Below are 57,671 nucleotides of genomic sequence, written 5' to 3'. Positions count from 1 at the left end.
ACATGGAGACTGCTATTAATCTATTTTCACCTTCTGTCATTTTCGTTGGGATTGTAAATTTGCCTTCATCACCAACTTTTGCAGTACCTACCTCTTTATTATTATTCATCAACTTTATCGTTGTTGTCGGTGAGGCAGTCCCTTCTACTATGATGTTTTCGTCTTTGAATATTTCATCCTGTTTTGGAGAAGTAATAACAGGATTGTCTATTTCATAACTTACACGGGCACGAATCATATAGTTACCGTCTTCAACAAATGCTGGATAAAATTCACCGTCAAGATATTGATAGCTTCTCTCCGTATATGGGTTACCATTATCAGTTGCTAAACCAAGTGCAATTGGATAATTCAAAGTTTGGACATACACCATATAAAAATCTCCATCAACCTTGATATTGTAATCTGTTAAATCTACTACCGTCCAATCATCTAATACGGCTTCAGCAGCTATCGGTCCAGCAAGTTTCTTACCCGGTAATCCATCGCGGCCAGAAGCATCCCAGACTTCCACATTAAATTCCGTTCCAACCGTGTCTGAGTATTTTTTGTTCTTGAAGTGAAACACACCATCTGTGACAATGGCTGATTTCTTATTCTTTGGCAATGACATTTTTACTGCCCATCCAGCTCCACCGCCATAATACATACTGCCACTATCAACAATTCCATTGTCATAGCCAATTTCGCCACCAGGATACGTGAAAAAAGGCTTAAGAGCGATATCTAACACTTGGCTATCTCCATTAATTGTCATTTTAACATCTTGACTGTGATAGCCTATTCTCATTGCTCTCATTGTATAAGTACCTTCGTAAGCTGTAATCGTATATTTTCCGTCCTTATCTGTCGACACAGGTGCAATATTGGCATCTTCCATAAGGAGTAATGTTACACCTTCAACAGCTTCCCCTGATTTTTCATCCGTAATGACACCACTTACAGTTCCTTTAGGGATTTCTTTCATTGTGAAATCTGCTTGTAGTACTTTATCTTTTTCGAATGTTACTAATTGCTGTTTAGATTGATATCCATATGCTTCAGCTTGAACTGTATATTTACCGATAGCATGTGCGAGTTTATAAGTGCCGTTTTCAGGATTTGTGTTTACGTACTGTCTGCTTTCAAGGACACTTACTTTCCCTCTTATCGGCATATCAGCATCCTCAACCGTTTGAACCACTTTTCCTTCCAACGCCCCCAGACCTTCTCTAATAGAAGATACAGCATTGTATGCATTGACTAATCCATATCCGTACCCATCATTTGGTGATTCTGGATATTCCTTATCCGTTAAAGGTGTTGCTGTTTTTAGTAAAATTTCTTCTATTTTATCAACTGATAAACTAGCATCAACTTGATATAATAATGCTACAATTGCTGATACAGCGGGGGCCGCCATCGATGTGCCATCCCAGCCGCCTTCGTAATCACTTTGAGGTATTGATGAACGAATATTCGCTCCAGGGGCTGAAATATCTGGTTTTATTTCACCATATGGTGAAGGTCCACGTAATGAAAAATCTCCAACTATATCATTACTATCAGTTGCTCCCACCGCAAATGCTTCGGGATAGTTTGCTGGATTGGCGACTGATCCAGGTCCGCCATTATTAGACATGCTCGTGTTTCCAGCTGAAAATGTAGGAAATATCCCAGCATTTCTCCACTCTCTTACTACATCTCGATACCATTCATCAAGACCCGGTCCGCCACCCCATGAGTTGTTAACAATATCTGGTGCCATATCAACCCGAGTATTCCCCTTTGCATCTTTTGGTGCTAAAATCCACTCTGCAGCTGCCAATAAATTCGCATCACTTCCGCTAGTCTCTGAGAATGCCTTAACAGCAATCCATTTTGCACCCGGTGCTACTCCTATTTTGTTTGATCCATTTGGTTCACTACCGACCATTGTCCCAGTCACATGTGTTCCATGTGCTAAATCATCATATGGCACAGATTTTCCAGCAGTGGCATCAAACCAATTAAAGTCGTGATTAACTTCTCCAGTTGCTGCATTATAGCCTCGATACTTTTCCTTTAATGCGGGGTGATCCCATTGAACACCGGAATCAATACTCGCTACCACTACACCTGTACCGTCGATTCCCTTTTCCCATAAAGCTGGAGCTCCAACTCTTTCAACGTTCCACTCTACATTCGCAAGATTTACATTAGGACTTTTCTCTTTAGTTGTTGAAACAAATAATTGTCTTGTTTCGTTTGGTAATACTTTTTCAACTTCAGAAAAGGTTGCTATCTTTTCTGCAACCTCTTTCGTTGCTGTAACGGCCATACCATTGACGATAAAATAGGCCTTAAAAGATTCGACATTCCCTCTATGTACTTCTTGTTCAAGATATTTTACAACGTTTTGTTGTTCTTCGTGTGCAGTAGCTTTTAATTCAGATACAACGGCAGAGCGTTGCATAAACTTTTCTTTATTCGCAGATAGTTTTTCTTGCTTCGCAAGCGCTTTTGTTTGCTTTATGGCTTTTGTTGTATCTGCTTTTTCTTTAAATTTAATTAAAAAGGTTACTTTGTCATCTTTTTTAAACTTAGCTAGTAAACGATTACTCATCTTTTCTTTCGCAGCAGTTTGGGAATCATTTACATAACGGGATGATCTCTCAATAGATTTAGCATTCGCAAGTCCAGGTGTAATTAATGAAAATACCATAAGCAATGCTGCTACAATATTAAATAAACGCATGTGAGGTTGTTTCTTTCTCTTCAATTCGTTTCCTCCCCCTCGATTTTCAAATTTATGCTTGTCATTTCGTGAAGTTGCCGTCTTTGTTTATGAAAGGGGTGACATCAATCATCTCAAAGATCCAACCGTATTTTTCATTTGGAGACATTTTTATTCATTCTTCCAAGCCAAATAGACTTTCTTGTAGAATACTAAACATAAACATTGGGAATTAATACCTTTGATCTCTGTGTAGATTTTGTCTAATTATCCATTTCGAGATGTTGGGGATGTACCCCATTTTGCTGCCTAAAAACTTAGTCATATCAATGGTTTTGAATTCTAAAATGACTCAGTAAAGTACGATAATTTATAACTTCATTTCCCCCCTCCATTTCAAACCAATAATGACTATTATAGGATAAAATGTACTATATTCCTAGATAATTTTATGAATAGTTTGAATAAATACTCAAATTAACATAGCGATTCTCTCAATGACAATAAGTTATGAAAGTATTATTTATAGTTCAACCGATACAGACACTCACTGAACGGATGAAGGAGCCTATATAAAAAGAGAAACCAGCTTGGGTTAACTTTAAGTTTATCCAAGTTGGTTTCTAAGCTGCTTATTTATACGACCATTAAGCGACATCCATTCGACTAAATTCCATATAGGCTATACTAATCAAACGTTTAATTAAATATGGCATTAACCTGTTTTAAGACTGGTCTTTTCCAGCTAATCTCGGAAAATAAATGTCGAGAGTTGTCCTCTGGGATTACAACATTGTTGTTGCAGGCATGATAGTAACTAAGGAGTTCCACGTTTCCTAAAAATAGGTACTACCGCCCTATAAACCGCTTTCATTTTAAATTATACTATTCTGTAAATAGTAGTGAAAATGGTTACACTTCAACATATCCGCATGTTACTGATTCGATCAGGCAGGGCGACACTAACAAAAGGGAGCATCCCTTTTGTTAGTGTTCCCCTGCCTTTTTTGATGTTTGCAGTTCTACAAGTTACACAGTTTGAATAAGCTTTATGCTTTTTCAATATTTTTAAAAAGTTTAATTGAAGCGGAAGGGGGATTTTAAGACAATAAAAAATCTTAGTACGATTTTTTGAGAGAAAACAAAATTTGAAAGAAGAGGTGGCAAAGTTGGCAAAAAGAAAATTGTTTTCTAAGGCTATCATTTCAGTTTGTTTAGTAACCGGACTAGTCCTTCCCCTAGACATTCAAAAGACGAGCGCGCAGGAAGGAAATGAAAAATACGTGTTTACTGTATCTCCTACACCGAAATCGATTGAAAAAACAGGAAATGGCTTCCCGCTTAATCCAAAAGTTGGATTGGTTACTGAAAATGGAACAGATCAATCGGCAATTGAAGAAGTAAAAGCCGCCCTAAAAAAAGCAGGTGTTAAAACAATCGTTGAGAGTGACATAAATGCCCCCCTTCTCAATGCTCCTGTGATTATATGGCTGGGGGAATTTTCAGATGAAGCTGAGTTAAAAGTTATTAAGGATAGTACTGGGCTTGATGATTTGGCTGTAACAAAGAAAGAAGAGTATGTTGTCACTTCAATACATGGAAAAGAAAGTAAAAAGCATATTGTGATTTCAGGGAAAGATGGAACCGGTACATATTATGGTACCAAGACATTCAAACAAATGATTATCGAACGAGAAGGAACAGATTGGATTCCTGAAGTCGAAATCCACGACTGGCCAACAATGCCGACACGAGGAGCGATTGAAGGTTTTTATGGCGAACCATGGTCACATGAAGATCGCTTAAGTCAATTGAATTTTTACGGCGAGCATAAAATGAATAGCTATATTTATGCGCCAAAAGATGATCCATACCATCGTGATAAGTGGAAGGAACCATATCCTCAAGAAAAAATAAAAGAAATTGAGCAGCTTGTTAAGACTGCACATAAAAATCATGTCACCTTCACCTTCGCAATTTCACCAGGGAATACAATCACTTATTCAAGCGATGCTGACCTGCAGGCTTTAATCAACAAAGCTCAAGCAATGTGGGACGTCGGAGTTAGGTCATTTGCCTTGTTCCTTGATGATATTGACCCAAATCTTCGCTCACCAGAGGACCGAGCCATGTTTGGCAAGGATGCAAACCCTCCTTCAGCAGCACAAGCCTATTTGCTAAATCGTTTTAATGAGCAGTTTATCAAAAAACATGAAGGAGCGGAACGATTAATTACCGTGCCGACAGATTATTATCAAGCAGATACTACCCCTTATCGAAAAAGATTTGCCGAACTGGTTCAACCAGATATTGTCGTTCAGTGGACGGGAATTGGCGTCGTTGCTCCTACAATTACCACTGCTGATGCCGATAAGATCCATGGGATATTCAAGCATGACTTATTAATCTGGGATAATTATCCGGTAAATGATTATGACCGTAATCGTTTGTTCCTTGGGCCATTAGTTGGAAGAGATGCAGGTCTTACTCCTGAACATGGTGTCATTGGTCTAACAGCCAATCCAATGAACGAAGCGGAAGCATCGAAAATTCCGCTGTTTACCGTAGCAGATTATACATGGAACCCGGAAGCCTATAATCCAAATGACTCTTTGGAAAAGAGTTTAAAGGAATTTGCCGGAGCTGCTTATGAACCATTAAAACTGTTTGTAGAATCATCCTATTCTATCAGTCTTAATAACTATAAAGAACCGATTTCGGAAAAATTAAAGCCGCTAATGGATCAGTTTTGGTCGGCATATGAGGCCAAAAATGGTCAAGCGGCAGCAGACGTTCTTTTACAAGAATTCACTAAGCTAAAAAATACACCGTCTCAGCTTCGAAAAGCCATTGAAAATCAGAACTTCCTAGAAGAAATCGATCCATATCTAAATAAGATGGAGCTTTATGGAGTTGCAGGCGAAGCAGCCATTAAAATGGCCCTAGCAGAACAGGAAAATGATACCCAAACTGCAGCAGAGCAAAGAACATTACTTCAAAACACGATGAAAGAGATGGAGAAATTCCCGCAAAAGCTAAGCCTGGGAGTCATCCCAACCTTCCTTGACCGTGTAATTAATGGAGAGAATTTAGCTGAAGGAAAAACCGCCACAGCTTCTTCATCAGAAGTCAGCTGGCTAACGCCTGATTTAGCAGTTGATGGAAACAACAATACAAGATGGGCCTCTTTATATACGGATAATCAATGGATTAGTGTCGATCTTGGTCAGGTGTATTCTATTAATAAAGTCGTGTTACAGTGGGAATCTGCCTATGGAAAGCAATACAAAATCCAGGTGTCACAGGATGGCAGCCAATGGACGGACGTCTATACAGAGCTAAACAGTAATGGGGGAACAGATGAAATCAAGTTTCCTTCAACAGACGCAAGATATGTAAGAATGCTTGGCGTGAAACGGGCATCAAGCTGGGGCTATTCTTTATACGAATTTAAAGTGTTTAACTCCCACAACTAAAATTAGTTGTAAATTAAATAGTAGAAAAACCGGGGAGAAATCAACTTCCCGGTTTTTTTTAATAATATTTCTAAAAACATTACAAATTTCCATATTTTCTACATACCAATCAATCTATAATTTTGATACAATAACAAGCAATTGTTTATTATTCTGTAAGTTTTTAGGAGGTTTTTCCTGCATGAGATCTCAAAAAAAGAAAAGTAGAAAATGGGTAAAGGTGACCGTTTCGATCCTTCTGATCATGTTAATTGGCGTAGGAGCGTACGGGTTCACTGTATATAAATCTTTGAATAAAGCAGTTGACGCGATGCATCAGCCAATTGATCGAAAACAATCTGAAAAACGTAAGGAAGCTGTATCACTCAAGGCAAAAGATCCTTTTTCCGTCTTAATGCTTGGTGTGGACGAGCGCAAAGGTGACAAAGGCCGATCTGATACGATGATTGTCTTAACGGTCAACCCAAACAACAAATCAGTGAAGATGCTTAGCATCCCAAGGGACACTCGAACCGAAATTATCGGCAAAGGGAAAGAGGACAAGATTAACCACGCATATGCGTTTGGAGGAATTCCAATGGCGATGGATACAGTGGAGAACCTTCTTGATATTCCCATTGATTATTATATCAAGGTGAACATGGAAGGATTCACGGAAATGGTCGATGCCGTTGGCGGCGTCACCGTCCAGAATGATTTAGATTTCACCCAAGATGGATTCCATTTTGCAAAGGGAGAGCTAACTTTAAATGGTGCTCAAGCCTTAAGCTATACAAGAATGAGAAAAGAAGATCCTCAAGGTGACTTTGGCAGACAAACAAGACAGCGTCAAATAATCGAAGGAATAGTTAAAGAAGGGGCCAGTCTCTCAAGTTTAACGAAGTTTTCCGATATTTTTACTGCCCTTGGAAATAATGTAAAAACGAACCTTACATTTGATCAAATGGTATCCATTCAAAAAGGATATAAAGATGCTGGAAAATCCATTCAGCAAATGGAAATTACTGAACAAGGAAAAATGATTAATAAAATCTATTACGGAATAGTGTCATCTGAAGAAAAGCAACGAGTGCAAAACGAATTAAAGACACAGCTTGAGCTATAGTAAAATGTAAAAAAAGTCCCCTCTCAAAATAAAATTGAGAAGGGACTTTTTTCTCTTAGTTGATGGTTGACCCTGATTTCTAGAGCCGCAATTTGGCGCCTTGTTAACCGAAAATACTTCCATTCAGATTACTCTTTTCTAAGGATACATATAAGGGATAATTTCCCCGATACTTAAAAAGCAGTAAAGTACTGACCCCTAAGTCCCCTTGCTTTAAAAAGCCCTCTGAATAAACCATACAAGCCCAAAACTCAGGATACCAATAGAAGTTCCTGGAATGAGCCAGTTCATCTTTTTTATTTTTGCAATAAACGAAATGAGTGGTAATGCCAGGGATACGATGATCAGCTGGCCAAGTTCAATACCAATATTGAAAGACAGCAGGGATGCCGCCAGTGTTTCCCGGTCTAAACGCATTTCTGCTAAAATTCCTGCAAAGCCAAAGCCATGGATGAGTCCAAAGCCAAATGCAAGCCATGGCTGGTGCTTTGGCTCTCGATTAAAAATATTGATGAGTGCGACATAAACAATACTTAGCGCAATCGCCGACTCAACCAATTTGCTAGGCAGCGAGACAATTTCTAACGTGGCAAGGGCCAGGGTAATACTATGGGCAATCGTAAAAGCCGTTACTAATGAAATGATATGGCGGATATTTTTTACCCCAAAAAGTAAACTTATGACAAATAAAATATGGTCATAGCCAGTAAAAATATGCTCTAATCCAAGCAGAATAAATTGTTTTATAGTTTGGAAAAAACTTACCTGGCCAATCTCTATTTCTCTCGATTCATACGTAAGAATTTTCTCCTGCTGCTTTCCGTCCATTTTAATAGTGGCAAAGTTGGCATGACTTGGATCTGAATCATCTAGGAAAAGATTATAGTCAAGGGATAATCTTTCCGGTTTATGATGGAGTTCATAGGTCATATTCATCACGGCAAATTGGCGGTTCTCAATCATTTCTACATCTGATTTCTGTATGCTCCCTTCAATCTGGACGCTATCGGCATACAGTTTGATATGAGAATTAATATAGCTTTGCACCATCGTAGAGTTGATTAATTTACTCTGATCGATTTCCTTATCTAGCGCATGCCCTAATTCCTCAAGGTCAACCTTAAGTTCATAGTCCAAGGTCGTATCCTTCACTTCAATGAGAGAATATCCCTCACTGTTATTGGAATGAGCCGATGCAGAAGTAGAAAATAAACCACTAATCGAAAAGAAAATAAGGAAAAAAGCTAGTTTTTTCATAGAGATGGTCCGCAACCCTTCTTTTAAAAAATTTATAGAAAGACGAGGAACTGTTATGTTCCTCGTCCCTCACTACCTTACTTATTGGTTTTCACAAAGATTGGATTCGAATAAAACCAAAGATCGGACCATGGATTTTCACCGCGAGGGTCTAATGCTGGCTCTAGCTGGTCTGTATTAGTTCCGCGCAAACGAATGTAACTATCTTTATCTACATCTTTTAACGTATAGGAGATTGTGATATAGTCTCCATCTACCTTCCAATCCCTTTCTGTGAAACGTTTGACCACTTTGGTTGTCGGATTGGACGCGGATGACCGATCTTCTACTTTACCGGTTACCTCTCCTACAATTAAGTCCACCCGTTTTACCTTTGGATTATCGCCATTGGCATTTTTAGCATTTGGATCTTTCAGACGAATGGATACTGTAACATCTCTTGATTTCTTGCCTGGTAATGTCAATGTTTCCCCGATAGAAGCAGTGTTCCCTTTGGCAACGGCATTCCAAGGCGTTTTTCCGGCAGCTTGGGCCTTCACATCAAGTTCTGAAATGAGGTCGCCTGTGGTGACGAACACATTTCCATTGCGAAGTCCTTCCATGATATCTTTATAGTTCTTTTCTGCTTTCACGTAGGTTTTCGAATATTCACCTGGCCAGAAATCGCTCCCGCCATCGCGCCAGTTGACATGAGAATCCGAAGTCGAGGTGATCCACCAGTGTCGTCCTTCCCCTAACATCGAATCCCATAACCCACCGACTTTTGCTGTCATTTGGTCGAATCCGCCCATGGTTGGGGCCGCAACATTTCCGTATGCTCCACGGGTACCCTTTGGATTAATGGATCCATCCTTATTAATGGCACCTGCTTGGTGACCTGGTGCCCCTTCCATCCCAACAGAAACATTCGGTGCAGCATCGTTCCAATTACGGAATTCCTGCGGCGTATCCTGACCCCACTTGGCATCCCCAGTAGCAGAACGTGAAGGATGGTTGGCAAAAAGAACAGGTGGTTCAGCCAAATCTTTCATATAGTTAAGTGCCGCAATCATGTTAGATTCCGTATCGCGGCTGCCATCATTCGGATGGGGATCACGCTTATTAAATTTGCTTTCAATGTCATAAAGGGTTTTCGATTCATTATCGCTCTTCGGAATAATTAAAGAACTGTGGTCAGCTGCAGGTGTATCAAATTCCATTCCGTAAAATTGCAGCAGGTCTGGAACAGCCTTTCGGGATTTAAGCAGTTCAGGATAGGCTTGTTCCAAATTCACTTTGGAATGATTTGGTCCGCCGTGGTCGGTTGACACCATCCAATCTAGCCCGAATTTCTTGGCATTTTCGGCATTTTTTACAATCGGATAAATAGCATCGCCACCCTTAATGGCCTCAGGAGGGTTTTTCGTGTTGTCCCAGCCAACACTCCACTCGCTATGTACATGATGATCACCGGAAAGCCACTTAGGACCATTCTTTTTATCTGCTGAAAGGGTACTTGCTTCCGCTTTTTGGCTCTGCCCTAAATTTTGAAACGTCTGGGTGGTAAATGCAGTTGTTGCCAGCAGGGTTGTTGCAATTAAAGGAATCGATTTCTTTTTCAAACGAAATTTCATAAACCTCCACTCCCATCATGTTAATTGTTTACAACTAACATGATAGTGGACAATTATTGTGCCAATGTGAATGAATTGATAGAATTTTGTAAATTTTTCTAGTACCTTCCATCTAGGAAAATTAGCTTATACTTCCATTTGGTAATGTGATGCTCTTTTCACTTACCTATCGGCCCAAAAAGGCTGACTCAGGCAGGTCGTAAACCAATGACCTGTTTGAGTCAGCCTTATGTTGGTTGAGTCTTAAACAAAATTCTGTGTTGTCGTATTCCTGCTGAATTTATATACGGCAATTAGGAAAAAGGCCGCCGCAAAGGCAAAGAGAATCAAGAGGTGTAAAGATAACTCACTAATCGAATGCCCTTCCTGCAGTTTAGTTAATGTATCAAGCGTCCAGCGCTGCGGCAGGAAGTTAGCTATTTTCTGCAATGTTGTTGGCATTACTTCTACAGGCCAGAAGCACCCAGAAAGCATCACGGTCGGCATGATAATTAAATTTTGCAAGGCGCTCGCTGCACTGCGGCTATTTGAAAAAGAAATCAGCACTAGCGATAGCCCAACAGCAATCAGGGAAAACAGTAACATGACGACCGCTGCTTCCCAATAGGTCATGTTCAGGCCAATATTAAAAATGCTTTTCATGATGGTTAGTGTGATGACAACTTGAATGGTCATCACAATCATATTTACCAAGACATTCGCCAATAAATATTTTCTCGCGTTAATCGGTGTCGATAACAGACGAAAGTAGGTGCGTTTTTCTTTTTCTAACAGAATAATCTCGGACAAATTGCATGCTGACATCAGCATAATCATGATCAAGAAACCAATCGTTTGATTCGTCATATTCTTATTTTTCGATGAATCTTCTAAAGAAGAAGTGGAGAGCTTAAAGTTCGAATGTTGGTAATCCTGATTCATCTGCCTAAAGGTCTGTTGATTTCCATCTGCTGCCCGGCTGATGGTCGAGATATTATCGACATATTGATATAAATAGGACTTCACGAAGCCTGTAACTTGAGCACCTTTGATAGAGGTTAGCTGGATATGGTCAGGTCTCCCAGCCAATACACTGTCCGAATACCCCTTTTCAAAAGTAATGACACTGTCTAGCTTGCCGGACGTAATCTGATCCTGAACCTTCCCAGCTTCAATCTCCGTAATCTTCACATTCTCTAATCCTGCTAAAAACTGGATCGTATCCGCAGTAATCTCACTTTCGTCTTGATTGACAATGCCGACATGAAGAGTCATTTTTTGATCACCGCCATAGGCGAGCAGTGAAATAAAAATTCCGATTAGCGGCATAAAAAGATACATAATAATGTTTTTCTTTTTTCGAAATGTCACACGTAACGTGTTTTGAATGAGCCAGAGGATATCCTTCATTATAGCCCCTCCCTTCTTTGCAGCGAGATGATCGCTACTAGTAAAAATAGGAACGACCCGATCAGATTGATGCTTATCGCTGGAATAGCGGCAGCAAAGTCATTTGCATAAATAATTTTTGTCATCGCTGAATTCATCCAGGTTAGCGGTGAAAGGTCAGTAATAAACTTAAAGATTCCTTCAGGATTCTCAATTTTAAAATAGGCCCCGCCAAAAAAGGATGATAGCTGCACAAATAACATGAGGATGGCTTGAGGAGCCGTATTTGTTTTCGTCAGGAAACTGACGCCAATTCCTATACTGACCGCAAACACCACTTCAGTAAGCAGCACTAGAAATACCAGACCCAGATGGTCACCCCAATTTGCATTGAATAATAGTTTGCTAAACAGAATGACTAATATGACACACAAACCATTACTAACTAGACTCCCTAACACCTTTCCGATAAAAATTTCACTTTTCCTTACTGGTGCAGCAATCAGGCGATCTGCCGTCCTTCTAACTCGTTCACTGACAATTAACGAACTTGCCGACATCGCCCCGTACAGAACAATCATTGTGGTAATCACAATCGCATAATAATCCATCGACCCCGGTTGTTTATTCGGATTTAGCGAGGTTTCCTTAATAAAATCTCTCTGATTTCCAGTTGTAAAGGCAGCTTCCAATTTTTTAGGAGCTGCTTTCATGATTTCAGAAGCAATATTGTCCTTGTCGACATACGCTGAGAGCATGCCTTGCAGGATATTCCCTTTAATACTATTACCATTGTTGACATACAGCTGTACCCCTTTTTCGGTCACTTCTACATACCCATCATAGGTACTTTGCTTCACTTCTCTTTTTCCATCCATTTTATCGGTGGCTTTCTTAAAATGAATCCCTGACTTTTCAGCCACAGTTATAAACTGCTGAAAACTCCTGCCTTGAGTCGTATCTTTATATAAAACATGGAGATCATCCACAGGAAGACTGGTCGTAAACGTGTTCGACAAGGCTGTTCCAAGGACGAGTATTAAGATGATCGGGAAAGCTAACATAAAAAACAAGGCTCTAGTGTCCCGGAAGTCTTTTTTAATCCCTTTCCAGGCAATATTAAGTATGTTCAAAGTTAATCCCCCCTATTGGTCACGTAGATTTCTTCCGGTTAAGGTTAAAAACACGGTCTCTAAATTTGGTGCCTTTTCTTGTACGGCACGGATTTCAATCTGGCTGTTGATAAAGTGCTCAATGATTTTGTTTAAATTATTGACTCCCGTATCCGAGTTGATTTTAATAAAGTTTTCATCCACTGAAACAGCTTCGACGCCAGGAATGTCTTTTATTGACTGGATATTCACTTTTTCAGAGGATTTGACCTCAATCCATAAGTCCTTCGTATTGGTAATGATCGATTTCAGCTGTTCCTTCGTACCCTCGGCAATGATTTTTCCGTGATCAATGATGGCAATCCGCGAACAAATCTCTTCGACTTCCTCCATATAGTGACTCGTGTAAATGATGGTGCAGCCAATTTCGTTTAACTTCTTAACAGATGTCAGGATATAGTTCCGGGACTGCGGATCGATGCCCACTGTTGGTTCATCCATAATGATTAGCTTCGGCCGGTGAGCAATGGCACAGGCGATGTTTAAGCGCCGCTTCATCCCGCCTGAAAAACTATTAGGATAGCTTTTATGTTTATCTTGAAGGCCGACAAATTCCAGGGCTTCCACCACTCGATCATGTAGTTCGGCACTGCGCAAACCATATAGGCCGGCAAAAAATTTCACGTTTTCATAGGCCGTCATGTCCTCATAGATGGCCAAATCCTGGGGAACCATACCAAGGTTCATTTTTGTAAAACGGCTGTGTTTGGCTGTGTTTTTACCAAGAATACTGATTGCGCCATCATTACTGCGCAGCAGCCCTGCAATCATATTAATCGTGGTACTTTTTCCGGCACCATTGGCCCCAAGAAAACCAAAGATTTCTCCCTCAGCAACAGATAGACTCATATTATCAACCGCTATAAAATCAGCGAATTTTTTCGTTAAGTTCTTAATCTCCAACACGTTCATCTCTTCACCCCTAGGTCTTTTGATAATTTAAGTATAAAAAAAAGAATGACCGTGCATAAGTGCAATCGTTCATTCTTTTCACATGAAGATATTCATATTGTGGATGTGAAATTTTCATAAAGGGATCGGCAGGAGTGTGGTAACGGAAAAACCGTGGGTACTGTCGATAATCATCTTTCCGTCCACAGCTGCGGTGCGCTCCTCCATCCCAATGATTCCTAGCCCTTTTTTAATCGTGTCTGTTCCCGCGCCATTATCCTTCACTTCTACTCTGACCAGTTTGTTTAACACCTTCAAATCGACCGAAACAATTGATGCCTGGGAATATTTCATTGCATTCGTGAGCGCCTCCGTGACATTTTCATGGATAATTTTCCACTGGATGGGCGATATAATGTCTAAATTCCCTTCATAGGTGAATACGGTTTTGATTGGTTGTTTGGCATTGAAATCATCAATCATCAGCTTCAGGCGATGAATCCCCACTTGCTCCGTTGGGGGCTTCATATTTTTCAATGTCATGCGGATGTTTTCGATGCCGTCCTTTGAAATATTGATTGCGTTTTGCAGCAGCTCGGCTGCCTTCTGCGGTTCGGTTTCCAGCAACCGTTTGGCCGCTTCCATTTGAAAAAGTGCCCCTGTCATTGAGTGACCAATTTTATCATGAATCTCCTGTGAAATTCGATTGCGCTCCTCTAATTTGAAGGTATATTCCGACTGCCGGATATACTCCGTATTTTCATTTAAATGTTTCGTTAATTTTTGCATTGCATTTCGCATCGAATCGATTTGCGCTTCATCTTTCACCAGCATGTTACTGAAGCTTAACGTGACGGAATAAAGCATAAAACAAAAGATCGCCACTAACCCGTACAACGACTGGAACGAATCATGTATATAAAAGATTGGGATAATGGAAAGGAGCAGAATCGTGATTTTTTTTTCAAAAAAGCCTGAGGTCAGTTCCACAATCGATAATGGTAAAAGGATACTAAATACCGGATGGACTATCATACAAGCTATAATAGAAATACCGATAGATACTAAGTGCAGAATTCTTTTGACGGTATTCTGTTTAAAAATATAGACTGAGATATTGACGCACAAATAAACTAGAAGAGTGAGAACAGCCAAGGAGATATGGCTGATTTCCTCACGTACAAAATAGAAGGCAATATAAAGTAAAAGTACTAGCTTCGTGCCAATCATCCAAAACTCCATCTTATTCCACTTTCCCCTTGAGGTAGAAAATCGCAATCTGGGTCCGGTGCTCAAGCCCGGTCTTATTTAATATAGAAGTAATATAATTGGCCACCGTTCCTTCAGAAATAAACAATTGCTTTGATATTGCTTTATTAGAGCACCCCTTTGCAATCAGGGACATGATCTCTCTTTCTCTTTCGGTGAATTGGCTGAGATCCATTGGCGTCTCCGATGCTTTATTTTCCGTAAGATTGGTCTTTATTTTTTCTAAAATAACATCCTGAATAATACTGTTTCCGTTATAAACACTCTTTATGGCATCCCGAATTTGTTCAGGGTCATTATTTTTCAATAAATAACCTTTAGCGCCATTTTTGATAGTCTCGAGAATGTATTCATCATCATCAAAGGTGGTTAAGATGATCGGCTTTGTGGAGGTTTGCTCAGTAATCAGCTTCGCTGCCTCCACCCCATTCATATTTGGCATACGCACATCCAGCAGGGCAATATCGACCGGATGCTTTAGGCAAAAATCTACTGCCTTTTTTCCATCACTAACGGTATCAAGCACTTCAAATTCTGTATATGTATTAAGGATAATTTTCAGGCCTTCGCGAATAAAGGAGTTGTCATCCGCAATGATGACCTTGATTTTCATAAGATCCTGGCCCCCTTCCTAATTTTCAATATATCTAACAGCATTATAGCAAGAAATTGTAAGGAAATGGCTTGTCTATTCAGATTATAGTCTTTTTTCTGTCACATGGTTTCAATTGTACGAAAAAGTTCAAGTTCTGCTCCCTTTTATGCTCTTTATTCATTTTATAATCGTAATAGAAATAGCCATTCATTTTCCAAATGAATAGCGGAACCTTTGAGTAAAAAATTTTTTAGCAGATTAATGATGATGGAGGAACAAAAAATGAAACAACTCTGGCTTGTGACTGTTCTTGCCATATTAGTAGTAACTGGCTGCTCAGCCAATAGTGCAAACAACAAAGCTGAGATGGATGGTGAATCCATCTATGCTAATAAGTGTTCAGCCTGCCATGGCGAGAATTTAAAAGGGGCTGTTGGACCGCCAGTTGTAAACATGGCTAATAAATACTCTGATAAAGAACTATTGAAAATCATAACCGAAGGTACTGATAGAATGCCAGGTAATCTACTGACAGATGACCAATCAAAAATTGTTACAGAGTGGTTAATGAAAAAATAAATCATGTAGGTTCCTTCACAGTGACCTGTACGAGAACTTGACTGAGGCTATGCTGCTACTAGCATAGCCTTTTTTTATGGTTCCCTTCTCGAAAGATGATGGACCCTCTTTTTTCTTATAGCGATGGTTGAACTAGTTTTCTAGAGCCGCAATTTGTGTTTCATTTAGGGGGTTCAATGTTTCTCGTTTGGGTGGTTCACTTGCTTCCATCTACCAATAACATAGCCGAGGGAACTATCCCTATGGCTTATAGCGACGAATTTTGGGGGACAGAGACGGGTTTATCCTAAGGGTTTTTGATGAGGGTGTCTTACTAAAAATATCTCAATATTTCTAGAGGTGGGGCGAAAAAACACTTTTTAGGGGTCAGATTTACCAACCGAAATGAGTACCATGCGTAAATCAACAGGGTAATTTCTTATAAATACAATTCTGCCTGGAATGTGAAATGTAAAGTCTTTGATTTCGAAATAAGATTCGATTGATAATCTTAGATAAGATGCAATCTTGGATAGTTCTATTGAAGATCTCCATCTGTCGATCTCAAGTAATGATTGAATGGCTGTCTCCAGAGCACCTTCATTTTTGGTCACCCAGCATTCTGGTGATTTCCTCTTCTGATAATACTGGATTTTCATGCTCTAATGCTTTCAAAAGTTGTTTTTCTTCATCCGAATCAGTCACTTCATACATATTAGGCTCTTTGATTTGGTCTACTTCAAATAAAATGAATTTCCGATTCCCAATTTGAATAAAATCTTGACCAGAAAAAATCACTTTTTTGATTTCCTCATTATCTATTTTTATTGGCTCCATTGTCGCAACCCTCCTTACTGTATATTACCATTATTATACCATTAGGACTCTAACTTTCAACTTTGCAGAGGGGCTCCACAAGAACGGTTCTCATGGTCTTTTCAATCACTTTTCCTTGCCCAAAAAAGCCAGCAGAACCGTCCCCATGGTCATAAATAGCAAAACCGAACCTTAAAACTCCCCCGCATTAAACCACTTATTTGAGATATTGAATGGCAAGCGCAATATAAAACTTAATAGATTCCAAATAATTCCGAATATCCACCCATTCATCAGGTTGGTGAGCCAGTTTAGGCTCTCCTGGTCCATAGATTAATATAGGAACATCCGGAAGGTGTCCTTTGTAAACAGAACCATCCGTGTAATAATTAACTCCACCCGGAACAAGGTTCTTCTTGGCATTCAAACACTGAGCGGTCTTTACGGCTAATTCGATAAAAGAATGATCCTGAGAGGTATATACACAACCCATGTCATTGATTACTTCCATTGCAAATGATACATTCATTTTTTTGGATACGCTTTGCAAAATTCCTTTGATATCCTCGGTAATTTCTAAATGAGATTGTCCCGGCACTGTCCGAAAATCAATCGTTATCGTACATTCATCTGGAACGACATTCGTTCCAATTCCCCCTTTGATTGTGCCAATATTCAAAGTAGATCCGCCTAATATTTCGTGCTGCTCATAAGGGATAACAAGGGTATTTAACTCGTTAATAAAGTGGTTCATCGCCAATATGGCATTGATTCCATGGGAAGGCATTGAACCATGCGCTGTTTTTCCAAACATAGAAATTTTCAGCCATAATACTCCCTTGTGTGCAATAACCGGATGGTTCGAAGTTGGTTCGCTAATGACGATCGCTGAAGCTTGATCAATTTGGCCTTTTCTGACTACCGTTTTAGCACCAAAACAATCTACTTCTTCTCCGACAGTCCCAATAAATTGAAGTGTTCCATTTAATTTAACACCAGCTTTTTCGAGACACTCCATTGCTACTACCATTGCGGCCACACCACTCTTCATATCGGATGAGCCGCGTCCATAAATTCGGTCTCCCACCCGTCTTCCTTCAAAAACAGGATAGGTCCACTCTACATTTCCAACCGGAACAGTATCAAAATGACCGCTGAATATAAGTGTCTTAGAATTATTATTTACTGAATCATCATTACTATATGAAACGATTAAATTAGCCCGATCCTCTTCAACCAAATCCGACTTTACCAATAAACTAGTAGTTGTAAGTCTCTGACTTATTCTATCTGCCAGCTTTTTTTCCAGACCTGGTGGGTTAATCGTATTTTCCTGAATTAAAGACTGTAAAAATAATATGGCATCTTCTTCGTCAATATATTGAAAGACCTCTTCCATTTTCATGAATAACTACTCTCCCACTTCAAGAGAATAAGGCAGACCCGATCTTGCACCGGTTTTAGATACGGTAAGGGCTCCGAGTTTAACCCCAGCCTGCAATATAGCCTCTTGAGACCAGTTTTGTAAAATACCATATAGAGCACCTACTGCAAATGCATCACCTGCACCAGTTGAATCAATGGAGTCTGCCTTTAGAGAGGGTAAAACAATCTGATTGCGTCTTCCTTCCGAAATAGAACTTGAAACGGCTCCCTGCTTTCCAAGTTTGACAAATACTTGATTAACACCTAAATCGTGAAGTGACTGAATGGCATCTTCCATATCATGATGGGGGAATAAATCATGTAATTCTGTATGATTTACGAACAAAATATCTGTTTTTGATAACAATGGCTGTAAATGACACAAACCTTTCTTTGTCAATAAAGCACTTGGATCAAAAGAGATTCTAAGATTAGGGGACGTTTCTTTCCTTTGAAATAATGATGGAGCCAAATCCAGAAGCGGACTACTTACGTGCAATAAATCAATCGTTTGATAAAATTCCTCCGCAACTAAGTCAGTGTTATAATTTGAATTTGCGCCAGGAAAGGTATACATCGTTCGTAATCCTGAATAGTTCACCAATACCATAACAGTACCTGAGGTTTTCCCAGGGACTTTTTGGATGTAATCAAGTCTGACCTTTTCTAGGCTCTCTATTAGAACAGAAGTATATGAATCTTCACCAACGGCACCTAAAAAATATACTTCCTCCCCCAAACGTGAGAGACCGACAGCAACATTTGCTGCCGATCCGCCCGGGGATAATTGCAAGTCTCTGCATTCCACTTCCTGGTCCATTTCTGAAAACTGATCTACCAGTCCGATTAAATCCACGTTAATAAACCCATGCACCGCAACTTTTACCATTTTTATGACATCCTATTCTACCGGAGTGAGTTTACTTGATCCATAAACTGTTTTACTCTGTCAGTATCCACTCTCTCCCACCAATTTCCGTTCTCCTTTAAGAAACTCCCGACAATGGCACCATCTGCGATGGACATAATCTTTTTGGCATTTTGGACAGTCATTCCACTTCCAATAATTACTGGCAAACTGGCAGATTCTTTAATTCCAATAAGCTCATCTAATGAAGTTTCGTCACCAGTTCTGTTTCCTGTGGCAATTAATATATCGGCATCAAAGAACTCATTATCCCTTGTTTGTTCTGCCAAGCTGCGGTCTGCGACAATAGAATGACTTCCATGTTTTACGTGAACATCAGCCATGACTTTAATATCGTCACCGAAAAGATTTGCTTTATATCTCATTGCTTTTGCCGATGCACCTTCGACAATCCCTTCATTAGCAACATAAGCGTTAACCCATTGATTCGATCTAACCCATTTAGCTTTACATGCCTTAGCAATTGCAATAGCTGGAATAACCGCATTAGCTAAACAGTTCACACCAAGCGGAAGCTTTGAAGCTTTAGCAATTTCTACTCCTATAGCTGTCATTGCGGCTACTGTTTCAAAGCTAAAATCCTCAGGTTTTGGGAAGGGAATGTCCCATGCATTTTCTATTTGTAATCCATCAACTCCACCTTCCTCTAGTCGCCGAACATCCTCTAGTGCAAACTCAACGATCTCATCCATGCTTTCACCTTTGTAATGTGGAGCTCCTGGAAGTGGTTTTAAATGGACCATTCCTATAATTGGCTTGCGAACATTAAATATATTCTCTAAAATAAATTTCTTTTCTGGAAATATACCACCGCTCATCATTATCACCTACACACTAGCTTTCTTTCTTGCTTTAATGGAATTCAACCAAACAGCTAACAAGATGACGACACCTTTAATCATCAATTGATTATAGGAAGAAACATTTAACAAATTTAACCCATTATTCAATATGGAAATAATCGCTACACCCATTAAGGTTCCAGCAATTTTCCCTTCACCCCCGAAAAGGTTTGTTCCTCCTAATACAACAGCAGCAATTGCGTCTAATTCTGAACCTGTACCCGCATTCGGTGATCCCGAAGAAAGGCGAGAGGCGAGAACAATTCCGGCGATTGCGGTAATTGCTCCACCAAAAGCATAGACACCAGTTTTGACCCATTTCACCTTAATACCACATAATCTGGCTGCTTCTTCATTGTCACCAATCGTATAAACATATCTACCAAAACGAGTGTGCGACAATAATATATGTCCAATGATGGCAACAATGATCATAATGATAATGGCCGTTGGAATCGGACCAATATAACCCCGTCCAATTTCACGGAAAACAGCATCAGTAATAACTACTGGGGTCCCTTCTGTATAGACAAAAGCAATTCCACTTAGAATGGTAGTCATTGCTAAGGTAACAATAAAGGGAGGAATATTCTGTGTAGAAATAACCGTCCCCATAAATAGGCCAATCATTCCGCCAATCATTACTGTAATCAAAATGGCAATAGGGATGGGAACCCCAGCAACGATCAGTCCACTGACAACGACACCGCTGACTGCCAGCTGTGACCCCGCACTTAAATCGATTCCTCCCGTAATAATAATGAAAGTCATGGCTACAGCCATAATACATAAGACTGCGGATTGACGCATGACATTAAGTAAGTTGTCAACGGTTAAAAAATCAGTTGTAATAATAGACATAATGATAAAGAGCAGAGCAAGTCCTATTGTTGTACTTCCTTTATCAAAAATGACATAAAGCTTTTGTTTCCAGTTTGTTGTTTGCGTATTTTGATTCAAATTCATTTTGGTTGAAGTATTGTTAAGCACTTATTCCACCTCCAAAAGCTAATTTAAGAATATTATCAGAGGTAATCATGTCTTTGCTAAGTTCACCAGCAATAGCTCCCTCTCTCATGACGATTGTTCGATCACTCATACCAACGATCTCTGATAGTTCGGAAGAAATCATAATAATTCCGACACCAAGCTTGGCGAGGCTGCTAATTTGTGCAAAGATTTCCGCTTTTGCACCAACATCGACCCCGCGGCATGGCTCATCCAAGATAAGGATACGAGGCTCTTGGATCATCCAGCGGGCAATGATGGCTTTTTGTTGATTTCCTCCGCTTAACGTAGAAACGGTCTGTTCCATTGTTCTTGCCTTAATATTTAATTTTTGCTTATAATCTTCCGATACTTTCTTTTCAGCCTTTTTATTAACAAGAAAACTCTTCGTAAATTTCTTAAGATTCGGAAGAGATATATTATCCCTGACCGTCTGCTTTAGAACCAGCCCTGTTTCTTTTCGGTTTTCTGTAACAAAACCAATTCCCAGCTTGATTGCATCACTAGGATTATTAATTTTGGCTAATTGGTTGTCGATCAAAATTTCTCCAGTATCTTTTTTTAACAAACCAAATAGCGCTTGGGCGATTTCTGTCCTCCCCGCTCCTACTAGACCGGCAATTCCAAGAATTTCACCACTCCGCAGCTCAAAATTAATGTCTTTCAGCACTCCTGCTTTTGAAAGGTTTTGCACCTTCAATACAGGATCGTCGATAGGAACGTCAATTTTATTAAAATAATCATCCATCTTGCGATTTACCATTAATTCCACAAGTTGATCCACATTTTGGACTTCACTCATCGGCAATGTTTTAATATGGGTGCCATCTCTTAGAACGGTGACTGTATCACACACCCTGAAAATCTCATCCATTCTGTGAGATATATATAGGATACTGACACCTTTATTTTTAAGTTCAGTCACTAAAGAAAGTAAAATTTCTGTTTCTCTTTCTGATAAAGAAGATGTTGGTTCATCCATGATCAATATCTTGGCTTCCTGAGAAATAGTCCGAGCAATTTCTATCATCTGTTTTTGCGCAATACTAATATCCTTAGCCACATGTTTGGGGTCAAGATTAATTTGCAGCGATGCAAAGATTTCCTTTGCTTTTTCATTCATTTGCTTCCAATTAATCAATCCCATTGAATTGACAGGCTGACTGCCAAGAAAGACGTTTTCAGCGACAGTCAGGTAATTTGCTACATTTAGCTCTTGATAGATACAATGAATCCCAATTTTCTTTGAGGTTTTCGGGTCCATATTCTCTATACTTTTACCGTTATAAAGAATTTCTCCACTCGTTTTTGAGTAAGCACCTGTTAAAATTTTCATTAGGGTCGATTTACCTGCACCATTTTCCCCTACAAGCGCATGAACACTTCCGGGATAAACGGTAAGCGATACACCTTTAAGTGCTTTTACACCTGAAAACTCTTTTGTAATATTTTTCAACTCAATTATTGGTGAGTTCACTTCATAACGCCCCCTCTCGTTTGGAGATAAACTCAGGGAGGAAAGGTCTCCCTGAGTTTTTTCAATAAATGATTGAAATTTCAGTTATTTTTTGAAATGTTCATCTACATTTGCTTTATCCACTAGAATAACTGGAACACTAATGTTTTTATCTAATTTTTTGCCTTTAATTGCTTCTAGTGCAGCTTTAATAGACTCTTCACCGATTTTAAAAGGCTGCTGCTGAATCATTGCGAGGATATACTCGCTGCGTATTCCTTCTGCTGCTTCCTTTGTTACGTCAAAACCAACAATTTTTGTATGCTTGTTGTTTGCAGATTCAAGAGCGGCCAATGCACCTAGTACACTATTTTCTGCGGTAGCATAAATATAGTCGACATTTGGATTTGCCTGAAGGATATTTTCAACTGTTGCCATCGATTTTTGACGGTCGTAGCCTGGCTGGCTATTCAAAATCTTTACATTATCCATACCTTTTAACGCTTCTTTTAATCCGTCTAATCTTTGTTTTTGTACGAAAGATTGTTCATGGGTAACAACCGCAACTTTGACGTCCTTACCTTTTGCTTCAATATCCTTCTTTAAATACTCGCCTAACTGCTTCCCGGCATCGTAGTTTTCAGTTCCGATGAATGTATCTACACTTTTACTATCTACAACTGCGTCTGCAGTAATAATAGGGATTCCTTTATCCTTTGCCTCTTCAACAACAGGAACGACTCCGGCATTATCAACTGCTAATACGACTAGAGCATCAACGCCTTTTTGCATATAATCTTCAATGGAAGAAACTTGCTTCGATAAGTCTAAGTTAGGGTCATTTACTAACAATTCCACTCCAGCCTCTTTTGCAGCCTTTTTCATTCCTTCATCAATATCAATAAAGAATTGATGACGAAGTGTAGCTGTTGTAACTCCTATTGTTAATTTCCCATCATCCTTTTTCTTAGATCCCGCCTTTTCTGTCGATCCACAAGCTGATAAAACAAGAACCATGGCTGCAACAATCAATAAGAAAGCTTTTTTCATTACGTTTTTCCCTCCAATATTTTTATAGTTATTTAATCTATCGACTCAACGCCACACCAAGAAATGATGAATTGAACATATATCTCAATTAAGGATAAAAATTGGAAAACCGGTACTGATTCATTCACACAATGACATTGCTTTGGATCTCCACACCCCAAAATGATGGTAGGGATATTGCCAAATCCAGCAAGTAAACGCGCATCGCATCCTGCGGGCATCCCTTCGATGACAGCTTCCTTATCTAATACTTCTCCTATAATTCTTTCCATCTCATGAATCAAAGGATGGGATATTGGTGTCTCAAATGGATAACCTTCCTGATAGACATTCACCTTAGGAGGATGCTTGTCCAACCACTCATCTCCCTTAGTAACTCTTTCAATGGTTTCAAGTACTTCTCTGTTCACACGATCTCTCGTTTGTTCGTAGGTTTCAGATTGTTTTGGTTGATAATGAAGGCAAGTTTTTAATGAACAAGACCCTGGAACAACTGAACCTGCAATCCCCCCTTTTATCTCTCCTAAATTAATAGTAGGACCTGGCAAAAGCGGGTGTCTTTCTGTCATCAGCCAACGATGCTCTAAATCCTTAAGAGCTTGATAGATTTTTATCGCCTTATCAATGGCATTGACACCCTCCCATAGCTGGCTGGAATGAAGACTTTGACCTTCAACAACAATTTCGTGAAACAGAAAACCCATATGTGCAGGCTGGATGTTTAATTGGGTTGGTTCGCCTACAATCGCAGCATCGGCTCTATAACCTCGTTCCACACATGCAAGAGTTCCATTCCCGCCACCTTCTTCATCGACAACGGATTGAATGATTAGATCGCCTTTTAATTTGTATCCTAAGGCTTTAATGGTTTGCGCGGCCATTATCATTGCAGCTAAGGAAGCCTTCATATCAGTGGAGCCAAGACCATAAAGGACATCTCCCTGAACTTGGCCAAGAAAAGGATCATGAGACCATTTTTCCTGTTCCCCATAAGGCATCGTGTCTATATGACCGTTCAAAATTAAGGATTTTCCACCTCCCATTCCTTTTAAGGTACCGACAATATTAGGACGATCTCGATTGTCATGACCTAGATTGGCTCCAGGATATTTTTTAATTTTTTCATCCTCAACCAGAAATTCATCAATTTCAAAGTCCAGGTCCAATAGTTTCTGCTTAATGATTTCTTGCCCTGCTTTCTCTTTTCCGCCCAACACCCCATGTCCAATCACTTGGGTATCCGTTTGAACCAATTTTGCCAAGAAACCAATGTACTCATCTTTGTTTGACTGAATGATTCCGTTTACTCCCATTCCTATCACCCACTTGCGAGATTATTTTTTAATGTGCTCTAAAATCCGAACCCATAAAGGCTGATAATGCTCCCATTCCATAAACTCTTTTGGCCCCCAATGCGGTGCACAATCACTGGCAAAGCATGCTGTTTTCCCGCTGCCATATTGACCAACTACCAGAAGTGGATCCTCTTGAATGTTTACTAGAACCTCGGCTCCATCCTTTGGTGTAAATTTGTTATATCCTAAGAAGTTCGGCCAATTTTCCATTCCTTGCGTAATAACATGATCTTTGATTGTTTCAGCTCTTATACCTTGAGGCATTTCGACACGGTCATCTGTATCAAGCATTTCAACAGGAAGTACATCCGCTAGCACCGTATTTTTATAATTTGCCTTAGCTTCAATACCCATGAAGGATAGGTAACCGCCAATCATTAACAAGCCTCCGCCAAGCGCAACATATTCTTTGAGTAATTCTAACGCGTTCGGAATAATTTCCATCTGATAGAAAGTAGCATTTTGCAGTAAGAACGTATTCGCACCAATATCACTTAACACAATGGCATCATATTGTTGAAGGTCTTCCAGTTTCTTTGGGAAACGCACTTGAACCTCATGAGCCGGCATGTAATCTATCTCGATCTTTGCCTCTCTTAAACTATTAAGTAAATATGTAGCTCCTTCTTCATATTTAGTAGAAGTAAAACTGTCATACCCCTTTACATGAACCATATGAACCGTCCAAGATTCTCCAATAAACAATACCTTCATTGCAAATCCTCCTCTATTTTTCATTATTTATATATGTTAAAAATGTTGCTGCTTTTTCCCAGATCGCTTAAAGGGGGCAGCCTTTCATTTCAAACGTCTATCATAAAATCTTGTGTTTCTTTAATAAATGCATCCACTTGTTTTATGTATGGAATGGAGTTTTGTGATCCCTCGATTGTCACTGCTATAGCTGCCGCTGCAGCCGCATATTTCAAACTACTAGCCACATCATGATTAAAATAAGCGCTTACAAAGGTACCAATAAACGTATCACCAGCAGCTGTAGTATCAACAGTTGGTACAACGTAGGCCGATGATTTTAAGATGGAGCCTTTTCGGTTCATATAAATGGCACCTTGTTTTCCTAAAGTTACAATTACCTCAGAAACCCCTTTCTCAATAAGCCTTAATGCCGATTTACTCGCACTTTCTGGGTCTTTAACTGGAATATTCGTCATCTCAGACGCTTCAATTTCATTTAAGATAAGTAAATCTATCATAGAAAAATATTTATCTTTTATCGTTAGAGCTGGAGCAGGATTAAAGACAGTTTTAGTATTTAATGCGCCAGCTTTCTCTAAAATAAAGGCATTTGTTTCCCAAGGTATTTCATTTTGCATAAGAATGGCATCGTATTGGCTAAGATCAATATCTAGAAGATCCTCTGGCATAAAAATGCCGTTAGCACCTTTATTCAAAACAATATTATTTTCTCCACTATCATCAATGGTAATGATGGCTGTACCTGTCATAGTATTTTTCTTTCTAACATGATTTACATTAATATGGTCCTCTAAAAGCAGCCTGGAAATTTCATTGCCAAAAAAATCTCCACCTAAAGCGCCAGCCATCGTTACCCTTGCACCTGACCTTACAGCTGCAACCGCCTGGTTCGCTCCCTTACCTCCGGAAAAAAAGGAGGTGCTTAATCCATGAATGGTTTCACCTGGTAAGGGATGTCTGTTTACTCTAGTCACGATATCCATATTCATACTGCCAACTACCAATATATTAGGCATTTTATTCACCTCCTAGATTTTTCACAGAACCGAATTTTAAAAGTTCAACGCCTAGCGTAACCTTCATAGGAACCGAGTCACTTTTTTCTCCTTGCTTTAATTTTTGAAGCAGCATTTCAGCAGCATGAATACCCATTTCATAGGTTGGGCGTTTTATAACTGATACTCTTGGCTTTACAAAATCAGCAAGTGTATTTTCATCAAACCCAACAAGGGATATATCTGACCCTACCTCTAAATTTAAATCTCTTATTGCTTTGATAGCGCCCTGACAAATTAGGTTGTTTGCTGCAAATACGGCAGTTGGTGGATTACTTAGATTCATTAATTCCTTCATTGATTGATAGCCATGATCTTCGAACCAATCGCCTTGCTTTAAATATTCAGGGTCCAAATCAATTTCGAAATCTTTTAGAGCTTGTTGATAACCCCTATACCTTTCAATTCCGTCATTAAACGTTTGCGGACCAGTAATAATAGCAATTTGTTGATGACCATTATCAATTAAATATTTGGTCGATTCATATGCTCCTCTAAAATTGTCAATTACCACTCCGTCTAGACCACTACCTTCAATGTAACGATCCACCAGGATGACTGGTTTATTAATACTTTGATAAAATTCGGGATCATTATGGGCGCCAATTAGGACAATCCCATCAACATTTCTTTTTAGAGAACTCTTAAAAAAAGCGGCCTCTTCCTTCTCATTGTCATTGGTTGAAAATACAACGGTATGAAATCCCTCTTGACTAGCAACATCTACTGTCCCTTTTATCACTGCTGTATAAAATGGATTTTCAAATGCAGGAACAACAACTGCCAACATTTGCGTTTGTTTGGTAATCATGGATACTGCCATAGTATTTGGCACATAATTTAATTCCTTTACAACTTTTTGTACCTTTTTACGCGTTTTTTCACTGACTCTATCAAGCCCATTTAGGACTCTTGAAACTGTTGCTACTGATACATTTGCTTGCTTCGCAACATCTTTAATTGTTATTTCATGAGACATTTGAATCCCCCATTTAAAAATAAATGTAAACGATTTTACTAATACAAGATTGATATACATATGCATTAGTTGATTTATATTTTAATTTTGTAATAACGTTTACATTTTTTATTTTATAAAATATCTTTATTTTTTACAACAAGATAATCAAAATAATTTGAATATTTTTTATTGCATTAAAATATGAAATCCAAATCCAAAATTTGCAGACCACCTAAGGAACCACGGTTAGCGACTGAACTAGAATTTGACCAATCCCCCGCAAGGTGCCTATTTGTTTATGTTCTTCTCTAGTATACTTAGTTAGCCGCAAAAACGGTGGCATCTCACTTGCGGAATTCTTTTATCCCCACGTCCCATCTAAAAGAAAAAACTTAAAATACAGTTCCATTTCTCTATTAACCTATGGAATTTATTGCTAAATATAAAGTATAATCTTAGAAAGGTTACATATTAAGGAGGGGAAGTTTTGGGTAAAAAAATAATCTTTTCTTTTTTGATTCTTATGCTCTGCCTGCCTGGAGCAGGATTAGCAAACTTCATGCCTCAAGGTAAACTGAATAATGCAGAAACAATCCAACAAAGCAATCAAATCAGCGGAGAAAAAGCGGATCCAAGTATCCGATATCAGATTGATTTAAGTTCCATTAGGAAAAAAGCTATAAAAGAGGTAAATGGAGACTCAAGTGTTACAGATGATACTAGCGGTCCTGTGCTTGAATACTATACCGTTGCACCAAAGGAAGTAACGGTTGGAGATACGTTTTTCATCTCGGCAAAAGTTTCAGATGAATCTGGAGTTAGTCAAGTAATTGCAAAGATGTACGGAGCATCAACCAAGGAAATACCATTGACGTACAATAGTGATACAGGGCTTTGGGAAGTCTATTATAAAATAGAGCCCTATGACTTTAATGGGGCATGGGTCCTTACCTTTCGCATGTATGATATGCTTGGAAATCTCTCTGGTAAACTTACATATGAGACCATTTATGTCACAAATCCAGACCCAAGTGGAGGAGATTGGATTCCGCCTTATATAGAGGAAATTACGATTGACCCAGAGATTGTGAATCCTGGCCAACCCTTTACCTTCCATGCAAAAATTGTTGAGAAGTATGTTATTAAATCCGTAGAGGCATGTATTTGGAGTCAAAATGTTTGCGAGGAGAAACTCCCTGTAACCTATGATCCTGAACGAGATGAATGGATTGGAACATATACGTTCCCCCTAACGACACCACCGGGCACTAAGTCACTTTATATTTCTGCAACAGACGGGAATGGAAATAATAGTAGGGAAGAACCAAAAAGCTTTGAGGTTACGGATGACATAACTCCTCCTACAAAGCCGGCCGTTCATGAGGTAACCGACAAGGATACCTCTGTAACAGGGGAAGCAGAGGCCAATTCAAAGGTAGAAGTGAAAGCGAACGGAGCTGTGATTGGTTCAACGCTAGCCGCAACGGATAGTACCTTCACGGTCGCCATCCCAGTTCAAAAGCCAGGCGTGGAATTAACAGTCACCGCAACAGATAAAGCAGGGAATGTAAGTGAAGCAGCAGCCGTTGTGGTAAAAGACGTAACACCCCCAGCAATGCCGGCTGTACATGAGGTAACCGATAAGGATTCTTCTGTCACCGGTTTTGCGGAAGCAGGTTCAACAGTTGAAGTAACAGCAAATGGCACAGTAATCGGTACTGCTGCAGCCGGAGCGGATGGTGCACTCACCGTTACAATCCCTGTTCAAAAAGCCGGGATTGAATTAAAGATTACAGCTACAGATAAAGCTAAAAACAGGAGTGAAGCGGCAGCTGTTACCGTAAAAGACGTAACACCTCCTGCAATGCCGATCGTAAATGAGGTAACCGATAAGGATTCTTCTGTCACCGGTTTTGCGGAGGAAGGGTCAAAGGTAGAAGTAAAAGCAAATGATAAAATAATTGGATCAGCTATATCCGGAACAGATGGGACATTCAAGGTTACGATTCCTATTCAAAAACCCGAAACCATATTAAAAATTACCGCAACAGATGAAGCCAAAAACATGAGTGAGGCGGCAAATGCGGTGGTAAAAGATGTAACCGCACCAGATACCCCCATAGTCAAACAGGTAACTGAAACGGATACCTATGTCACAGGGACATCGGAAGCAGGTACAAAAATAGATGTGAAAAAAGATGGGATGGTTATAGGAACAGGAATCACTGGCGAAAATAACATATTCGTAGTTGCAATCCCTGTTCAGAAAGCTGGTACCAGATTAACAGTCACCGCAACAGATAAGGCCAATCACGTTAGCGGAGCCAATTCCATCATGGTAATAGATGTAACCGCACCAGAAAAACCAGTTGTCAATGAAGTAACAGACAAGGATACATCTGTGACAGGACAGGCGGAGCCTGAAGCATGGGTGTATGTAAGAACAAATGAGACCTTGTTGGGTTATGGATATGTTAATGAAGGCGGCAAGTTCGCCGTAACCATCTCTGCTCAAACCGTAGGTACCAAATTATCGATTACAGTTACCGATCCTTTTGCCAATATTAGCGAAGCAGTAACCGTGACCGTTACAGCAGCAAAACCCTCAGGCTGGGTGAAAGAAAACGGAACATGGTATTACTATGATCCAAACACTTACGAGAAGAAAACAGATTGGGTGAAGGTTGGAGGAACATGGTACTACTTTAATGAAAAAGGTGCAAGGCAAACCGGTTGGCAAAAGATTAGGAATGTCTGGTATTACTTCAACACCAGTGGAGAAATGCAAACAGGCTGGGTGAAAAGTGGCTCCTCTTGGTATTACCTGAACGCAAGCGGCGCCACGGCTACCGGCTGGGTAAAGAGCGGCTCCTCTTGGTATTACTTGAACCCAAGCGGCGCCATGGCTACCGGCTGGGTGAAGAGTGGCTCCTCTTGGTATTACCTGAACGCAAGCGGCGCCATGGTGACTGGCTGGGTGAAGAATGGCTCCTCTTGGTATTACCTGAGCGCAAGCGGTGCTATGGCGACTGGCTGGGTGACGATTTCAGGAAAATCATATTATTTTTACAATAATGGGGTCTTAAAATAACATCAATCTCCCTTAGCATTCTGCTAAGGGAGCATTCTATAACAATAAGAAGCCCGAAAAACAAGGTGTTCACGTTTGACTAGTTATTCCATTTATTCCAGTTCTCGCATATTTAATTAAAAAGTAATCGGGACCAGATTCCTGTCTGCTCGTCCTTCTGACTATAGTAAAACCAGAACACTTCTATGGAATGACAAACCTCGACCATTCTCCACAAATCTCCCTTTTAATCAAACGTTTGATTGAAAATAGCCTCGGTACGATTCAATCCTAGATTCCCCCCTTCAAATGCCTAAAAGAATGTCGAGAACTACCTCAAAAATAACCTTTTTTTAAAAAAGGAACTTTTGCTGGCTACTGAAATGGAATTTTCTGTTTTAATGAACTTTTACTCGTATGGATCGAAAGTGGTGAATATACTCTTTTGAACGAAATAAACCACAGTAAGGGGTCATCTGGATGAAAGGGCAGTTTAATGGAGAAGGAGTAAATGGATTAGGTTTAAAGCGATGGCAAAGAATTCTCAGGAATTTTGGCATATCCTTTCTGGCAGCCGTTCCTGTCGGGATTATTTTTGGACTGTTGTTGAGATTGGTGATGGGAATCATTGCGTTTTTCTTTCCGCATATGGCGAGTGGATTTCACCTTTCTGGTACACTCCTCCTCGTCATACTTGGGATTGCCGCAACATTGGCGAACAGCATCATTTATACTCTTGTTTTTCAAACCTCGAGATAGAACTGGGTCCGTAAGGGATTTTATAATGGGTTGGTGAGCTTGATCCTGTATGGCATCCCTTTGTTTTTGTCCAATCCAAACAATGAATTATTCGGGCCTCAAGCACCACTGGCAATCGGTTTATTTTCCGCTTTGTTTTTTATTGGTGCGTTACTGTTGGCCTTTTCCGTTGAACGTTTCACCCATTGGATGGACGGGTCAAAAGGCAGGCAGAAACTTGCTTATGTCAGTTTTACCATCCTTTTCATACCAGCAGCCGCTATGCTGGTGAATATTTTTCTTGAGATTTTTAATGAAATACTGCCTAAAATCAACGACAACTTATCCATGTGGTTTTAATAGGAACTCGACAATCCATTGAAGAAGTGCCTGGTACCTCCCCATTGGATATGCTAGTCATCCGAATCGGTCAACTAATGACAGGAGACTTGCACTCCATAAGATTCTAAGCCTTGACGCCCTCTTAAAGGACAAATATCGATCATTTTCCGTTTATGATATACTATTCAATCGTTTAATTAATTTCTTTGTAAACATTGCTATATAGGGAATATATCCATCTGATGAGAAAAAATTTTGTCAATGAACCGTTAAGGTTTTATCAGAAAAAAGGACATTATCCTACAGAAAATGACTCCATTCTTAAGAACCTACATGATTCTACTGGTTCTCCTTTATTGCAACACTACTCAAACGTTTGATTAAAAATGCCGTCAGCCTGCTTCTATAATCACTTTTCCCATTCTATTGCTTAAAAACAATGTCAGAATTTGTATTTCATTATAAATGGTATCGAAAATCAAGAAATTACCTAAAAACTGAATTTCTATATAAAAATGCTCGAAAATGCATTTTTTTAGCTTAAAAGTTAATTTTGAGAGCTAAAAATGCATTTTCATCCCTTTTTTCGCTTCAAAAATGAATTTTGGAAGTTCGATGAAACTCTTTTTTCGCTGTATGTTAGAGCTACCTAGGAATAATCGGAAGCGCGCTACCCAAAAGGATTGGCAAGTGGAAAACTTTGAGCAATTAGCCAAACAATATGAACCGATGATTCATAAAATCATTCACTCACTAAATATTTATCATAACCAGGAGGAGCTCTATCAAACAGGTTTAATAGGACTTTGGGAAGCTAGTAATCGCTTTGATGGGGAAAAGGGGAAATTCAGTAATTATGCTTATTCGTATATCAAAGGGAAAATTTTAACGGAACTAAGCACTGCAACTAAACAAAAAGACAAAAGCTTCTATCCAAAAGAAGAGTATTGGGACACTATTGAGGATCAAGACTCCCCCCAACCACTTGAAATCGAGCTGCTGCTCTCCTATTGTCAAGGTCTAACAGAAAAAGAAACGAAATGGGTCCTCGCCTCCTGCTTGCAGTTTTTATCGATTAGAGAAATCGCTGAACAGGAGCAGGTATCTATTTCTGCAGTAAAGCAGTGGCGAAGTGGGGCCAGAAAGAAGTTGCACGGCCTTATCATTAAGTAGAGATTGGTGGAAGGGACTGCAAGTAGACGATACTTGCAGCTCTTACCTTTCTCTTGAGTAACCCGGGGATAGGCCCCTTGTCCTAGTGAAACTGTCTAATAGGAGAGCACTAATGGACAATATTCCTAAGTGCCTCGGTGAAACTGTCTAATAGGGGCGCTCTAATGGTCAATATCCCTGAGTGCCTCGGTGAAACTGTCTAATAGGGGCGCTCTAATGGACAATATCCACCAGTGCCTCGGTGAAACTGTCTAATAGGAGAGCTCTAATGGACAATATCCACCAGTGCCTCGGTGAAACTGTCTATTAGAAGAGACCTATCGGACAATATCCACGAGTATCTCGACGAAACTGTCTAATAGGAGAGCTCTAATGGTCAATATCCCTGAGTGCCTCGGTGAAACTGTCTAATAGGGGCGCTCTAATGGACAATATCCACCAGTGCCTCGGTGAAACTGTCTAATAGGAGAGCTCTAATGGACAATATCCACCAGTGCCTCGGTGAAACTGTCTATTAGAAGAGACCTATCGGACAATATCCCCGAGTATCGCGACGAAACTGTCTAATAGGAGAGCTCTAATGGACAATATCCACCAGTGACACAGCGAAACTGTCTAATATTTCGACTAGATTTACCCCTGTTTCTTCCTAACCAAACGTTTGATTAAATACGCAAAAAGCCTTGTTACATAGGCGTTTATACTCCTTAGCCCTTAAAAATATTGACGGGAATAATATGGGTAACCAATTCCATTCTAGCTTTTTCAACCACTTCCCGTCCGTACAGACAAATTTCAACCTCCTTCTCTTTATAAAAATCTAATCAAACGTTTAATTAAATATGGAAGCAGCCTGCTTTAAGACCCTTTACCGCTTTAAACTTTAGCTGAGTGGGGGTCTGACCCCTGGATTGACAAAATTAGTCAATTTCCATCGATAATGTCGTTCTTTATCGAGAACTTTTTGTTTCAAACTATCACTGATGGATATAAAATTACAATGTTAGGAAATGAATAGAGGAGGTTTTTCTGTGAGAAATAAAAAAAGGGGACTGGCTATTGTAGCTAGTAGTGTTTTGGCAATGTCTCTATTATCTTTTTCAACTAGTGCCCACACATTTGCAAGCGAACAGACTGTAAGTAAAAATTACCTTATTGCTTATGGTCAGTCATTACCTAAAGACTATCAAACTGCGATTAAAAAAGCTGGTGGAGAAGTAGTAAGAGAAATTAAAGAGATTGGTGGATTGGAAGTTCGCTCAACAAATCCTAGTTTTCTCAACCAATTGAATTCAAACTCAATTGTTGCTGTCAATGTTGAAAAGTCCTATAAAATAACCGATGGTGATCCCGCGGGGGCTGATGGTAAACCTGTAACTCTTCAAGAAGATTCCGATGGTACATATTGGAGCCTGCAGTGGGATATGCACCGTTTAACCAATGAAGGGAAATCGTATGCAGTAGAATCCGGTGGAACAAAGACAAGTAGCGGTGTGGTTCATAAGGCCGTTGTTGGAATTATCGACTCTGGTATTGATGCAAGTCATCCAGATTTAAAGGCAAACTTCATCGGAGGTAAGAACTTTGTTCCAGCAGGTGGCTATAATAATAGTGTTCCAGCAGAACAGGGTAATCCTAGTGATGTGACAGATACGAATGGTCACGGTACACATGTGGCTGGTTCAATCGCTGGTAATGGGAAAGTAAAGGGTGTCGGTCCTGACTTAGGAATTCGTGCTTACCGTATTTTTGATTCAAGTGGAAACGCTCCAACTGCCCCAATCGTAGCAGCAATCATTGAAGCTGCGAACGATGGAGTCGATGTTATTAACATGTCGATTGGCGGGTTCGATAATCTGAAGTATTACAATGAAGGCACTCGTTATAATGATGTCGCTGATGTCATCCTTTGGAAACGGGCTGTCCAGTATGCACTAAATAAAAAGGTAACCGTTGTCGCCGCTGCGGGGAATGAATCCTTAAATTATGCTGATAAAAAGTCACTCACTGACTATATGAATGCAGCATATGGGGATGAAAATCTAATCTATAAAGGTGTAGCTATTGAGACACCAGGCGGTACTCCAGGAGTTATGACCGTGTCGTCTTCCAATAAGTGGTCAAGGGATACGTTAGCATTCTATTCGAACTATGGAAATAGTTTTATCGATGTAGCGGCCCCTGGGGGAGACAATGGACCGGTCTATGATTCCACACGTGATTTAGCTAAACGTGATTTTACGTATCGGACGCTATCAACTTGGCCAACCAATTTACCGCCAAATAAAGCAACGACATTAACTCCTAACTACGCTTACTTACATGGAACTTCTATGGCTGCACCAAAAGTAGCTGGAATCGCGGGAGTAATTAAGGCTGAACATCCGGATTATACCCCATCCCAAGTGGAGGCACTTATCAAAAAGACGGCATTTGATTATGGGAAAAAGGGCCATGACCCTCTTTTTGGATCGGGCGAAGCAAATGCGTATACCGCTTTAACAGGTAAATAAAAGAATAGTTTATGCCTTGCCCAGAAGGAGTGGTAAAGAACTCCTTTAGGCAAGGCTCTTTTTTGTATGGAAAAGGGGCGGAGCGGAGCAAAAGGCACGGCCTTATTATTAAGTAGAGATTGGTGGAAGGGACTGCATGTAGACGATACTTGCAGCTCTCATCTTTCTCTTGAACCCTCCCACGAATAAAGTCGCAGGAATCTTGTGTCCTTTCAGCTGTTAAAACCCGGGGGCGAATGCCGTCAAGACAAGCGCCCCATCCTTTCGGACCTGAGAGAAAGCGGTCAAATCGAACAGGATGCCGATTTAATTGCCTTTCTCTATCGGGAGAATTATTAATCGAAAGGAATTTTCAAAAGAAATAACTTACTTGTAAAGTGGTATCTTTTTTTAAAAAAAGTATCTTTTTCCATGATCTTATTAACATCCAAACCAAATCGTTTCCACATTTTTATATTAACTCCACTAATCAGTACGGACTATTCCGAAAAGTAATTATCTTTTGCCATTAATTCAATTAAACGATGAATAAGTTCATGTCTAGTATCCGCCCCAACAAGATAGTTAATGTTATACGGTTCTGCAATCAATTCAATAATTCGAGGGAAAATCATGTTAAACATTTGTGAGTCTTCCTTGTTGACGGCAATTCCAATGATTAGTTTAATTTTAATACTATCCCAATCAATTTGAGTGACAGGCTTTAGAATCATTAAACCTGTCTTTTTTGCCTCAAACTTCATTGTGTGGGGAATTGCTACACCACTTGGAAAAGCAGTAGAAGAAACTTTTTCGCGTTCATTCAATTTCTTCAGGTAGTCCTCATCTACATAACCGTTCTGTTGAAAGACATCAGCTATAGTCTTCATAATTTGCTCTTTTGGGGAGTCATCACTAATGTTGAAGAAAAACTTCTCTCTAACTAATTCTGGCATTTTTTCTCTGAGAAAGTTTAAATACTTGTTATGTTTGATTTTTTCAACTGCACGCCTGATTAAGGCAGTATCGCGTTTAGTCATAAATTCGTGAATACACACTATTTCAGCATTAGCGGTTGCAAAACCATTTCCAAAATGTTCAGCATTTTGCGTTGTTATGACTAATTCAGGAGACGTTAGCGGATTCAAATCACTAATGTCTTCAAAAGTCCCTTCAATCTCCAAATCATCATCAAAACGTTTTTGAATATACTGTTCAATTTCAGTTTGTTGGCGAAGATATGCTGGTGTGATAATAACCGTTTTAATTTTGTTATTTTCATCTTGTTGACTATTTAAGAATGACCCAATGTGTAAAGCAATAAAAGCAATTTCATCATCATTAATTTCAACGTTCAAATCATTCGACAGCACCGAAGCTAGATATACGGCAATATCAAAAATAATCGGGTGTTTAATCCGGATATTCAATACACTCAGGTTTCTTGTGTATTTGTTTTGCATTAGACGATTGTATAAGTTTTGCACATGGATTAATAGCCGTGTTTTAAAATGATCATCGTTAAAATCAAGCAGGTAGACTTCCCCAATTTCTTGAATGGCATGTTCTAATGCTTGAGAAACTTTGTTGTTAGTATAATCATCCAATGACTTCTCATCATCTTTTATTTGGCCATAAAAAAGAATCGCCAATTCGTCTTTATCCGCCTGAGAAAACTGAGTATTATATATTTTGTTAAGTTTATCTGTTATATCGTTAACGATTTTGAAACTTGTGGTATTTCGATTATTGATTAGGAATGAACTTTGTTCTAATTGTTCGTTATCAGTTACACGGTCAATCGCAATAGCTAAATGTACGATGAAGTTTTTGAAGAAGTACGTGTTTGGATGAACACTATACTTTTCAAAACTGTTCTTACTTAATTTCATCAACTCTTGAAGCGAGACGTCCCCTAAGAGTTTTTGAACTTCTTCATCAATGGATGTTTTTGTTGGTTTTGAGAAGTCAATTAAATCGATCATCACTTTCCTACGACTCTTCTCATCCCCCGTAAGCACGTAACGATTATTCTGCTGAATGATTTGTAAGCCATTTTTAGTCACTAAACGATTGAGGTAGTTCATATCAGCACGTATAGTTGCGTCTGAGATATACAGCGTATCCGCTAAGTCGAATAGGTCTAAGCCACGGTCAGAACTCTTAATAAGTCGTCTGAGAATATAAAAACGACGATTATCAATGTGATTGGCATTTTCTAAATGTTTAACAACTTTGGCAGTATGATCACTTATCCTATATCCTACTCTGCTGGACTCAATCAGATTAGGCTGTTCGTCATTTATTGATTTAACGTAATGGCGAATTGTTCGATCCGTTACGCCTAATAAATCAGCTAATGTTTTAGCGGATATAAAGTCTTTACTTGAATGTTTTTTAAGATAATCTAGTAACATATCGGTTTTGCTCATCAAATCAGTCCTTATATAGTAAAAAAGGGAGCATACCTACACCTCCCCCTTTTTGTGTATTAAACTTCTGAACCATTCGTTGATATGACTTGTTTATACCAATAAAAACTATCTTTCCTCATTCGATCCCCAGATCCATTACCTTCATCGTCTAAATCAACATAGATAAAACCGTAACGTTTTGACATTTGTTGTGAAGAACAACTAATAATATCAATTGGTCCCCAAGCACAGTAGGCAATAACATTAGCGCCATCTTGTATGGAACGACCAACTTGTTCGATATGATCACCTAAATAGGATATACGATAATCGTCATGAACTTTGCCGTCCTCAAGTTTGTCGTACATTCCAAACCCGTTTTCTGCAATAACAATTGGTTTCTGATAACGATCCCAATAGTGAGAAAGTGTATGATATAACCCCTGTGGATCCACATTCCAGCCCCATGGGTTAGCCTCTAAATTTGGATTTACCGTAGTTGAATCCGCTTTATTCACATTCCTCGTTGAATCAACCATTTGTGAGAAATAATAGGAAATGGCAAGGTAATCCATCGTATTTTCTCTCAACAGCGTTATTTCATTCTCTGTAATATCAAGATGAATATTGTTTTCTTCGAAGTAATGTAAAGCATATCTCGGATACTCGCCACGAAATTGAACATCTGTGAAGAAATATTGCATTCGATTATGCTGCATGGCCAACACAACGTCATCTGGCTTACATGAATATGGATAGACAGTTCCGTCAGCAACCATTGTTCCGATTTCTAAGTCATATTTTAATGTTTTAGCGTACTTTCGAATTTTAGCTGAGGCTACCATTTGATTGTGAACGGCTTGATATTCTGCCTCTTCAATATGATCATATTGATCTTTACATATACCTAAAGACAAGAATGGTTCGATTTGAATCATGTTAATTTGGTTAATCACAATCCAATACTTTACTCGATCTCCAAAGCGTTCCAACAACACTTTACCATAACGTTCAAACATATCAATGACTTCTTTATTTTTCCAACCACCATACTGCAATGTGATGTTAATGGGTGTTTCATAATGCAGCATGGTTATGATTGGTTCGATTCCGAGTGACTTCATCTTATCAATCATCTTGTCGTAGTGCTTTAAAGCTGCTTCGTTTGGTTCGGTTTCGTCCCCGTTAGGGAAAACTCTTGACCAATCAATGGATGTTCTGAAAGTTTTAAAGCCCATTTCGGCTAATAATTCTAAATCGCTTTCAAAAGTATGATAGAAGTCAATACCATGGCGTTTAGGATAGTAATGGGTTGTATCGACAAGATTCTTTTTTACTTCTTCTAAAGTCATGCCTTGCATTTCCAATTTTTGAATTTCTTCATTTGACATTCCTTTGAGATATGGTTGAACATCGGATAAATTGGGCAATTTCCCATCTTCACTGTATGCACCATCGGCTTGGCTTGCGGCAATGGCACCGCCCCACAAGAAATCTTCTGGAAAAGCTGCATATTTATTCTGTCTCATAAATGTTATTCTCCTTCCTCTGCTAATTCTAAATCTTGTTGAACGGCTTGTTTATCGTAAATCTTGAAAAATGGATAATAGATAATCCACGAAATAGCAAACAATATAATGAAGAAAATTAATCCACGAATGGATTCAGTAACAATCCAGCTTTGGATCGGTCCAGGTGTGTACCAAAGTTGAAATGGTTTGTGTGGAATTGGCACCAAACCAATTTTCATGACAATCCAAGTCAAAATAGGTCCTACTAAACCAATAATCCACATTGGTACCATCAAAATTGGGTTAAAGGCAATCGGCGCACCAAACACAATTGGTTCGTTAATATTAAATATGGAAGGAATAAGAGATGCTTTTCCGATCATTCTTAATCTTTGTGATTTAGCCATAAATGCTAACATGATACAAAGCGCTAAAGTTGCGCCGCCTCCGCCGATAAGGAATATAGCGGCTGCCTCGTTCGTAAAGATATTCGTTACTGCTTTGCCCGCCTCAAAGTTTGCTTGGTTTTGGGCAATAGCTGGTAAAGCAATCGCAATTTGAACCGGATATAAAACCCAGCTTGAAATCCCAAACGTATACAAGAATGCGAAGCCAAGGAAGAACACCAATACAAATCCCCAGAACCCTTGTCCAAGATTAATTAACGGTGAAAAGATGGAATTGACTACATGATATAAGTTGATATCCAATTCAAATGTAAAAACCCAACCAACTAATAAGATCAACGTAATCGGAATTAACGTGTTAAACCAAGTAGCAACAAAGTCTGGAATGGCAGAATCTTCACCAATGATTTTCCATTTGGAGAAAAGATTCATGACAATGCCAACAAATAACCCGGCAATCAAAGCAGCAATCATGCCAGCTGTGCCGAATGAATTTAAATCAAACCTTATTTGACCTTCTGCCGTGATGGTTGGATAGACCAGTATTAAGAAAAACGCCAGCCCGGCAAGTCCTGCTTGTTTGGAAACTTCCTTATGGCCTTTATTGTTCATGACTGCTTCTGGTATTAAATAAGCTAAAAATAACGAGAATAGACCAAATGAGAACGTACTGAGTAAAGAAAAATCAGGAAAGCCCTTCCAATAATCCTTAACAATTGACAATATGGTAGCAAACGAACCGATAAAAACCATCGGCATTGCCGTCAAGATAGCGCTTTGGACGGATGCAACCCAAGGGTTTTTCGCGATCTTATTCACCCGTGGTGCAAAACGATCGGTCATCCAGGACATAAATTTATCCATCTTTTTCACCCCTTAGATTCTTTTGTAAAGTTTAATAATCTCCCGCATAATGTTCAATTCTGATTTAACTGTCATCAATGTATCTTGAGCATGGCCGAATAACGGTGAATACGGAATATCAATACCTTCAGCTTCTAGTTGCAGCGTATTTGTTTGAGCTTTATGAGCAGTAACGATTTCGTCATTTGCTTGTTTCATTAGTTCATCTGCTTGATCGAAATCTCCATTTGAGGCTTTGTCAACGGCTTGAAAAACATAATCGCGTGCGTTACCAGCATGTAGGATGACATTCATAGAAACTAATGCCAGTTGTTCTTTACTTATTTGCTCCATTATTGATCACCGCCCTGTAAATGTTCTTCGGCAACTTTAACTAAACCTTGACCGTCTAAGGACCCATACACTCTTTGTGGAATGATGCCGTATTTAACGCCTGCTTCTTCACATGCACCTTTTACATCGTCAATCATGTATTTCAAATGCGGTGCAATTAACAGTAAATCAATGCTGTTTAAATGTTCACCAATTTCGGACTCACTTTTAGCTTTAAATTCAATATCTATATTTAATTTTTTGGTAGCCTTTCGAGCAGCTGCCGCCATAAAACCAGATGAAGCTCCAGCACCACAAACCAATAAAACTTTTTTCGTCATAATGTTGACCTCCTTTTGTTTGATTACATCATACCAACTAAATGAACCTTCTACATTTATGTTTCTTTCCTATTACTAGGAAAGTTCACTAACCTAGGGAAACACAAAAAGGCATAGTCGCTATTAGGACTATGCCAAACCATCTTTGTACAAAAAATCATTTTAGCTTCGTTCTTCAACTAAAACACCATAGAGTTTAATAACCTGATTTACAGATTATATCTTCAATATTTCATATTTAACTACATAGATATAGTTTTTGTTGCAACTGTTTGTTGAAATGCCTGATCATGCTCAACAATAACCATTGTGGGATTAAATCTTTGAATAAGCTCTTCAATCTGCATGCGCGAATAAATATCAATAAAATTTAACGGCTCATCCCAAATATATAAATGAGCTTTTTCACATAAACTTTTGGCTATAAGCAGCTTTTTCTTTTGTCCACCAGAATAATGAGATATATCTTTCTCAAATTGATTTCGGTCAAAATCCAACTTACGTAGGATGGATTTAAATAACGTTTCATCAATCTCATGCTCTTCAATAAAGTCCGATAACAGTCCCTTCAAATGAGAAGTATCTTGTTGGACATAGGAAATTATGAGGCCTGAACCTAAATTCATTGAGCCTGTATACTGTATCGGATTTCCTAGAATTAGTTTTAGGATACTACTTTTTCCGCTTCCATTCTTTCCATCAAGTACAATCCGATCACCTTGTTCAACTATAAAGCTAATTGGCTTATTCACTATTTGGTCATCGTACTTAACAGACACATCAGCCAAAACAATCAATTCATTTGACTGAAATTCCAATGATTTTAATTTTAATGACTCGGTTTTTTCCACATTTTTTAGCAGTTTTGACTTTTCCTCAATAGCTTTTTGTTGCCTTGATTCAAGGTTCTTTGCTCTCTTCATCATCTTTGCCGCTTTATGTCCTACAAAACCCTTGTCCAACTTAGAACCCGAATTCGTTGTCCCATTTTTGGAAGCTTCCACTTGATTAGACCAACCTGCTGAACGCTTGGAAGACTGTTTTAATCTCCCTATGTCTTTTTGTAGACGCTGATTTGTTGCCTCTTCGTGTTCCTGCTGTCTGTCAAAATTTAACTTCCAAGAAGAATAGTTACCAGTTTGAACTTCAATATTTGCCCTATTTATAGATAAGATATGGTCAACGCATCCATCTAAAAAGATTCTGTCATGTGAAATTAAAATAAACCCTTTTTTCTTCCTTAGATAATCAGAGACCATCTTTCGTGCATCAGTGTCTAGATGATTGGTTGGCTCATCAATTAATAGAAACTGATCCTCAGTCAAAAAAAGTGCAGCAAGCAACACCTTTGTTTGTTCTCCATTTGATAATGTTTTAAATGGTCGGTACATGACCTCGGCATCAACATTTAGATAGGATATTTCACGAAGATATTCCCAATCTTCTGCTTGGGGGCAAATTTCTTCAAAGATTTCATAGGTATACTTGTTTTTATCCGAAACTGGATAAGGGAAATAATTAAATTCTACCGAAGAAATGATTTTCCCACTATACTCATAATTCCCTAATAATAAATTAAAGAATGTTGTTTTACCTCGCCCATTTCTACCGATAAATCCAAGTTTCCAATCCGTATCTATTTGAAAGTTTACACCTTCAAAAATATTTTCAAAGCTACCTGGATAAGAAAAAGTTAAGTCTTGAACTTGTATCATTGACATTATAATTCCTCCTTTGTATATCAATACTTTTTGCTTTTTATACAAAGTCGGCACATCCATCTATTCTAAATTTCTCCGTATAAGTTTGATGGATATTAACGACTTATACGGAGTATTACATGCGTAACAATAGTGTCTGAATTGCTCATTTCTCTCTCTCCTTTATTTATTAGATTAAAGTTACAGATTAAAAAATATCAACCTTAACTATGGGAGAATAAAAAATCCTCCCAATTTGTAATTGGAAGGATTAGTCTTTCACTAATAGTAAATAAGTTCTTTTTTGCCATTGGAATCATGACAAATAAAGTGTAAAACGATTTATAAAAATGGATAGACTAATCCTATATTTTGTAGTTTGAAGTTATTCATTTCAAATAAAAATATCGATTAGTTAATCATTGTCCATCCATCAGTCCTCTCAACATTGTATTTTTATATTAACAAATTTTTTTATAGAATACAATACAGCATCATCTTCACCTCAAATTACTGGTTGTTGCTCTTTTGATAATTTCCATACAATTGACCACAAGCAGCATCTATATCAATTCCAAATTGACTTCTAATGGTCACATTAATACCTGATGATTTTAATTTTTTGTAAAAATTAACAACATGGCCTTCATCAACTTCACCGAACCTTAAAGGAGAACTGACGGTTGGGTTATATCTGATTAAATTTACATGATATAAACGTCCTTCTTTATATCGACCTTTTAATAGACTTACTACTTCTTTAGCATGGTCAATAGAATCATTCACACCAGGTAACATAATATAAGCAATATATACTTTTCTTGATGTTATTCGTATATGCTCATCTAAGGTATCCATTACAGCTAATAATGGATACCTATCATTAATCGGCATCAACTTACTTCGTTGTTCATTAAAAGGAGAATGTAACGAAAACGTCAAATTGACTTGCGGATAATTCAGAGTCATTTTTTTTATACTTGGTATAATACCAATAGTTGAAATAGATAACCTACGAGGGCTTAAAGCAAACAGCGTAGGATCAGTGAGTACATCTAAGGCATCAAAAACTTGTACATTGGCTAACGCTTCTCCCATCCCCATAAAAGAAATACTATCAATTGAATGGCCTTGTAAGTAAAAATGGAGGATTTGGTCAGTTATTTCATCTGAAGTCAAATTTCTTTTTAATCCAATGTCACCTGTAGCACAAAATTTACACCCAAAATTACATCCGCACTGAGAAGATATACAAAATGATTCCCACCCAGCTTTATATTTCATATTTACCGTTTCTATTTTTTCATTTCCTGAAATTTCAAATAAGACTTTAGTGACTTGCTCAGAATGTTGTTCCTTTAAAGGAACAACATCTAAAATAGACTCTCCAAATTCCTTAACTAAAATTTCTCTTAACGATTTTGGAAGTACATTCATTTCGTTGAATTTATTTATTCTTTCTTGAAAAATGGCATTCAATATTTGTTTCAATCTAAAATTAGGGTAATTATGTTCCCTTAAGAATTCTTTTATTCTTCTATACTTATTGCTTTGTTTTAATTGCATCTTTCTCATCCTTCCATAAGACTCTCTAGTTTTATAGGAGTAAATAGAAAGGAGTTGTCTATCCCTTAAGTTAAAAATAAACACAAAAAAAGCACCGATAGAATTATCGGTGCCGAACTTTAAATAAAAAATATGCACAAATAAATAAGGACTCTAAGTCATTGCCTTGTAATTTATTTGCCATAGAGGTAAAGCTCCGATAACTGTTTTTGTATGGTTGTATAGCATAAAAAAGGACAGACTACTCCCTTTGTCAGCTAAACCATTACCAATTTTTACATTTTTACCAAACAGAATTCTAAAAACAGTTAACATTGCTTGCACCTCCCTTTGTCAAATTTATTATTGAGTAATCTAACATAAAAGTGAGTATATGTAAAGTGTAATTCGAGAACAACTAACCTGCCAATATAGTTAATGAAAAAAATTCTGCAAAAAAGAATTTTTAATCAAACTTTATTATAAATTATCAATCTTTATTTTATATAATCGAACTTTGTTTTAAATGATCAATCTTTTTAATAAAACTACAACTTTTATATTTGAAATAGCAGTTCTTAAAGGAAACGTTGATAAGATTAACCATTCAGGCACAACCATATTTCAATCAAAAGGTTCCACAGATAAATCTATTAAAAAAGTAGAGATCTTCCTAGGTAGGACAGTTTTGTAGTAGTAAATCCCTTAATGAAAAAACTAATCAAACGTTTGATTACATCCGCTGGAGTCCCTACTATCTCAGGCTTTTGTTTCCTAAACGGGCAAAAAGATTGTCAACAATTTCAGCAGATATTAATGCAAACCATCTCTCCATTCATTCCAACGAACGATTTCTCCATAAACGATCCTTTTTCAACTAATTCCCCGTTATCTCAACACTAATCAAACGTTTAATTAAATATGGCATCAGCCTGCTTCAAGACTGGGTTTTTCCAGCAAATCTCGGAAAATAAATGTCGAGAGTTGTCCTCTATATGTGATAATGATATTTTCAAAAAGGAACCTTGAAGAGTGTCTGAACCAGAGTTGTGCCTTTTCCTAGAGTAACCCCTTTTGACCAATTGTCTCCTGTTATTGTAGGAAGTAGCATTGAATAAGGTAGCCTTTTAAAACAAAAAGCTTGCTATCCCTTTCCGGATGTTGGCCAGCTAGTTTAGGAGGACTGATTATAGAAAGATGCATACTTCGACTAGATTCTTCTCTGTTTCTTCCTAATCAAACGTTTGATTAAATACGCTGAAAACCCTGATATATAGGTTTTTTATCCGTCTGGCAAGAGAATATTTTGTCTATACACCGTAAAGATTTTATCAGGAAAAGGATGGAAAAGCCCTGACGTTTTCGTTAAGCGTTATGATCATTTCCACAATGGAGACATCTGCCACGCCGGCGATAGTAATAGACGATAGTTGCAAGACCAAGTGTTATTCCCCATGGGACCCAGAAAAGCATCGGCCCGATGGTACCTCCGATTGAGCTGAGCAAGATGTCGTCGGCTGGCATAAGGTGAAATGTAACAGCAAAAAAAGAGAAGGTAAAGACGAGCCCAGCGGCTGTTACCGCAATCGCTACAATCGACGCAGGAATGACCGCTAAAAGGATGGGCACTCTTTTGCCACCGATGAATGGGAACCAACGAGGGAAAACTTCACTCCATTTCTGAATCAATCCAAGTGTGAGAATACCACCACCAATACAAACTGATCCAAATACCCATTCTGTAATATTAGCCATCGGATTTATGTTAGAAAAATCCTTCAAGAAATGTGCATCAACGCCGAGAGGAATATTTAGTGCCCAGGCAAAACGTGTAAGTGCATAAGGCAGTGGAGCAAGGGCAGCCATTATAGTAATCCTCCGACCCCAACTCAAGAGCAAAGAAGGTTTATCGTCCTCTGTCCGACCGCAATATTCACAGGCATTGCGTGTTCTTCGATAATAGACAACAGCAGTAGAAATCCAAAGAAGCGCACCTATAATACAAACGATTTGATTGAACATTTGCCAGTTGAATGCAAATTTAAACATGAAGGCATAAGCCATGGCAGCAATCAAACTAATATCTGGAATAAAGAGGAGCAAGGCAGCTGCGAATACCCAGGCATAGGTGAGAACCAGCCATCGAGGAAGCATCCTTCCCCACGATTTTTGCATGGCAATACCTATGCCAATACCTAAGAGACAAAGAATAACAAAAACGATACCGCCAACTCGAGCGGGTAAATAAGTGACTAATGCAGAAAACATTCCCAAGCTGTCATTTTTAAAAGGATATCCTTCTCCTCGAATTAACCAATAAAGATGCACAGCCCCATAGAGTAATGACCAGACAGCTGCCATGTATCCAATCCAAGAAGGCCAACGTTTTACGCCTTTTTCAGTATCCATCTTCATTAATGGCGATGTAGAATTCATTGTAATCATCCTTTTCTACTTTACTTTAAATAACTTGTACTTACATTCATTTCCACAATCTGTTGAAAATTCGCTTACCGATGAACCAATTTCTTGGTCATCTTCTATATGCAAAATCGTAGATTCATAAACTGGCTGCCCTACTTATTAAAAAAAGGCAGAATTTCACCTAATTTTACTATGCTGTCATAGTGATTTATCTAATAGGCATGGATTCTGCTTATGATGCACCTAGTTAAGTTGAGATTTAAAAGCTTAATTTATCAGTGAAATCAAAAATGATAGACGCCACAAAAAGTGCTGTTAAGAGAAAAACCATAATCAAAATAAGGATGGTACCTCGTCTGAATGTTGATTTTCGAATCCCAGAAGCTTGTGCATAATGAGCGGCAGTTAAGCCTGCCATAATACCCAAAAGGACAAACCATGGTTCGTATAAAAATAATTCCCATAATGCTAGTACACGAACATTTACTTCTACAAACTCAGGGAAATCAATTGTAATGATATCGGCCAACAGGAGCGCTTTTGTAATCATTCCACTTACTCCGTGCGCAATTAAAAAGGCAGTGCCAACAAGAGTGGGAGTCAATACAATAAGTGGATGAATCTTTCTGCCTCCAATCAACGGTACCTGTAGCGGAACGATCCTACTCCAAGGCTTAATAAGCGCAATTAAAATAAATCCACAGAACATAATTGCGAGACCGGCGATGTAACTTCCCATGTAAATCATTGTGGGATCTTTCATTTCCCCCGGCATGCCAATCATTCCGCCAGCAGCTTGATAAAACCGGACGAAAACTGCGTATATGAACGCAAGCAAACAACCAACGTAAGCAGGCCAAACAGAAGATTTTGTAAAACGTTCAAAGAAATTCAATTCATCAGTTGTTGATAATTTACAGATATTTGTTTTTTGCATATAATCTTAACCTCCATTTTTATTAAATAGTATGAAACGTTAATCGATGATCCCACAATGATTGCACTGACCACGTTTCGGTGATAAAAACTTAGAGTGGAAGCAAATACCAAATGCTTGGCATAATTAAACCCTACCTTCATACTAACCATCGAAGGTTAAATTGAAGGTAGGGTCGAGTTTAAATTTCGTTTAATTTTTTTCATGTAGGTAAATTATTGTTCCGCTAGAGGAACTTTTGATTGTCCAATCTAGGTTCATTTCTTTTAGCATAAGTGAAACGATGGATAAACCAATTCCGGCTCCTTTCTCATGAGAGCTGTTATTCATCCCAGGTCCTCTGTCTTCAATAACAACAACGTTTCTTCCTTCTTTTTCTTCGGCATAGACACCGACATACCCCCCTGATTTCGCGTGCCTAACTACGTTCTGGAACAAATTGTCTATGATCCGTGTGAGCCATTGTGGATCGACATTCCAAACCAACACTTTTTCCTGCAATCGGACATCGACTTCAAATCCTTCTTTTTCAAACACCGGATACCAACTCGCAAGAGAAGCACGGATTAACCGTATGATATCCGTCTCTTTCAGCTCAATGGCATATTTCCCTGCCGATAACAGCGTATAGGAAAGAAGGTTTTCAAGTAATTGACTTAACATATCCACTTTGCTTTCAATCAATTGAAGCGATTCTTTACCTTTTGGAGATAAGGACTCTTTCTGTAATGAATAAGCGTGTCCACGGATGGTTGTAAGAGGAGTGCGTAAATCGTGTGATATATTGGCAATCAGCTGCTTTCGAAGATCTTCTTCCTCTTGTTCACGTTTTCTGCTTTTTGCCAGCTCGTCAATCATATGATTAAACGCCTGTCCCAATTGCCCAATTTCGTCTATTTTCGAAATTGCAACTTTGTCTGGAATTCCTGTCTCACCAGCTTCAGTCATCGCGGTTTGAAGCTGAACGAGCCGTTTTCGAATTTGAGAGAAAAATAACCATGAGATAAATAGAAATAGGACGAAAACGAGAAAACCGAATAGGAGTAAAAACATGTCATCAATGGCGGACGCAGACAGCGGTTCCGTAAGTGAACGCGGCACTTGAAAAACTATAAACCCTTGGTTTGAATCGCCGCCGATATATGACACAATTGTAAACGGACCTGTACCGACACTTTTTTTCATAAATTCAACGCTGTCTTGAAGCGTCCAATGATTAGGGATATTTAATTGATTAGGCGACATAAGCTTGGTATTGCCATCCGCATCCACCCAAAACATAGTTGCCATTGAATATTGTTCTTTCAACGTTTTAAGCCTTTTGTCTATTTTGTCAGGCGTCGCACCATTCAACTTACCTGCTTCACGATGCCACATTTGTTCTAACTTCTCTGTATCAAGGTACATTATTTTTTGTTTTGCGTCTTCGCCCAGGAATTCCTTCGGAAGATAATAAATAGGCAAAACTAAAGGCCATAAGACAAGTGCTGCGGTAATGATCAGCAAATACTTCATTAATAGGGATTGTCGAATTTTCATTGTTTCACCCTGTAGCCAATGCCCCGGATTGTTTCAATTATTTGAGGTTGGCTCGGACTTTTCTCTATTTTTTCACGTAAATGGCGAATATGTACCATTAATGTTTTATCGCCTTCCATATAGGGACTCCCCCATACCGCTTCATATATTTGTTCTTTTGTGAGAATTTGGTTTGGGTGGCGCAGCAAATACGTGAAAATTTGAAATTGCTTTGCCGTTAGAATAATTTCAGCATTCGATCTTGAATCGACAATAAGGTTTTGATCTAAATGAATACTAAGATGGGCAAGTTGAATAAGCGGTGGTGATATCTTGCCGAACCGTCTTAACAGCACTTCCACCCGTGCTGCCAACTCATCTGGATGGAATGGTTTCGTTACATAATCATCAGCAAAATGAAGGCCTTGTAGTTTATCGTCAATTGAGGTTCTAGCAGAAAGCAATAAAAATGGCGTTTTTGGAAACTCCTTTTTTAGCCGCTGTCCGATTGAAAAACCGTCCAAACCTGGAAGCATAATATCAAGGATCACGAGATCAGCACTCTCCATATGACCGATTGCGCCTTCTCCCGAAGTAAGCCAGATCACGTGATAGCCCCGTTCAGTTAAATCTTCACTAACCCAAGCCCCAATTTCCTTATTGTCTTCAATGTATAAAAGATTTTTTCTCATCTCTTTTCTCCATTCGTAAAGTACAAATATTCATAATATTAGTTTATCATTATGCTGCTTGTCGTAAAATTAATATTAATAAAGATTAAACGTTTCAGCGTTTAATCCCTTAAAAGTATTGCCACTTCAAAAAAGTAAATGATCTTTATCTTGTCGAAGCGTAAAAGTGAATCAGGTATAAAGTTTCATCTAATCCATAAATTTTTTATTGTGTAAATTTTTAGTTAGTATACTACGTGGTTAATTTCCTACCCACATTATCTAATGGGGTAAAAAGGTGATATTCTCGTGGAAAACCATGAAATATTGACCATTGGAAACTTAATAGAACAGAAGAGGCGAGATAAACAAATGCCACAGGAAGAGCTGGCCTTTAACTGCCGCATAGTAAGAAAAACGATGAGTAACATTGAGACAGATAAACACTTACCAGGTTTACCCCTATTCGTAAAAATTGCCCAAGCACTTGATATGCGTGGTCATGAGCTTTTAAAAGATATTGAGTACAGGGGATTATTGGGAGACCTTTTTCGAACTGATAAACGACACTAATTAAGTATCTTAAATGAAATAAACTGAAGCATTATGAGGAAGTAAAACCATAGATATTGAAAGTTTGTTAGATGAATAGATTGAAAAATTCATTAGACAATCTTAAATAACTCACACATTTGCACGATTTGACTGGTTTCACGTGGACTTACATGAATCTATCAATTCCCCGTATTTCCGATACCACTTAAACGTTTGTTTGAAAGCAACCTCAGTATGCTCTAATTGAGGATTTGCCTTTTTAAATGCCTAAAAAGAATGTTGAAACCGGACGCAAAAGACTATTTTAGAAAGGAACCACGGATTGCATCTCTACTAGTATTTGCCCCCATACCCAGCATATTAACTTATGATGAGGCTCCCCACTGATATAAGTGTACTGAGTTGTAAAACACGGAATGATTCAAAATGAAGTTCGGATGAAATCCAACTAAATAGGGTTCAGTCCTGCTGCATAAATAGCAAAACCGAACCCTAAATTGTTGGGTTTGGAATGGAAATAAAGCACAAGACCCGCTTGCTTCCATCTACCAAAAGCCGAGGGAACTGTCCCTATGGCTTAGGGGGTAACAGAGACGGGTTTATCCTAAGGGTTTTTGATGAGGGTGTCTTACTAAAAATATCTCAATATTTCTAGAGGTGGGGCGAAAAAACACTTTTTAGGGGTCAGATTTACCAACCGAAATGAGTACCATGCGTAAATCAACAGGGTAATTTCTTATAAATACAATTCTGCCTGGAATGTGAAATGTAAAGTCTTTGATTTCGAAATAAGATTCGATTGATAATCTTAGATAAGATGCAATCTTGGATAGTTCTATTGAAGATCTCCATCTGTCGATCTCAAGTAATGATTGAATGGCTGTCTCCAGAGCACCTTCATTTTTGGTCACCCAGCATTCTGGTGATTTCCTCTTCTGATAATACTGGATTTTCATGCTCTAATGCTTTCAAAAGTTGTTTTTCTTCATCCGAATCAGTCACTTCATACATATTAGGCTCTTTGATTTGGTCTACTTCAAATAAAATGAATTTCCGATTCCCAATTTGAATAAAATCTTGACCAGAAAAAATCACTTTTTTGATTTCCTCATTATCTATTTTTATTGGCTCCATTGTCGCAACCCTCCTTACTGTATATTACCATTATTATACCAATAGGACTCTAACTTTCAACTTTGCAGAGTTGCCTCCACAGGGACGGTTCTCATGGTCTTTTAAATCACTTTTCCTTTCCCAAAAAAGCCAGTAGAACCGTCCCCATGGTCACTAGCTATTTCAACCACATTCCATCTGAACAGACAAATTTCAACCCATTTCCCCTAATGAAAAAACTAATCAAACGTTTGATTACATCCGCTGGGGTCCCTGCTATATCAGACTTTTGTTTCCTAAACGGGCAAAAAGATTGTCAACAATTTCAGCAGATAATAATGCAAACTATCTCTCTATTCATTCCAATGAACGATTTCTCCACAAACGATCATTTTTCAACTAATTCCCCATTATCTCAACACTAATCAAACGTTTAATTAAATATGGCATCAGCCTGCTTCAAGACTGGGTTTTTCCAGCAAATCTCGGAAAATAAATGTCGAGAGTTGTCCTCTATATGTGATAATGATATTTTCAAAAAGGAACCTTGAAGAGTGTCTGAACCAGAGTTGTGCCTTTTCCTAGAGTACTCCCGGAACCAATTCCTGCTCCCGGTGTGAAGTAGAAGGGGTAAAACTAATGTCCACTAATCTTTCCTTAACTGTTAATAGGTATGAATATTCTTCTTCAAGACCCTGGTATTCTATTTCTACTTCTTTTAGCCGTTCTTCAAACATCTCCACTACTTGCTTGAGCTGCTGCTTATAAGATGGTAGAATTTGCTCCTCGACTGCCTTATAAAAACTAGTTAAGATGAAATCTGCAGCACCTTCAAACATTCCCTCCACATCTCTCCTGCCCGAATCCTTAAAATCACTAACATTTTGCAGACGATAAGAAACATAGCTAATTTCGCCACGCCCTTTAAAAATCATCCTTTCCTTTGAGCGATGCTTTGACTCGATATAAAGATTAGGAGCAGACATTATATAATACGGGTAGTTATCATCAACTAAGAACGAAGTACTTCTTGAAATAGGCAACTTAAAGGAACGACCATTTTGTTTATAAAATTGGGTCAGCTTTTTCTCCAAATCATCGGTAAAGTCACCGATATTTTTCTTTAGAACTTCCTTCTTTTCCCTTACAAGTTTTCTGACACAATTACACGCCACATCTGCGGCTTCGTGCAAGACTCTACTATAATATTCTTCAAGCTGTTTCTTTTGATAACCAGGCTCAGTCGTAGCCGAGTCAACCCAGCCGCTATCATCACGATACTCAACCCAACTAGTTGAATAAGAAGGCATGCAGCTAGAAGAAAAACGATTGTAAAGATTATTGGCATCCATAACCTTCTTCTCTATCTCTCTTTTACTAATTCCCTTTAATAGCTGAACCTTTGTCTTACCATCATAAAAAGAATGAATGGTTTGAATGGCCTTTTTAACAGACTTTAGCTTAGCCATTTGCTTATCAATTGGAACCGCTACAATCTTCTCATCAAGAAGCCCTACCTGCTCCCCCACGGTGGATAGTATCCATTTTTGACTATCGGATGCTAAATCATAATTTAGCATTTTCATATACTCTTCAATATGTTGAAACACGGTATTTTTTAGATAATCCTCCACACGCCTTAGATTAGACTGTTGAAAAAGCTCTTGATAATATTCTTCCGGTTCAGGCTTATAAGCAAAGACTTTCCCTTCTACCTTTTTTTCAATTAAAGGTAACACTTCATTAAAATCCTGTTGATAGGTATCCAAAATCGACTTTTCTTTCCTAAATAAACTTGCCAACCTTTGCAAAAAAGTGATTTTTTCATGCATCTTATTTTCTGTTAGCCTGCTTAATAATGCCTTTTTAGAGCTAACTGGGAATACCAAATTCCTATCAAAACCCCAATTTGCTAATGTTTCCTTTATTTCCGTAACAGTTCCCTCTACGGTTACATTCTTTTGCTCCATTAATCGGTCCATCTTATTTAAAATAAAAATAACATGATCCTTCAAATCAGGACGATAGCTTAAAATACTATCTAATAATTTCTTGTTTTCCTCATCCTTGTAATACTGAATATCAATGACAAAAAAGATCAGTGAGCTATCCTTTAAGCATTCAGAGAAAGATTGTTCCAGATTAATCGTATCAGCAAATTGCTTCATTTCATTTGGCCCAGGGGTATCCACTATGGATAATTCGACACGATCAGCTGTTTCCGGCAGGCAAGTAAAAGGATAAGAAAGCCTGTATTTGCTTATATCAACCACTTGGCCATTTTCAAGCTTCGCGCGGTAATTTCTAGTATCCCGAAGAAACGCATTTTCTATTTTTTTCCCGCTAAGAAACGCACTCTCACCATTCGTTAGGACCTTTTCAATTTTTTGATTAAACCGGCCCTTTTTAATAGTAACTGGAACCAACGTACAGGCCGCACTTTCATTCGGTAAAAGATCTCTTCCCAACAGGGCATTAATAAAGGTTGATTTTCCTGACTTCATTGTTCCGATCACATGAATAGTAAACTCATTATTTTTCGAACGATCCAGTGCTCGAGTTAATATATCCAGTTTAAACGAGAGGATATCCTTTTCACTCTCGCTACACTCTAAATCCATTTGCAATGACTTTAATGATGAGAGTTGGTCAATGACCTTTCCTATCCTATCCATAACTGAAATCCTTTCGCTAGTAAACTACTATTTAATCTTATTTAATCTGGCTTGAGCACTTAGTAACTTATCCTCTAATTTTCTTAAATTGTTGATATACGACTCCCTCTCTAATCGTTTATCCTCATACTCTTTTTCTAGCCCATTTAGATAATCATTTATGGTATTGATAAAATCAGTGACGCTATTTGTGATAGATTTTCGGATATTTGTAGTTTCTTTTTCAGTCTGTTGTAAAAATTGTTCTTCCAATTTCTTTGCATATGTAACGGATTCCATTAGAATATTACTTTTCAACGAAGTGACATCGAGAGTATAGGTTGTTCTTTGCTCCTGCTGTGGATACTTCTCTTGATGGGTGCCAATTCCTATGATTAACCCGGCAATGCCACCAATCAATGCACCTACTGGACCTGCAACTTCCAAACCCATTAGCGCTCCTGTTGCAGCCGATTTAACCCCGCGTGAGGTTTGATCTTTAAAATCCTGGTCCGAATAGTGGGAGGAACCTCCATGAGAAGAAGAGATCCCGACTTGTTCCACATTCATATCCCCCATGTCAATCGACATAAGCCCTTCTGATTGAACCTCAATATCTAGGTTTTTCTTGATGATAGCATCCGCCCTTTGCGAAAGCAGTTTAAACCCTTGGTAGACGTTTTTGATTAACTCGTAACGAATATCATTATATTTACGGATAAGTTCGTCTTGTTTTCTTAAACAATAAGTAGAAATGGCTGTATTACAATCTCTTTCAATTTGGGAAGACAAATGAGATAAATAATTCCTGTCCTCCGATTTATAAACATTCTGATATCTTCTTAAATGCTGATCAACAGCCGCAGTAACCTCCGAGCTCATATTTACAATCAAATCCCTTAATGAGAGGTGAAGGTATTGAAGCTGGTTTTCGGTATCAGCCACGATCGACTCTGATAATAAATGTAAATCCTTGATCTCCTCTTTTGACCTCGAAATCCCCTCACGCAGATCATCAATCCCTTTATTCTGAATCTGAATCTGGGAATCAATTGTTTTCAACATAAAGCTAGTTTTTTGTTCAATATTTTCAATTGCACCTTCGATTAATTTGGAGGAAGCCTTTTTAAAAGTATCCAAGATGACTTTTTCTTCTAACTGAATAACATCAGAATCTGGTATTAATCTTTCAGCTAGTTCCTCTGGTTCCAATTGCTCTAAGTATTTTTTTCCGTTAATAATAACTTCATTTGAAAAAATAGCTTGATATTTATTCTTGCAATCTTCTAACATTTTTTCCGTAATGGTATTATTTTTTATCGCTCTTCCGTATAGAGCCATTAATGCTGAAAATGGGAGGACTTGTGGATTCACTAACGTATTTTCAGATTGATACATAACCATATCTTTTACATCTTGAACCACATTCTCTTTGGATCCATCTTTGGACGTCCGGGTATCTACTTTATTAACGACAAAGAAAATTTTGTCATTATCTTTTTTAATATCCTCTCTGCCAGCAAAGATTTCCTTAATAAGATTGGCATTTGTATCGGACTTGTACACCCCATAATCAAAGACAAAGATGATCGCATCCGCATTTCTTAACTGATAGTATGTAGTTTCTTTTAATGTTTCAGTATCAAAGGCACCTGTATTAGCTTCATTTGGTCCGGGAGTGTCTATTAAAATAAAATTCTCGACTAAATCTCGATAATCTTCGTTATTTAAAGCTACAATTGGATATTCAATATAATATTTTTCTATAGAACTAACACCATTTTGCTGTCGAGACTGCCGTACGTCTTCGTGGAAATTTTCTTCCAGTGTAAGACCATTTCCAACAGTTATGGTTTCCACTTTACCATTTTTAAGATACTTCAATACTTTATTAAATGGTTCATTTGAAAACTTGATTTCTGTAATGGCGGCGGTACATGCAGCAGTTTCATTTGGAAGTATATCTTTGCCTAATAATGCATTAAAAAGGGTTGATTTACCTGCCTTCATCGCAGCAATTACGGCCACAGTATAATTTTTCGATTTCAACTTCTCATGTGTTGCTTCAAGTCCCTCCAGAGCTTCTCTACTTTGAACTGTTTGCCAAAATGATTCTTGTTTCAAATTATCAATGACATCTTCTGTTAGAAGTAAAAGCTCCTTAATCTTGTCTGTATTTTTCATTTGAATCCCCCAATGATTCTGAATATAGAAAAGGTATATTTTACTATTTTTATTATAAGATTAAACAGGGAAATTGTCATAAATTCCCGATAAAATAATTTAGTAGCATTGATGAAATTCTCCCTGAATAGTACTTATTAAGATTACATATAATAACCCTATAGATAGATAGGGGGGGATTCCTATGAATAGTAAACAGTGTAACTCGTGTTTCTTTGGAAAAACTTTTGAACATAAGTATTTTGATGAGTTTGATAAACTTCAAGACAAATATCCTAGTGACTATTTGGCATTTCAAGAACTTATCAATGAATATCCAAATGCCTCTGTTAATTGCCCGGTTTGTAATAGTACAGGAAAAATCAAGGTTTAATAGGATAAAACAATTTCAATTAAAGACAAATAATCCACATGTATAAAAATGTGGATTTTTCGTTTACTATTTTTCTATAAGATCCCCGTTGCCCTCAAAATCACCATCACAAACCCAATAAAATAAACAGGAGCTAACACCTTAAATATCTTCCTACTTAACTTTTTATAGAATAACTGGGCGATGATATCGAAAAGTACTATTAAAATATAAATTAGTGCTAGTACAGCTAAGAAAAAGCCTATCCATGGATTCGAACCCGCTGCAGTAATAAAATAATCCAAAGGAAGAGTATTGGAACACTATTGAGGATCAAGCTCCCATCAGCCGCTTGAAATCGAGCTGCTGCTCTCCTATTGTCAAGGTCTAACGGAAAAAGAAACGAAATGGGTCCTCGCCTCCTGCTTGCAGTTTTTATCGATCAGGGAAATCGCTGAACAGGAGCAGGTATCTATTTCTGCAGTAAAGCAGTGGCGAAATGGCGCCAGAAAGAAATTGAACGGCCTTATTATTAAGTAGAGATTGGTGGAAGGGACTGCAAGTAGACGATACTTGCAGCTCTTATCTTTCTCTTGAGTAACCCGGGGATAGGCCCCTTGTCCCAGTGAAACTGTCTAATAGGAGAGCTCTAAAGGACAATATTCCTAAGTGCCTCGGTGATACTGTCTATTAGAAGAGTTCTAAAGGACAATTTCCCCCAGTGACACGGTGATACTGTCTA

At 38.5% G+C, this 57,671-nt stretch carries 45 protein-coding genes and 1 pseudogene (1 of these 46 running past the window's edge); 12 read left to right on the top strand and 34 right to left on the bottom strand.

The genetic code is table 11. From position 1 onward, the window contains the following. Positions 1-2,740, bottom strand: partial view of a S8 family serine peptidase gene (locus RTR43_RS18510; protein WP_312473721.1) — the 5' portion only. The gene continues 1,196 nt to the left of window position 1, outside the view; the window shows 2,740 of its 3,936 coding nt (coding positions 1-2,740); its start codon is at positions 2,738-2,740; its stop codon lies beyond the left edge, outside the window. Positions 2,741-3,864: 1,124 nt separating this feature from the next. Here RTR43_RS18510 and RTR43_RS18505 point away from each other — a divergent pair. Then, positions 3,865-6,171, top strand: coding sequence for a glycoside hydrolase family 84 protein (locus tag RTR43_RS18505; RefSeq protein ID WP_312473718.1), 2,307 nt, complete (start codon positions 3,865-3,867; stop codon positions 6,169-6,171). 181 nt (positions 6,172-6,352) lie between these two features. Next, the gene (gene tagU, locus RTR43_RS18500; RefSeq protein WP_312473716.1) at positions 6,353-7,276 is read left to right on the top strand and encodes a polyisoprenyl-teichoic acid--peptidoglycan teichoic acid transferase TagU; all 924 of its coding nucleotides are present in this window, start codon (positions 6,353-6,355) and stop codon (positions 7,274-7,276) included. Positions 7,277-7,489: 213 nt separating this feature from the next. Here the strand turns inward: tagU and RTR43_RS18495 are convergent, their stop codons facing one another. The 7 genes from RTR43_RS18495 to RTR43_RS18465 all read right to left on the bottom strand — a co-directional run bounded on the left by RTR43_RS18495 (position 7,490) and on the right by RTR43_RS18465 (position 15,459). Beyond that, complete coding sequence (locus RTR43_RS18495; protein WP_312473714.1) at positions 7,490-8,533, bottom strand: HupE/UreJ family protein; 1,044 nt, start codon at positions 8,531-8,533, stop codon at positions 7,490-7,492. 77 nt (positions 8,534-8,610) lie between these two features. Then, on the bottom strand, positions 8,611-10,146 hold the full coding sequence (locus RTR43_RS18490) for a CehA/McbA family metallohydrolase domain-containing protein (protein ID WP_312473712.1): 1,536 nt from the start codon (positions 10,144-10,146) through the stop codon (positions 8,611-8,613). A 243-nt stretch (positions 10,147-10,389) separates the two neighbouring features. Further along, positions 10,390-11,535, bottom strand: a complete 1,146-nt coding sequence (locus RTR43_RS18485) for an ABC transporter permease (protein ID WP_312473710.1) — start codon at positions 11,533-11,535, stop codon at positions 10,390-10,392. After that, positions 11,535-12,647: an ABC transporter permease gene (locus tag RTR43_RS18480; protein ID WP_312473707.1), complete on the bottom strand. Its 1,113-nt coding sequence runs from the start codon at positions 12,645-12,647 to the stop codon at positions 11,535-11,537. The genes RTR43_RS18485 and RTR43_RS18480 overlap by 1 nt, the downstream gene beginning before the upstream one ends. A 12-nt stretch (positions 12,648-12,659) precedes the next feature. After that, a complete protein-coding gene (locus tag RTR43_RS18475) occupies positions 12,660-13,598 on the bottom strand; it encodes an ABC transporter ATP-binding protein (RefSeq protein WP_312473705.1) in 939 nt (312 codons plus the stop codon). A gap of 114 nt (positions 13,599-13,712) precedes the next feature. Continuing rightward, complete coding sequence (locus RTR43_RS18470) at positions 13,713-14,819, bottom strand: sensor histidine kinase (RefSeq protein ID WP_312473702.1); 1,107 nt, start codon at positions 14,817-14,819, stop codon at positions 13,713-13,715. Between the two features lies 1 nt (position 14,820). Continuing rightward, positions 14,821-15,459, bottom strand: a complete 639-nt coding sequence (locus tag RTR43_RS18465) for a response regulator (protein WP_312473700.1) — start codon at positions 15,457-15,459, stop codon at positions 14,821-14,823. Positions 15,460-15,723: 264 nt separating this feature from the next. Between RTR43_RS18465 and RTR43_RS18460 the strand changes: the two genes are divergently transcribed. After that, on the top strand, positions 15,724-16,020 hold the full coding sequence (locus tag RTR43_RS18460) for a c-type cytochrome (protein WP_312473699.1): 297 nt from the start codon (positions 15,724-15,726) through the stop codon (positions 16,018-16,020). A 579-nt stretch (positions 16,021-16,599) separates the two neighbouring features. Here the strand turns inward: RTR43_RS18460 and RTR43_RS18455 are convergent. The 11 genes from RTR43_RS18455 to RTR43_RS18405 form a co-directional block, all read right to left on the bottom strand. Continuing rightward, the gene (locus tag RTR43_RS18455) at positions 16,600-16,836 is read right to left on the bottom strand and encodes a hypothetical protein (protein ID WP_312473660.1); all 237 of its coding nucleotides are present in this window, start codon (positions 16,834-16,836) and stop codon (positions 16,600-16,602) included. A 196-nt stretch (positions 16,837-17,032) separates the two neighbouring features. Beyond that, positions 17,033-18,220 (bottom strand): M20 family metallopeptidase, encoded by a 1,188-nt coding sequence (locus RTR43_RS18450; protein ID WP_312473697.1) that lies wholly within the window; start codon positions 18,218-18,220, stop codon positions 17,033-17,035. 6 nt (positions 18,221-18,226) lie between these two features. Beyond that, positions 18,227-19,129, bottom strand: coding sequence for a carbohydrate kinase family protein (locus tag RTR43_RS18445; protein ID WP_312473695.1), 903 nt, complete (start codon positions 19,127-19,129; stop codon positions 18,227-18,229). 17 nt (positions 19,130-19,146) lie between these two features. Beyond that, positions 19,147-19,989: a BtpA/SgcQ family protein gene (locus RTR43_RS18440; protein ID WP_312473693.1), complete on the bottom strand. Its 843-nt coding sequence runs from the start codon at positions 19,987-19,989 to the stop codon at positions 19,147-19,149. Positions 19,990-19,995: 6 nt separating this feature from the next. Further along, positions 19,996-21,000, bottom strand: coding sequence for an ABC transporter permease (locus RTR43_RS18435; RefSeq protein WP_312473691.1), 1,005 nt, complete (start codon positions 20,998-21,000; stop codon positions 19,996-19,998). Beyond that, entirely contained in the window at positions 20,993-22,495 is a 1,503-nt protein-coding gene (locus RTR43_RS18430; RefSeq protein ID WP_312473688.1) for a sugar ABC transporter ATP-binding protein, read from the bottom strand. Before RTR43_RS18430 ends, RTR43_RS18435 begins: the two co-directional genes overlap by 8 nt. 84 nt (positions 22,496-22,579) lie before the next feature. Further along, the gene (locus tag RTR43_RS18425; RefSeq protein ID WP_312473686.1) at positions 22,580-23,524 is read right to left on the bottom strand and encodes a substrate-binding domain-containing protein; all 945 of its coding nucleotides are present in this window, start codon (positions 23,522-23,524) and stop codon (positions 22,580-22,582) included. A gap of 32 nt (positions 23,525-23,556) precedes the next feature. Continuing rightward, entirely contained in the window at positions 23,557-24,837 is a 1,281-nt protein-coding gene (locus RTR43_RS18420) for a M20 family metallopeptidase (RefSeq protein WP_312473684.1), read from the bottom strand. A gap of 21 nt (positions 24,838-24,858) precedes the next feature. Beyond that, positions 24,859-25,593: a glutamine amidotransferase gene (locus RTR43_RS18415; protein ID WP_312473682.1), complete on the bottom strand. Its 735-nt coding sequence runs from the start codon at positions 25,591-25,593 to the stop codon at positions 24,859-24,861. Between the two features lie 89 nt (positions 25,594-25,682). After that, complete coding sequence (locus tag RTR43_RS18410) at positions 25,683-26,612, bottom strand: ribokinase (protein WP_312473680.1); 930 nt, start codon at positions 26,610-26,612, stop codon at positions 25,683-25,685. 1 nt (position 26,613) lies between these two features. After that, the gene (locus RTR43_RS18405; RefSeq protein ID WP_312473678.1) at positions 26,614-27,630 is read right to left on the bottom strand and encodes a LacI family DNA-binding transcriptional regulator; all 1,017 of its coding nucleotides are present in this window, start codon (positions 27,628-27,630) and stop codon (positions 26,614-26,616) included. A gap of 469 nt (positions 27,631-28,099) precedes the next feature. On the opposite strand from RTR43_RS18405, the gene RTR43_RS18400 reads away from it, so the two are divergent. The 6 genes and pseudogenes from RTR43_RS18400 to RTR43_RS18375 all read left to right on the top strand — a co-directional run. After that, positions 28,100-30,703, top strand: coding sequence for an Ig-like domain-containing protein (locus tag RTR43_RS18400; RefSeq protein WP_312473677.1), 2,604 nt, complete (start codon positions 28,100-28,102; stop codon positions 30,701-30,703). Between the two features lie 459 nt (positions 30,704-31,162). Then, positions 31,163-31,441 (top strand): hypothetical protein, encoded by a 279-nt coding sequence (locus RTR43_RS18395; protein WP_312473676.1) that lies wholly within the window; start codon positions 31,163-31,165, stop codon positions 31,439-31,441. Between the two features lie 30 nt (positions 31,442-31,471). Next, positions 31,472-31,780 carry a hypothetical protein gene (locus tag RTR43_RS18390; protein WP_312473675.1) on the top strand — a complete coding sequence of 103 codons (309 nt, stop codon included), beginning with the start codon at positions 31,472-31,474 and terminating at the stop codon, positions 31,778-31,780. Between the two features lie 672 nt (positions 31,781-32,452). After that, the gene (locus RTR43_RS18385; protein WP_312473674.1) at positions 32,453-32,935 is read left to right on the top strand and encodes a sigma-70 family RNA polymerase sigma factor; all 483 of its coding nucleotides are present in this window, start codon (positions 32,453-32,455) and stop codon (positions 32,933-32,935) included. Between the two features lie 1,031 nt (positions 32,936-33,966). Continuing rightward, positions 33,967-35,448 carry a S8 family peptidase gene (locus tag RTR43_RS18380; RefSeq protein WP_312473673.1) on the top strand — a complete coding sequence of 494 codons (1,482 nt, stop codon included), beginning with the start codon at positions 33,967-33,969 and terminating at the stop codon, positions 35,446-35,448. Positions 35,449-35,682: 234 nt separating this feature from the next. After that, positions 35,683-35,784 (top strand): annotated as a pseudogene (locus tag RTR43_RS18375) (DnaB-like helicase C-terminal domain-containing protein); the annotation flags it as partial. A gap of 143 nt (positions 35,785-35,927) precedes the next feature. On the opposite strand, the gene RTR43_RS18370 reads toward RTR43_RS18375, so the two are convergent. From RTR43_RS18370 to RTR43_RS18315, 12 genes are all read right to left on the bottom strand, one after another. After that, on the bottom strand, positions 35,928-37,859 hold the full coding sequence (locus RTR43_RS18370; RefSeq protein ID WP_312473672.1) for a BglG family transcription antiterminator: 1,932 nt from the start codon (positions 37,857-37,859) through the stop codon (positions 35,928-35,930). 59 nt (positions 37,860-37,918) lie between these two features. After that, positions 37,919-39,370: a glycoside hydrolase family 1 protein gene (locus RTR43_RS18365; protein WP_312473671.1), complete on the bottom strand. Its 1,452-nt coding sequence runs from the start codon at positions 39,368-39,370 to the stop codon at positions 37,919-37,921. 5 nt (positions 39,371-39,375) lie between these two features. Then, positions 39,376-40,623, bottom strand: a complete 1,248-nt coding sequence (locus RTR43_RS18360) for a PTS sugar transporter subunit IIC (protein WP_312473670.1) — start codon at positions 40,621-40,623, stop codon at positions 39,376-39,378. Positions 40,624-40,635: 12 nt separating this feature from the next. Then, positions 40,636-40,956: a PTS lactose/cellobiose transporter subunit IIA gene (locus RTR43_RS18355; protein WP_312473669.1), complete on the bottom strand. Its 321-nt coding sequence runs from the start codon at positions 40,954-40,956 to the stop codon at positions 40,636-40,638. Further along, positions 40,956-41,276 carry a PTS sugar transporter subunit IIB gene (locus RTR43_RS18350; protein WP_312473668.1) on the bottom strand — a complete coding sequence of 107 codons (321 nt, stop codon included), beginning with the start codon at positions 41,274-41,276 and terminating at the stop codon, positions 40,956-40,958. Before RTR43_RS18350 ends, RTR43_RS18355 begins: the two co-directional genes overlap by 1 nt. Positions 41,277-41,518: 242 nt before the next feature. Next, positions 41,519-42,997, bottom strand: a complete 1,479-nt coding sequence (locus RTR43_RS18345; RefSeq protein WP_312473667.1) for an Lsa family ABC-F type ribosomal protection protein — start codon at positions 42,995-42,997, stop codon at positions 41,519-41,521. 489 nt (positions 42,998-43,486) lie between these two features. Further along, the gene (locus RTR43_RS18340; RefSeq protein ID WP_312473666.1) at positions 43,487-44,542 is read right to left on the bottom strand and encodes a Cfr family 23S rRNA (adenine(2503)-C(8))-methyltransferase; all 1,056 of its coding nucleotides are present in this window, start codon (positions 44,540-44,542) and stop codon (positions 43,487-43,489) included. Between the two features lie 153 nt (positions 44,543-44,695). After that, positions 44,696-44,857, bottom strand: coding sequence for a hypothetical protein (locus tag RTR43_RS18335; RefSeq protein WP_176699795.1), 162 nt, complete (start codon positions 44,855-44,857; stop codon positions 44,696-44,698). Between the two features lie 1,029 nt (positions 44,858-45,886). Then, entirely contained in the window at positions 45,887-46,957 is a 1,071-nt protein-coding gene (locus tag RTR43_RS18330; protein ID WP_312473665.1) for a hypothetical protein, read from the bottom strand. A gap of 247 nt (positions 46,958-47,204) precedes the next feature. Further along, positions 47,205-47,882 carry a DUF3995 domain-containing protein gene (locus tag RTR43_RS18325; RefSeq protein ID WP_312473664.1) on the bottom strand — a complete coding sequence of 226 codons (678 nt, stop codon included), beginning with the start codon at positions 47,880-47,882 and terminating at the stop codon, positions 47,205-47,207. A gap of 192 nt (positions 47,883-48,074) precedes the next feature. Beyond that, positions 48,075-49,421 (bottom strand): HAMP domain-containing sensor histidine kinase, encoded by a 1,347-nt coding sequence (locus RTR43_RS18320; protein WP_312473663.1) that lies wholly within the window; start codon positions 49,419-49,421, stop codon positions 48,075-48,077. Then, a complete protein-coding gene (locus RTR43_RS18315) occupies positions 49,418-50,092 on the bottom strand; it encodes a response regulator transcription factor (protein WP_312473662.1) in 675 nt (224 codons plus the stop codon). The genes RTR43_RS18320 and RTR43_RS18315 overlap by 4 nt, the downstream gene beginning before the upstream one ends. A gap of 288 nt (positions 50,093-50,380) precedes the next feature. Here RTR43_RS18315 and RTR43_RS18310 point away from each other — a divergent pair, with 288 nt between their 5' ends. After that, positions 50,381-50,644 (top strand): helix-turn-helix transcriptional regulator, encoded by a 264-nt coding sequence (locus RTR43_RS18310; RefSeq protein ID WP_312473661.1) that lies wholly within the window; start codon positions 50,381-50,383, stop codon positions 50,642-50,644. A gap of 879 nt (positions 50,645-51,523) precedes the next feature. Here RTR43_RS18310 and RTR43_RS18305 read toward each other — a convergent pair. The 3 genes from RTR43_RS18305 to RTR43_RS18295 form a co-directional block, all read right to left on the bottom strand. Further along, positions 51,524-51,760, bottom strand: a complete 237-nt coding sequence (locus RTR43_RS18305; protein WP_312473660.1) for a hypothetical protein — start codon at positions 51,758-51,760, stop codon at positions 51,524-51,526. A gap of 560 nt (positions 51,761-52,320) precedes the next feature. Beyond that, entirely contained in the window at positions 52,321-54,414 is a 2,094-nt protein-coding gene (locus tag RTR43_RS18300) for a dynamin family protein (protein WP_312473659.1), read from the bottom strand. A gap of 27 nt (positions 54,415-54,441) precedes the next feature. Next, on the bottom strand, positions 54,442-56,577 hold the full coding sequence (locus RTR43_RS18295) for a dynamin family protein (protein ID WP_312473658.1): 2,136 nt from the start codon (positions 56,575-56,577) through the stop codon (positions 54,442-54,444). 184 nt (positions 56,578-56,761) lie between these two features. Between RTR43_RS18295 and RTR43_RS18290 the strand changes: the two genes are divergently transcribed. Together RTR43_RS18290 and RTR43_RS25660 are read left to right on the top strand one after the other, a co-directional pair. After that, positions 56,762-56,950, top strand: a complete 189-nt coding sequence (locus tag RTR43_RS18290; RefSeq protein WP_312473657.1) for a hypothetical protein — start codon at positions 56,762-56,764, stop codon at positions 56,948-56,950. A 336-nt stretch (positions 56,951-57,286) separates the two neighbouring features. Further along, positions 57,287-57,469, top strand: coding sequence for a sigma factor-like helix-turn-helix DNA-binding protein (locus RTR43_RS25660; protein WP_396954597.1), 183 nt, complete (start codon positions 57,287-57,289; stop codon positions 57,467-57,469). The last annotated feature ends 202 nt before the right edge of the window (positions 57,470-57,671 follow it).

Origin of the sequence: Neobacillus sp., from assembly GCF_031988165.1 — a bacterium.
GTDB lineage: Bacteria > Bacillota > Bacilli > Bacillales > Cytobacillaceae > Neobacillus > Neobacillus rhizosphaerae.
This window is presented reverse-complemented; position numbering and strand designations above follow the sequence as displayed.

What these genes read in the sequence shown, in the direction of transcription:
- tagU (WP_312473716.1), top strand. Translation starts at nt 6,353, where the DNA reads ATGAGATCTCAAAAAAAGAAAAGTAGAAAATGGGTAAAGGTGACCGTT.
- RTR43_RS18495 (WP_312473714.1), bottom strand. Translation starts at nt 8,533, where the DNA reads ATGAAAAAACTAGCTTTTTTCCTTATTTTCTTTTCGATTAGTGGTTTA.
- RTR43_RS18490 (WP_312473712.1), bottom strand. Translation starts at nt 10,146, where the DNA reads ATGAAATTTCGTTTGAAAAAGAAATCGATTCCTTTAATTGCAACAACC.
- RTR43_RS18485 (WP_312473710.1), bottom strand. Translation starts at nt 11,535, where the DNA reads ATGAAGGATATCCTCTGGCTCATTCAAAACACGTTACGTGTGACATTT.
- RTR43_RS18475 (WP_312473705.1), bottom strand. Translation starts at nt 13,598, where the DNA reads ATGAACGTGTTGGAGATTAAGAACTTAACGAAAAAATTCGCTGATTTT.
- RTR43_RS18470 (WP_312473702.1), bottom strand. Translation starts at nt 14,819, where the DNA reads ATGGAGTTTTGGATGATTGGCACGAAGCTAGTACTTTTACTTTATATT.
- RTR43_RS18465 (WP_312473700.1), bottom strand. Translation starts at nt 15,459, where the DNA reads ATGAAAATCAAGGTCATCATTGCGGATGACAACTCCTTTATTCGCGAA.
- RTR43_RS18460 (WP_312473699.1), top strand. Translation starts at nt 15,724, where the DNA reads ATGAAACAACTCTGGCTTGTGACTGTTCTTGCCATATTAGTAGTAACT.
- RTR43_RS18455 (WP_312473660.1), bottom strand. Translation starts at nt 16,836, where the DNA reads ATGGAGCCAATAAAAATAGATAATGAGGAAATCAAAAAAGTGATTTTT.
- RTR43_RS18450 (WP_312473697.1), bottom strand. Translation starts at nt 18,220, where the DNA reads ATGAAAATGGAAGAGGTCTTTCAATATATTGACGAAGAAGATGCCATA.
- RTR43_RS18445 (WP_312473695.1), bottom strand. Translation starts at nt 19,129, where the DNA reads ATGGTAAAAGTTGCGGTGCATGGGTTTATTAACGTGGATTTAATCGGA.
- RTR43_RS18440 (WP_312473693.1), bottom strand. Translation starts at nt 19,989, where the DNA reads ATGATGAGCGGTGGTATATTTCCAGAAAAGAAATTTATTTTAGAGAAT.
- RTR43_RS18425 (WP_312473686.1), bottom strand. Translation starts at nt 23,524, where the DNA reads ATGAAAAAAGCTTTCTTATTGATTGTTGCAGCCATGGTTCTTGTTTTA.
- RTR43_RS18420 (WP_312473684.1), bottom strand. Translation starts at nt 24,837, where the DNA reads ATGGGAGTAAACGGAATCATTCAGTCAAACAAAGATGAGTACATTGGT.
- RTR43_RS18415 (WP_312473682.1), bottom strand. Translation starts at nt 25,593, where the DNA reads ATGAAGGTATTGTTTATTGGAGAATCTTGGACGGTTCATATGGTTCAT.
- RTR43_RS18410 (WP_312473680.1), bottom strand. Translation starts at nt 26,612, where the DNA reads ATGCCTAATATATTGGTAGTTGGCAGTATGAATATGGATATCGTGACT.
- RTR43_RS18405 (WP_312473678.1), bottom strand. Translation starts at nt 27,630, where the DNA reads ATGTCTCATGAAATAACAATTAAAGATGTTGCGAAGCAAGCAAATGTA.
- RTR43_RS18395 (WP_312473676.1), top strand. Translation starts at nt 31,163, where the DNA reads ATGAAAGGGCAGTTTAATGGAGAAGGAGTAAATGGATTAGGTTTAAAG.
- RTR43_RS18370 (WP_312473672.1), bottom strand. Translation starts at nt 37,859, where the DNA reads ATGAGCAAAACCGATATGTTACTAGATTATCTTAAAAAACATTCAAGT.
- RTR43_RS18365 (WP_312473671.1), bottom strand. Translation starts at nt 39,370, where the DNA reads ATGAGACAGAATAAATATGCAGCTTTTCCAGAAGATTTCTTGTGGGGC.
- RTR43_RS18360 (WP_312473670.1), bottom strand. Translation starts at nt 40,623, where the DNA reads ATGGATAAATTTATGTCCTGGATGACCGATCGTTTTGCACCACGGGTG.
- RTR43_RS18355 (WP_312473669.1), bottom strand. Translation starts at nt 40,956, where the DNA reads ATGGAGCAAATAAGTAAAGAACAACTGGCATTAGTTTCTATGAATGTC.
- RTR43_RS18350 (WP_312473668.1), bottom strand. Translation starts at nt 41,276, where the DNA reads ATGACGAAAAAAGTTTTATTGGTTTGTGGTGCTGGAGCTTCATCTGGT.
- RTR43_RS18345 (WP_312473667.1), bottom strand. Translation starts at nt 42,997, where the DNA reads ATGTCAATGATACAAGTTCAAGACTTAACTTTTTCTTATCCAGGTAGC.
- RTR43_RS18340 (WP_312473666.1), bottom strand. Translation starts at nt 44,542, where the DNA reads ATGCAATTAAAACAAAGCAATAAGTATAGAAGAATAAAAGAATTCTTA.
- RTR43_RS18335 (WP_176699795.1), bottom strand. Translation starts at nt 44,857, where the DNA reads ATGTTAACTGTTTTTAGAATTCTGTTTGGTAAAAATGTAAAAATTGGT.
- RTR43_RS18330 (WP_312473665.1), bottom strand. Translation starts at nt 46,957, where the DNA reads ATGAATTCTACATCGCCATTAATGAAGATGGATACTGAAAAAGGCGTA.
- RTR43_RS18325 (WP_312473664.1), bottom strand. Translation starts at nt 47,882, where the DNA reads ATGCAAAAAACAAATATCTGTAAATTATCAACAACTGATGAATTGAAT.
- RTR43_RS18320 (WP_312473663.1), bottom strand. Translation starts at nt 49,421, where the DNA reads ATGAAAATTCGACAATCCCTATTAATGAAGTATTTGCTGATCATTACC.
- RTR43_RS18315 (WP_312473662.1), bottom strand. Translation starts at nt 50,092, where the DNA reads ATGAGAAAAAATCTTTTATACATTGAAGACAATAAGGAAATTGGGGCT.
- RTR43_RS18305 (WP_312473660.1), bottom strand. Translation starts at nt 51,760, where the DNA reads ATGGAGCCAATAAAAATAGATAATGAGGAAATCAAAAAAGTGATTTTT.
- RTR43_RS18300 (WP_312473659.1), bottom strand. Translation starts at nt 54,414, where the DNA reads ATGGATAGGATAGGAAAGGTCATTGACCAACTCTCATCATTAAAGTCA.
- RTR43_RS18295 (WP_312473658.1), bottom strand. Translation starts at nt 56,577, where the DNA reads ATGAAAAATACAGACAAGATTAAGGAGCTTTTACTTCTAACAGAAGAT.
- RTR43_RS18290 (WP_312473657.1), top strand. Translation starts at nt 56,762, where the DNA reads ATGAATAGTAAACAGTGTAACTCGTGTTTCTTTGGAAAAACTTTTGAA.